At 58.6% G+C, this 57671-nt stretch carries 51 protein-coding genes (2 of these 51 running past the window's edge); 26 read left to right on the forward strand and 25 right to left on the reverse strand.

All coding sequences use genetic code 11. From position 1 onward, the window contains the following. The 4 genes from K787_RS0100725 to K787_RS0100740 all read left to right on the forward strand — a co-directional run. A protein-coding gene (locus K787_RS0100725) for a TonB-dependent siderophore receptor (protein WP_022960859.1) crosses the window boundary here: on the forward strand, window positions 1-858 show its end. Its footprint begins 1341 nt before the window's first position; only the last 858 of its 2199 coding nucleotides appear in the window; its start codon lies off the left edge, out of view; its stop codon occupies window positions 856-858. A 65-nt stretch (window positions 859-923) separates the two neighbouring features. Next, entirely contained in the window at window positions 924-3086 is a 2163-nt protein-coding gene (locus K787_RS0100730; protein WP_022960860.1) for a TonB-dependent siderophore receptor, read from the forward strand. Between the two features lie 144 nt (window positions 3087-3230). Next, window positions 3231-3512, forward strand: a complete 282-nt coding sequence (locus K787_RS0100735) for a DUF3649 domain-containing protein (protein ID WP_022960861.1) — start codon at window positions 3231-3233, stop codon at window positions 3510-3512. Between the two features lie 147 nt (window positions 3513-3659). Then, on the forward strand, window positions 3660-4040 hold the full coding sequence (locus K787_RS0100740; protein ID WP_022960862.1) for a DUF6746 family protein: 381 nt from the start codon (window positions 3660-3662) through the stop codon (window positions 4038-4040). Window positions 4041-4150: 110 nt separating this feature from the next. On the opposite strand, the gene K787_RS21795 is transcribed toward K787_RS0100740, so the two are convergent. Continuing rightward, window positions 4151-4345 (reverse strand): PA3496 family putative envelope integrity protein, encoded by a 195-nt coding sequence (locus K787_RS21795; RefSeq protein WP_022960863.1) that lies wholly within the window; start codon window positions 4343-4345, stop codon window positions 4151-4153. Between the two features lie 124 nt (window positions 4346-4469). After that, entirely contained in the window at window positions 4470-4838 is a 369-nt protein-coding gene (locus K787_RS0100750) for a hypothetical protein (RefSeq protein ID WP_022960864.1), read from the reverse strand. Window positions 4839-4940: 102 nt separating this feature from the next. Between K787_RS0100750 and K787_RS0100755 the strand changes: the two genes are divergently transcribed. The 3 genes from K787_RS0100755 (at window position 4941) to K787_RS0100765 (ending at window position 8710) form a co-directional block, all read left to right on the forward strand. Continuing rightward, window positions 4941-6062 carry a sugar diacid recognition domain-containing protein gene (locus K787_RS0100755; RefSeq protein ID WP_022960865.1) on the forward strand — a complete coding sequence of 374 codons (1122 nt, stop codon included), beginning with the start codon at window positions 4941-4943 and terminating at the stop codon, window positions 6060-6062. A 132-nt stretch (window positions 6063-6194) separates the two neighbouring features. After that, window positions 6195-7553, forward strand: coding sequence for a GntP family permease (locus K787_RS0100760; RefSeq protein WP_022960866.1), 1359 nt, complete (start codon window positions 6195-6197; stop codon window positions 7551-7553). An 8-nt stretch (window positions 7554-7561) separates the two neighbouring features. Next, window positions 7562-8710, forward strand: a complete 1149-nt coding sequence (locus K787_RS0100765) for a glycerate kinase (RefSeq protein ID WP_022960867.1) — start codon at window positions 7562-7564, stop codon at window positions 8708-8710. A 100-nt stretch (window positions 8711-8810) separates the two neighbouring features. Here K787_RS0100765 and dksA read toward each other — a convergent pair whose 3' ends face one another. From dksA to K787_RS0100790, 5 genes are read right to left on the reverse strand one after another with little or no spacing between them, the layout of a single operon-like run. Further along, window positions 8811-9230, reverse strand: a complete 420-nt coding sequence (dksA, locus tag K787_RS0100770) for an RNA polymerase-binding protein DksA (protein WP_022960868.1) — start codon at window positions 9228-9230, stop codon at window positions 8811-8813. A 43-nt stretch (window positions 9231-9273) separates the two neighbouring features. Then, window positions 9274-9582, reverse strand: a complete 309-nt coding sequence (locus K787_RS0100775; RefSeq protein WP_022960869.1) for a DUF2149 domain-containing protein — start codon at window positions 9580-9582, stop codon at window positions 9274-9276. Further along, window positions 9582-10085, reverse strand: a complete 504-nt coding sequence (locus K787_RS0100780; protein ID WP_022960870.1) for a MotA/TolQ/ExbB proton channel family protein — start codon at window positions 10083-10085, stop codon at window positions 9582-9584. The genes K787_RS0100775 and K787_RS0100780 overlap by 1 nt, the downstream gene beginning before the upstream one ends. A gap of 27 nt (window positions 10086-10112) precedes the next feature. Beyond that, the gene (cobN, locus tag K787_RS0100785; protein ID WP_022960871.1) at window positions 10113-14015 is read right to left on the reverse strand and encodes a cobaltochelatase subunit CobN; all 3903 of its coding nucleotides are present in this window, start codon (window positions 14013-14015) and stop codon (window positions 10113-10115) included. Beyond that, a complete protein-coding gene (locus K787_RS0100790; protein WP_022960872.1) occupies window positions 14015-15982 on the reverse strand; it encodes a TonB-dependent receptor domain-containing protein in 1968 nt (655 codons plus the stop codon). The genes cobN and K787_RS0100790 overlap by 1 nt, the downstream gene beginning before the upstream one ends. Window positions 15983-16354: 372 nt before the next feature. Here K787_RS0100790 and K787_RS0100795 point away from each other — a divergent pair, with 372 nt between their 5' ends. Next, entirely contained in the window at window positions 16355-17083 is a 729-nt protein-coding gene (locus tag K787_RS0100795) for a DUF1294 domain-containing protein (protein ID WP_022960873.1), read from the forward strand. A gap of 3 nt (window positions 17084-17086) precedes the next feature. Here K787_RS0100795 and K787_RS0100800 read toward each other — a convergent pair whose 3' ends face one another. From K787_RS0100800 to K787_RS0100810, 3 genes are all read right to left on the reverse strand, one after another. Further along, window positions 17087-18676, reverse strand: coding sequence for an ABC-F family ATPase (locus K787_RS0100800; protein WP_022960874.1), 1590 nt, complete (start codon window positions 18674-18676; stop codon window positions 17087-17089). A 158-nt stretch (window positions 18677-18834) separates the two neighbouring features. Beyond that, window positions 18835-19380 (reverse strand): cytochrome b, encoded by a 546-nt coding sequence (locus K787_RS0100805; RefSeq protein ID WP_022960875.1) that lies wholly within the window; start codon window positions 19378-19380, stop codon window positions 18835-18837. A 164-nt stretch (window positions 19381-19544) separates the two neighbouring features. After that, window positions 19545-20633: an NADH:flavin oxidoreductase/NADH oxidase gene (locus K787_RS0100810; RefSeq protein WP_022960876.1), complete on the reverse strand. Its 1089-nt coding sequence runs from the start codon at window positions 20631-20633 to the stop codon at window positions 19545-19547. A 53-nt stretch (window positions 20634-20686) separates the two neighbouring features. Here K787_RS0100810 and K787_RS0100815 point away from each other — a divergent pair, with 53 nt between their 5' ends. After that, window positions 20687-21025 (forward strand): ArsR/SmtB family transcription factor, encoded by a 339-nt coding sequence (locus K787_RS0100815; RefSeq protein WP_022960877.1) that lies wholly within the window; start codon window positions 20687-20689, stop codon window positions 21023-21025. 31 nt (window positions 21026-21056) lie between these two features. Here the strand turns inward: K787_RS0100815 and K787_RS0100820 are convergent, their stop codons facing one another. Beyond that, window positions 21057-21335 carry a peptidylprolyl isomerase gene (locus tag K787_RS0100820; protein WP_022960878.1) on the reverse strand — a complete coding sequence of 93 codons (279 nt, stop codon included), beginning with the start codon at window positions 21333-21335 and terminating at the stop codon, window positions 21057-21059. A 39-nt stretch (window positions 21336-21374) separates the two neighbouring features. Beyond that, complete coding sequence (gene hexR / locus K787_RS0100825) at window positions 21375-22250, reverse strand: transcriptional regulator HexR (RefSeq protein WP_022960879.1); 876 nt, start codon at window positions 22248-22250, stop codon at window positions 21375-21377. 109 nt (window positions 22251-22359) lie between these two features. Here hexR and zwf point away from each other — a divergent pair, with 109 nt between their 5' ends. After that, window positions 22360-23808: a glucose-6-phosphate dehydrogenase gene (gene zwf / locus K787_RS0100830; protein WP_022960880.1), complete on the forward strand. Its 1449-nt coding sequence runs from the start codon at window positions 22360-22362 to the stop codon at window positions 23806-23808. Window positions 23809-23817: 9 nt separating this feature from the next. Here zwf and K787_RS21800 read toward each other — a convergent pair whose 3' ends face one another. After that, window positions 23818-26643: an EAL domain-containing protein gene (locus tag K787_RS21800; RefSeq protein WP_022960881.1), complete on the reverse strand. Its 2826-nt coding sequence runs from the start codon at window positions 26641-26643 to the stop codon at window positions 23818-23820. 279 nt (window positions 26644-26922) lie between these two features. Between K787_RS21800 and uvrD the strand changes: the two genes are divergently transcribed. The 6 genes from uvrD to K787_RS0100865 all read left to right on the forward strand — a co-directional run bounded on the left by uvrD (window position 26923) and on the right by K787_RS0100865 (window position 36146). Next, on the forward strand, window positions 26923-29106 hold the full coding sequence (gene uvrD, locus K787_RS0100840) for a DNA helicase II (RefSeq protein ID WP_022960882.1): 2184 nt from the start codon (window positions 26923-26925) through the stop codon (window positions 29104-29106). Window positions 29107-29261: 155 nt separating this feature from the next. Continuing rightward, window positions 29262-30362, forward strand: a complete 1101-nt coding sequence (locus tag K787_RS0100845; RefSeq protein ID WP_022960883.1) for a TRAP transporter substrate-binding protein — start codon at window positions 29262-29264, stop codon at window positions 30360-30362. A gap of 59 nt (window positions 30363-30421) precedes the next feature. Then, entirely contained in the window at window positions 30422-31333 is a 912-nt protein-coding gene (locus K787_RS0100850; RefSeq protein ID WP_152486764.1) for a hypothetical protein, read from the forward strand. A 104-nt stretch (window positions 31334-31437) separates the two neighbouring features. Further along, the gene (lepB, locus tag K787_RS24190; protein WP_022960885.1) at window positions 31438-32307 is read left to right on the forward strand and encodes a signal peptidase I; all 870 of its coding nucleotides are present in this window, start codon (window positions 31438-31440) and stop codon (window positions 32305-32307) included. A gap of 315 nt (window positions 32308-32622) precedes the next feature. Next, window positions 32623-35037 carry a TonB-dependent receptor plug domain-containing protein gene (locus tag K787_RS21810; RefSeq protein WP_161785929.1) on the forward strand — a complete coding sequence of 805 codons (2415 nt, stop codon included), beginning with the start codon at window positions 32623-32625 and terminating at the stop codon, window positions 35035-35037. Further along, window positions 35037-36146, forward strand: coding sequence for a cytochrome-c peroxidase (locus K787_RS0100865; protein ID WP_022960887.1), 1110 nt, complete (start codon window positions 35037-35039; stop codon window positions 36144-36146). Before K787_RS21810 ends, K787_RS0100865 begins: the two co-directional genes overlap by 1 nt. Before the next feature lie 10 nt (window positions 36147-36156). Here K787_RS0100865 and K787_RS0100870 read toward each other — a convergent pair whose 3' ends face one another. The 6 genes from K787_RS0100870 to K787_RS21820 form a co-directional block, all read right to left on the reverse strand. Further along, window positions 36157-37530 carry a TRAP transporter large permease gene (locus tag K787_RS0100870; RefSeq protein WP_028614459.1) on the reverse strand — a complete coding sequence of 458 codons (1374 nt, stop codon included), beginning with the start codon at window positions 37528-37530 and terminating at the stop codon, window positions 36157-36159. A gap of 2 nt (window positions 37531-37532) precedes the next feature. After that, the gene (locus K787_RS21815) at window positions 37533-38108 is read right to left on the reverse strand and encodes a TRAP transporter small permease subunit (protein ID WP_022960889.1); all 576 of its coding nucleotides are present in this window, start codon (window positions 38106-38108) and stop codon (window positions 37533-37535) included. A gap of 79 nt (window positions 38109-38187) precedes the next feature. Further along, window positions 38188-38580, reverse strand: a complete 393-nt coding sequence (locus tag K787_RS0100880) for an acyl-CoA thioesterase (protein ID WP_022960890.1) — start codon at window positions 38578-38580, stop codon at window positions 38188-38190. Window positions 38581-38758: 178 nt separating this feature from the next. Then, on the reverse strand, window positions 38759-39418 hold the full coding sequence (locus tag K787_RS0100885; RefSeq protein ID WP_022960891.1) for an NADPH-dependent FMN reductase: 660 nt from the start codon (window positions 39416-39418) through the stop codon (window positions 38759-38761). Beyond that, complete coding sequence (gene arsB, locus K787_RS0100890) at window positions 39411-40526, reverse strand: ACR3 family arsenite efflux transporter (RefSeq protein ID WP_022960892.1); 1116 nt, start codon at window positions 40524-40526, stop codon at window positions 39411-39413. Before arsB ends, K787_RS0100885 begins: the two co-directional genes overlap by 8 nt. Further along, window positions 40519-40857, reverse strand: coding sequence for an ArsR/SmtB family transcription factor (locus K787_RS21820; RefSeq protein ID WP_022960893.1), 339 nt, complete (start codon window positions 40855-40857; stop codon window positions 40519-40521). Before K787_RS21820 ends, arsB begins: the two co-directional genes overlap by 8 nt. 198 nt (window positions 40858-41055) lie before the next feature. On the opposite strand from K787_RS21820, the gene K787_RS0100900 reads away from it, so the two are divergent. The 5 genes from K787_RS0100900 (at window position 41056) to phoU (ending at window position 48003) form a co-directional block, all read left to right on the forward strand. Beyond that, a complete protein-coding gene (locus K787_RS0100900; RefSeq protein ID WP_022960894.1) occupies window positions 41056-42027 on the forward strand; it encodes a PstS family phosphate ABC transporter substrate-binding protein in 972 nt (323 codons plus the stop codon). 357 nt (window positions 42028-42384) lie between these two features. Continuing rightward, window positions 42385-44676: an ABC transporter permease subunit gene (locus tag K787_RS0100905; RefSeq protein ID WP_022960895.1), complete on the forward strand. Its 2292-nt coding sequence runs from the start codon at window positions 42385-42387 to the stop codon at window positions 44674-44676. Window positions 44677-44697: 21 nt separating this feature from the next. Next, entirely contained in the window at window positions 44698-46362 is a 1665-nt protein-coding gene (pstA, locus tag K787_RS0100910; protein WP_022960896.1) for a phosphate ABC transporter permease PstA, read from the forward strand. Between the two features lie 46 nt (window positions 46363-46408). After that, complete coding sequence (gene pstB, locus K787_RS0100915) at window positions 46409-47260, forward strand: phosphate ABC transporter ATP-binding protein PstB (protein ID WP_028614462.1); 852 nt, start codon at window positions 46409-46411, stop codon at window positions 47258-47260. Window positions 47261-47280: 20 nt separating this feature from the next. Beyond that, window positions 47281-48003 (forward strand): phosphate signaling complex protein PhoU, encoded by a 723-nt coding sequence (phoU, locus tag K787_RS0100920; RefSeq protein ID WP_022960898.1) that lies wholly within the window; start codon window positions 47281-47283, stop codon window positions 48001-48003. Window positions 48004-48070: 67 nt separating this feature from the next. Here the strand turns inward: phoU and K787_RS0100925 are convergent, their stop codons facing one another. Further along, window positions 48071-48382: a c-type cytochrome gene (locus K787_RS0100925; RefSeq protein ID WP_022960899.1), complete on the reverse strand. Its 312-nt coding sequence runs from the start codon at window positions 48380-48382 to the stop codon at window positions 48071-48073. A gap of 293 nt (window positions 48383-48675) precedes the next feature. On the opposite strand from K787_RS0100925, the gene K787_RS0100930 reads away from it, so the two are divergent. Continuing rightward, window positions 48676-49830, forward strand: coding sequence for an iron-containing alcohol dehydrogenase (locus K787_RS0100930; protein WP_022960900.1), 1155 nt, complete (start codon window positions 48676-48678; stop codon window positions 49828-49830). Window positions 49831-49983: 153 nt separating this feature from the next. After that, window positions 49984-50904: a response regulator gene (locus K787_RS0100935; protein ID WP_022960901.1), complete on the forward strand. Its 921-nt coding sequence runs from the start codon at window positions 49984-49986 to the stop codon at window positions 50902-50904. Between the two features lie 33 nt (window positions 50905-50937). On the opposite strand, the gene phoR is transcribed toward K787_RS0100935, so the two are convergent. The 4 genes from phoR to K787_RS0100955 all read right to left on the reverse strand — a co-directional run bounded on the left by phoR (window position 50938) and on the right by K787_RS0100955 (window position 54603). Next, the gene (phoR, locus tag K787_RS0100940; protein WP_235801883.1) at window positions 50938-52230 is read right to left on the reverse strand and encodes a phosphate regulon sensor histidine kinase PhoR; all 1293 of its coding nucleotides are present in this window, start codon (window positions 52228-52230) and stop codon (window positions 50938-50940) included. Between the two features lie 84 nt (window positions 52231-52314). Then, window positions 52315-53004: a phosphate regulon transcriptional regulator PhoB gene (gene phoB, locus K787_RS0100945; RefSeq protein WP_028614464.1), complete on the reverse strand. Its 690-nt coding sequence runs from the start codon at window positions 53002-53004 to the stop codon at window positions 52315-52317. 110 nt (window positions 53005-53114) lie between these two features. Next, window positions 53115-54017 (reverse strand): 4-hydroxybenzoate octaprenyltransferase, encoded by a 903-nt coding sequence (gene ubiA, locus K787_RS0100950; protein ID WP_022960904.1) that lies wholly within the window; start codon window positions 54015-54017, stop codon window positions 53115-53117. Window positions 54018-54042: 25 nt separating this feature from the next. Then, complete coding sequence (locus K787_RS0100955; RefSeq protein WP_235801884.1) at window positions 54043-54603, reverse strand: chorismate--pyruvate lyase family protein; 561 nt, start codon at window positions 54601-54603, stop codon at window positions 54043-54045. Window positions 54604-54751: 148 nt separating this feature from the next. Here K787_RS0100955 and K787_RS0100960 point away from each other — a divergent pair, with 148 nt between their 5' ends. The 3 genes from K787_RS0100960 to K787_RS0100970 all read left to right on the forward strand — a co-directional run bounded on the left by K787_RS0100960 (window position 54752) and on the right by K787_RS0100970 (window position 56609). Beyond that, window positions 54752-54919 carry a rubredoxin gene (locus K787_RS0100960; protein WP_022960906.1) on the forward strand — a complete coding sequence of 56 codons (168 nt, stop codon included), beginning with the start codon at window positions 54752-54754 and terminating at the stop codon, window positions 54917-54919. A 37-nt stretch (window positions 54920-54956) separates the two neighbouring features. Further along, window positions 54957-56123 carry an NAD(P)/FAD-dependent oxidoreductase gene (locus tag K787_RS0100965; RefSeq protein ID WP_022960907.1) on the forward strand — a complete coding sequence of 389 codons (1167 nt, stop codon included), beginning with the start codon at window positions 54957-54959 and terminating at the stop codon, window positions 56121-56123. 213 nt (window positions 56124-56336) lie between these two features. Further along, complete coding sequence (locus K787_RS0100970) at window positions 56337-56609, forward strand: HU family DNA-binding protein (protein WP_028614466.1); 273 nt, start codon at window positions 56337-56339, stop codon at window positions 56607-56609. Window positions 56610-56714: 105 nt separating this feature from the next. Here the strand turns inward: K787_RS0100970 and K787_RS0100975 are convergent, their stop codons facing one another. Further along, window positions 56715-57671, reverse strand: the 3' portion of a protein-coding gene (locus tag K787_RS0100975; RefSeq protein WP_022960909.1) for an aminoacyl-tRNA deacylase and HDOD domain-containing protein. 447 nt of this gene lie beyond the right edge of the window; only the last 957 of its 1404 coding nucleotides appear in the window; its start codon lies beyond the right edge, outside the window; its stop codon occupies window positions 56715-56717.

Raw genomic sequence — 57671 nt, forward strand, 5'->3', positions numbered from 1 at the left:
GAACAACTGGGCGCTTACGCTGTCGCTCGCCTCAGGCTGGCCGATCCGCTGCAATTGATTATCGGCAGCCGGATAAGCAACTGGGAAACCAGCGGCACGAAATGGGATGGCACAGGTTACGAGTTCGAGCATGATAAGGAGCTGACACCCTATGCTGGGTTGATCTATGACATCAACGACCAGTATTCCGCCTACGTTAGCTACTCGGAAATCTTCAACCCGCAAGATTACCAGGATCGCAATGGCGACTACCTCGATCCGCTGGAAGGCCAGAACTACGAAGCAGGGCTCAAGGCCGAGTATTTCGGCGGGCGCCTGAACGCCGCGCTCGCGCTGTTCCGTATTGAACAGGACAACCTGGCTCAGCCGGATGTTGGTCAGGTAGTTCCAGGTGGTATCGCTCAGGCTTACTACCCCGCACAGGGCACCACCAGCAACGGCTATGAGATCGAGCTGTCAGGGGCCTTATCCGACAACTGGAATCTGCTGGTCGGCTGGGCCCAGTTCAGCGCCAAGGATGCCGACGGTGAATACGTCAACACCCGCTTCCCACGGCGCACTGCCAACCTGTTCAGCACCTATCGCATCAATCGGTTGACGCTCGGTGCCGGGTTGAACTGGGAGGATAGCAATTACACCCGTGCCAACAACCCCCTCGGGCAATCGGAAAAACTCGAGCAGGATGCCTACGCCCTGGTCAACGTCATGGCCCGCTATCAGATCAGTGACGAGCTCAGCGCCCAGTTGAATATCGACAATCTACTGGATGAGAAGTACTACAGCCAGATCGGCTTCTACAGCCAGTACGCCTTTGGCGCCCCTAGACACAGCAAACTCACAGTCAAATACAGCTTCTGATAAACGCGGACTTTTCAGCGTCAGCGTGACCCGGCATCGAGACTTTTGGAAAACGGAGATCCATCATGTGGCAGCGGAAGAAATTGGCCCTGACAGTCAGTCTGGCCATCGTTAGCATGACGGCGGCGGCAGTACAAGCTGATGAGGCAACCGAGGAACAGCGCCAGCATGACGTGAAAGCCCTGGCACCCATGACCATCACTGGAGCCAGTCACCGCGCGGATGACGGCGTAACCGAGGGCACTGGTGCCTACACCAGCTCCAGCATGAGTTCGGCCACCGGCCTGAGACTTGCGCCCAAGGAGACACCTCAGTCGGTGGCGGTGATTACCCGCCAGCAGATGGATGACTTTGCCTTGGGGGATGTTTCCGCAGCCCTGAGCCACACCACCGGTATCAGCGTCAATAAAGCAGAAACTGACCGGGTGTTCCCCACGGCGCGGGGATTCGATATCACCCATGTGCAGATCGACGGCACGCCAATCGAAGCCCAGTTCAGTGTCGAGGGCGATTTTCTCGCCGACACAGCCATTTATGACCGGGTGGAGATCGTGCGCGGCGCTGCCGGCTTGCTGAGCGGCGCAGGTAATCCGTCGGCGGCGATCAATCTGGTGCGCAAGCGACCCACACGTGCTTTTCAGGGTACTACCGCACTGAGTACCGGAAGCTGGGACAAGTACCGCGCCGAAACGGATGTATCTGGCCCGTTGACAGAAAATGGTCGGTTGCGCGGCCGCCTGGTCGCCGCTTACCAGGACAACAAGTCCTACATCGATTTTCTCGACCAGCAACGCAAGGTGCTCTATGGCGTTGGCGAGCTGGACCTGACCGATAACACCACGCTGTCCGTGGGGCTCGATTACCAGCATCAGATATCCGACGGCAGCACCTATGGCGAGCCGGTACCCTTGTTCTTCTCCAATGGCCAGCGCACGGACTTTTCCCGCTCTACTACCACCGGGACTGATTGGACGGTCTGGGACAAGGAGCGGAGCATCTATTTCGCCGATCTTGTGCATCAGTTTGATAATGGCTGGACCGCCAAACTGTCGGCTAGTCACCTGGAGGGCGATTATTTCGGCCGCATGCAGTATCTCTCGGGGTACATGGACGAGGACACCGGCACCGGCTTCAATACGTTTCTCAACAGCTTCAGCATCGATCGCAGCCAAACCGGGGTGAACCTGTTTGCCAGCGGGCCTTTCGAGATGCTCGGGCGTGAGCATGAACTTATCGTCGGCTGGAACCGCGCCCGGGAAACCAATGACCGGAAGTGGTATGACCCGCTGACCAATCCCGATCCGGGCAGCTTCTACGACTGGAATTACCCACGCCCGGTGTTCAATGAGCAGGCCTCGCGCTTCCGTAAAGCCGTCACCGATCAGTCCGGTTATTACAGCGCCACGCGGCTGAGCATCACCGATGCGCTGTCAGTGATTGCCGGGGTTCGGGTGAGCAACTGGGAGCGGGAAGAGTGGGTTAACAAGCAGAAGACCGACGAGTACCGGCACACGGATGAAATCACGCCCTATGGCGGACTGATTCTGGATATCAACGAAACTTACTCGCTTTACGCCGGGTATAGCCAGATTTTCAATCCGCAGTCCAATCGCGACGTTAGCAATCAGGTGCTTGCGCCGGTTGAAGGCACCAGTTACGACGTCGGTATCAAGGCGTCATTTCTGGACGACCGCCTGAACGCATCGCTGTCGGTATTTCGCATCGAACAGGACAATGTCGCTGAGCCGGATCGCGTGGTCGATGGCGAGCAGCGCTATCGGGCTCGGGAAGGCGTGGTCTCCGAGGGCTTCGAGGCAGAGGTTTCCGGCGAGGTAGCGCCTGGTGCGCGGCTGTATGCCGGGTACACCCATCGCAAGGCCGAAGATACTCAGGGTCAGGCCGCTATGACCTACGAGCCCGAAGACATGTTCCGGCTGTCGGGCACCTACGATCTGACCGGCGGCCCGCACAATATTGTGGTCGGTGGCGCAGCCCGCTGGCAGGGCGATATTTACAAGGAAAACTCGGGGCCCAACGGCGAAACCGCCAGGCAAGGCAGCTATGTGGTGCTGGACTTGATGGCGCGGCAGCAGTTGATGCCGGCGCTCACCGCCAGTGTGAATATCAACAATCTGCTCGACCGCACTTATTACACCACCTTTATCTACAACGGCGGTTTTTACGGCGCACCGAGGAATGCCGAGCTGAAGCTGCAATATGCCTTCTGAGCACAAAGTGCCGCCACTTTTTACGGGGTGGCGGCTGCTGGCTCGGCATTGAGTTAACCCCTCGCTGTTTTGGGTCGCCGACATAGGCTCACTGCCAGCACGATATGGCGTGTTGAACCTCCCATACCGTACAGGAGCACTGACATGATGCGGCTGTGCATGGACCTTTTACTTCGGGTGCTGGTGGCAGTGCTGGGCGGCTATGCGCTGGTCAATCTCGGCGCGGTGGCGTTCGCAACATTGTTGCCGCTGACCAGGGTGGACGCAGCGTTGATATCGATACAGATCAGCTTTGCGCTATATGCCTGTGCGGTGGTCTGGGTATTCAGCGCACGCAGCGCGTGGCGGGCGATTGCCGGTCTGCTTGTGGTCGCAACGGCGTGCATGCCGGTAGTCCTGTTTCAGATTGATGGTCTGAGCGGATGAAAGACGGTTTCGTCAGTCTATGGCTGGCTTGGGCTCTGAAGCGGGCTTGGCCGCCGTAACGAGCTGTCATACATAATGGCAGAGCCTGTTTCGGGACCATTTCAGGCCCGCAGGTAGCACTATCCACCCATGAAAGGAGAACTATTAATGCAAACACCCATTCGTTTATTCGCCGGTGCGCTCATCGTGAGCCTGAGCACTATAAGCTGGGCTGATGAAAGCTCGCGCATAGATCACTACAAGCCCAAGGCCTCGGAGACCCTTGAGCAGGCAGTAGAGAATCTGAGTGAGTACAACAGCAAGCTGGCAGATATTCTGGCCAAGGATGAGCTAAGCGCGGACGACATGCATAATGTCCACGAGCTGAGCTATACGCTGGAAGAGGCTTTGAAAAAGATCCACACGGACCTGGCTGAGGTCGCGGATGTGCTCGAAGAGGTACACCTTGCCTCCGAACAATCCGACGCTGAGACCGTCAAAAAGCGCGGTCAAGCCTACCTGGAAGTGACGCGCACGGTTGTGAAATAAGCGCGGTGGAATAAGCGCTGTGAAATACCGGCGCATGATCCAGGCGCGACTGATTGTCAGGAGCTGACTAGAGTAGCTCGGGGTCAATCGCGCCTTTTATCAACCAGAGCTCAGTGAGCCGACTGGTGACTCTGCGGGGTGCCGATCAAATCGGGAAAGTCACACACCATTGCATGCAGTGCCTTGCTCTCCTGGTAGTCCTCGATTGCGCGCCGATAGGCCATGCGCTTCTTATCTTCCTGTTGGCGCCGTTGTTTGCGCACGTTGCCGATAGTGTCGTCCAGATTGTCTTGGTCAAAAGCCATGCTGCATCCTCCTGGGTGGGGGCGGGAGACTCGGTAAGGTCTGATCGAGAAGCTTCAGCTTGTCCCGGCGGCATGACAGGTGAATGACAGGGGTGTTGCGTGGCTATGAATCTTGCTTTACCGCTCAGTGGTTCAAACGCAGCATCGACAACCGCGCCTGCCAGTTGCCACCATTATGCCGTTGGCAGGCTTCTTCAGTGTCAAAACTGACATGTGCTTCTGCTGCACCCACGGCAATAGCTGCTTCGGTAAAGGCCTGGGCGGTCAGCTCATACATACGCTTACCCTGTCCGGTTTCCAGTGCCTGCGCCAGACTGGCCTGGGTGTCAAATACCCATACTACGTGCAGGTTGCCGGGTGACAGGTTGCGGTCACCCTCATGCGTCAGCCAGAGAAATCCGGGGATTTCCAGCTTGGCTGCCTCGCAGGCATGGGTCAGACTGCTGATCAGGCGTTTTTCCGCCTGACTGCTCGGATCGGTATTTCTATTCAAAGGGCTCACTTTCAATATCGGTTGAGGTATTTATCAGACCACTATCTAGTAAAAAAGTTTTTCGACCATTGTTATGCTCTGAAAGCTGAGCGGAGAGCATTGATGATTGAATTGGACACCAGCCTGGCGCAGTACATCGTTGATCGTGCAATGGCCATCCTGCCGCATAACCTGAATGTCATGGATACGCAGGGCATGATCATTGGTAGCGGCGACCCGGCGCGGTTGCATACGCGGCATGAAGGGGCGCAATTGGTGCTGGCGAATCAGCGTGTGGTGGAGATCGATGCCCAGGCTGCGGGGTGTTTGCAGGGGGTGCGTGCAGGAGTAAATCTACCGCTGATGCATGAGGGACGGTTGATCGGTGTGCTGGGCATCACTGGTGATCCGGAACAGGTCCGGCCGTTGGCCGAGCTGCTGAGGATGACCGCGGAAATGCTGGTGGAGCAACGTGTTTCGCATGCCGAGCGGCAGTGGCACAACCAGCAGCAGGAGACCTGGCTCACGCACTTGCTGGACGACGGCTATTCTCTGGGTCGGTTACAGACTGATACCGAGCATCTGCGACTGGCGCTAACCTGGCCTCGGCAGGCCAGTTTGCTGAGCATCACCCAGGCTGCCGCCGACAGCCCGGCGGCTCAGGCGCAGCTGACCATGCAGATGCGCGAGCGGCACCCCCAACATGCGGTGCTGCCCCTTGGAACCAACGCCGTGCTTTGGTTGCGCTCGCCGATGAGTGCGACGGCTGATCATACCTGGCTTGAGCAGGCCGACCGACGCAAGTGGCCAGTGCAGCGCCTCCATACCGCAGAACCCGTCTCCTCATTGTCCGACCTGCGTGAAGCCTGCCAGGCGCTGCTGGTCCTGCGCGACTTTGCGGATGATCTGGCTCTACCCCAGCGTTGCTTGGCGCTTGAGGATTATCGGCTTGCCGCGTTGCTGCATCGCCAACGCGAATCGTGGACGGTGCGGCAACTGCTGGAGCCGCTCGAACGGCTACGGCGGGCGGATTCTCAAAGCGTACTGCTGGATACGCTAGGAGTATGGCTGGCTCACGGCGGCTCGACGCAATTAAGTGCGTCGCAACTCGGCATTCATCGCAATACGCTACGTTACCGATTGGAGCGTATCGCGCGACTCAGCGGGCTTGATCTGAACAGAGCGGATCATAGGACGCAACTCACTCTCAGCATGATGTTGCAAGCTGAGCTCCCATCAAGGTAATCGTGCGTGCGCACAGTTTTTTATCGATCAGGCCGCTATTTTATGGTGCTGATGCATAAGGATTTTGCGTAATTGCTGGGCGACAATGTGGGGCCGCATCCCACCCCTCAGACAATAATAAGGAGTACGGTCATGGGTCTGGTCCTGATTCTGGTCGCACTGGTCGTCTTTATCGTGCTGGCGACCACTCGCCTCAAGCTGCATCCGTTCCTGGCCCTGCTTGCCGCCGCCTTGCTCGCTGGCTTTGCCTACCAGGTGCCGGCGCTGGAGATCGCCAAGCACATCACTACCGGGTTCGGCGGTATTCTTGGATATATCGGTATTGTCATAGCATTTGGCACCATTATTGGCGTGATTCTCGAGCGTAGCGGTGCGGCGATCACCATGGCGGAAACTGTCATCCGGGTGCTCGGGGAGCGCTTTCCCACTCTGACCATGTCGATCATCGGCTATCTAGTGTCCATTCCGGTGTTCTGCGACTCCGGTTACGTGATCCTCAATTCGCTGAAAAATGCTTTGGCGGCGCGGATGAAAATTTCCGTTATTGCCATGAGCGTAGCTTTGGCTACTGGTTTGTACGCCTCACATACCTTCGTTCCGCCCACGCCGGGCCCGATCGCCGCCGCTGGCAACTTGGGTCTGGAGTCCAGCCTGGGCCTGGTGATTCTGGTGGGTTTGTTCGTGTCGGCTATCACTGCGTTGGCTGGCATGTGGTGGGCGAATCGCTTTATCGGCAAGGATATTCCGCTGGAAGAGCACGGCGCGCCGATCATGGCGAGCGAAGACTACCAACAAATGCGCGACAGCTACGGTGTCCTGCCCAGCACGACCAAAGCTTTCGCGCCGATCTTCGTCCCCATTGGTCTAATCTGCCTCGGCACCCTGGCCAACCTGCCGGCCAGACCGTTCGGTGAAGGTTTTATTTATACCGTCATGGCCTTTCTGGGTCAGCCGGTGATCGCGCTGGCCGTCGGCTTGGGCCTGGCCTGCACGCTGTTGAAATCGAATAACAAGCGCCAGGAATTCCATGACCGGGTTGTCGAGGGAATTGTTGCCGCAGCGCCCATCCTGCTGATTACCGGTGCCGGAGGTGCGTTCGGCGCGGTCCTCAAAGTAACCCCGTTGGGCGATTATCTGGGTGAAACCTTGTCTGCATTGGGTATAGGGTTGTTTATGCCGTTCCTGGTCGCCGCCGCGCTGAAGTCGGCGCAGGGTTCGACCACCGTGGCGCTGGTGGCGACCTCGGCTCTAGTGGCACCGATGCTGGGTCAGTTGGGTTTGGACAGCGAAATGGGTCGGGTGCTAACCGTGATGGCTATCGGTGCGGGGTCGATGACCGTATCGCATGCCAATGACAGCTTCTTCTGGGTCGTCACCCAGTTCAGCCGCATGAGCGTCGCCACTGCTTACAAGGCGCAGACCATGGCTACCTTGATTCAGGGGTTAACCGGCATGCTGACCGTCTGGCTACTCAGCCTGATACTGTTGTGATCAAGGCAATGAAGGTCATCATTGCCCCGGATTCGTTCAAGGAAAGCCTCAGCGCTAATGCAGTCGCTGAGGCCATCGCTGCAGGTTGGGCCAGCGTCTATCCGGATGCGGAGATCGGGCTGTACCCGATGGCCGATGGCGGCGAGGGTACCGTGGACGCGGTTTTGGCTGCGGCCGGAGGGGAACGGCGTGAGATGGTGGTGAGCGGCCCCATGGGTGAACCGGTCACCGCGTATTGGGGCTGGTTGGGCGACGGCCAGGCGGTGATCGAGATGGCCGCTGCCAGTGGTCTGCATTGTGTTCCCAGCGACCAGCGCGATGTTCTCAAAGCCAGCAGCTTCGGTACCGGCGAGTTAATTGCAGCTGCGCTGGATGCCGGTGCTACCCGCATCATTCTGGGGCTGGGCGGTAGCGCGACCAACGATGCTGGCGTCGGCCTGCTGATGGCTCTGGGAGCACGTTTTCTGAATAACCAGGATCAGCTGTTACCTCCAGGTGGTGGCGCATTGCAGGCGTTGCATCACATCGATCTGGATGGGCTCGATTCGAGATTGAATCGGGTGGAGTTCATGGTTGCGGCCGATGTCGATAACCCGCTGTGTGGTCCGCGGGGGGCTTCCCATATATTTGGTCCGCAAAAGGGCGCCAGTATGGAACAGGTGGAGCAACTGGACCGGGCCTTGGGACATTTCGCCGACGTGTTAGCGAGTACCATCGGTGTCGATCTGCGCAATGAACCGGGCGTTGGCGCTGCCGGTGGGCTGGGATTTGCCGCGTTGGCCCTATTGCACGCGGGTTTTCGTCCGGGCATAGAGTTGGTGGCGGAGCTATCCGGCCTGGCGCAGGCAGTTCAGGGCGCGGATCTGGTCATTACCGGCGAAGGCCGGCTGGATGGCCAGAGTCTGCACGGCAAAACGCCGGTAGGGGTGGCGCGCATCGCTCAGGCGGCCGGGGTGCCCGTGATCGCGCTGGCCGGTAGTCTCGGGGAAGGATATCAGCGGCTTTATGAAGCGGGCATTGATGCCGCTTTCAGTCTGACGCCCGGACCCATGGAGTTGAATGAAGCAATGGAACATGCAGCGCTGCAGCTGCAAGCCCGGGCCGGCGATATTGCTCGATTATGGCGGCTTGCAGGGGGCAATTTTTCACAGGACTGACAAGCTGCTTGCACTAACGCGGCCGGCCATCGGCGGGGTGCGAATCCCCCCGATGGCGGATTTGAATTAGTCGTTGTTCATCTTGCCTGTCCGTCCAGCATCAGTGCTCGCTCAGATGCTTCTCGCGCTGTTCCTGGCGCTCCTTGGCTTCAACACACAGGGTCGCCGTTGGGCGCAGTAATAAACGCTTCAGACCAATAGGCTCGCCGGTTTCATCGCACCAGCCATAGTCGCCCTTGGCCAGCCGTTCGAGAGCCTGGTCGATCTTATCCAGCAACTTTTTCTCCCGCTCCAGCATCCGCAGCTGCCACTGGCGTTGCTCTTCGTTACTGCCGGTGTCAACCGGATCGCTCTCCGGCTGGAATTCGCGCAGTGCCTGAAACTCCAGTTCGATGCGCTCCTGCAACTCGCGTCTCTGCTCCAGCAGCAGGTCACGGAAGAAGCTTTGCTGCCCATCATTCATATAATTCGCTGCCGGTTCCTTTAGAAGCTGGTCGGCTGTGAGTGGTTGGTTATTCATTTCTGCTCTCTAACTATGAGTGTATTAGGGATCGCAATAGGGTTCAGCTTTCTGGCACGTAGATCATGCGACCATCGTCCAGACGATAAGTTACGCCGGCCCGCGCACCTTGCCCTTGTCCCACTGCGCCGCTGGATTCATAACGGGTCAGTTCCTGGCCTTCCTTGATGGTGATGCGCATGTCCTCCTCACCAGGGTTTTCTATTACCACCACTCGATCCTGGGAAAACGGATTGAGTGGATTCTGGGCAATCACCACCATGAGTATGCCGATGATGACGAGGAACAGGTCGACCAGATTAACCACAGACAGCATGGGATCGTCGGCGTCATCGTTATCCAGAAAACGCATCAGCTACACTCCTTGGCTGTGCGCTGACGTTCTAGCTGGCGCAGATCCTGTAGCAGCCAGCGTCGGCGGACGGTCAGAATGAAAAAGCAGATGCTGGCCGCCAGCAGCGCCAGAATCACCGCCGAGAATGCCGCCACCATATTTCGACCCACCTCACCAGCATCGTTGTTGCCTAGCGCCAGCAGTGCAGGCCCCATCGGGATCATGGTGGCAATCAAGCCGAGCATGGGGGCAGTGCGTGAGACGATGCGCAGCCATTCTAACCGCTGCATGATCCACAGTTCCAGATCATCGCTGGCCAGCAGCTCGCCGCCGTTCTGCCGGGCATGAGCGCCTAACGCATCAGGGTGTGAACTCCGGCGGCGTTGCCAGGCTTCGACGGTGAAGGCGCCCAGTACCACCAGCGCATAGGCTAGCGCCAGAGCAATCAACAGCATTACCGGGGCGAGGAACAGACGTGATACGGCGTACAGCAAGGTTTCAATATCGGTAAATAGGGTCATGGGTTTCTCGAATCTTTCAATCGGTTGTCATTGGCTACGGCATTTGAGCCGGGCCTGCTGCAGTCCGCCGCTGCACATCAGCAGCAGCATCAGCGCCAGAACCCAGAGCCGTTGGCGGTCGTCCTCAGGCGGCGGGTTGACTGGCTCAAGCATCTGGCCTGCTACCTGGTGCATGGGTTGTTCGCTGGCTGGCGGGGGATCTGTCATGGCGGTATTCGCTGAGGTTGTGCTGGCAGGCTCGGCAGCCGCGTCATTCAAACCGAAGCCTTGCGCCATCTCGGCGATAAATTCGCGGGTAATCTGGCTGCCGGTGTCGACTGCAAACTGGTCCTGCAACTGCTGCCAGCGCTCGGCCAGTTCGCGGCGGGTCTGCTCGGTGGCATCCCAGTAGCCCTTGCGCATGGCTTCGGCCATTCGCTCAAGTATCTGCGCCTGTGCAGTGGGATTGTGTTGCTCGAACCATTCGCGGGTTCCGAGATCGCGGGTATCGTTGACATAGGTGTCGAATAGCGCCTGCCATTGGTCATCGCGTACGGTGGAAGCATCCATGGCCTGCCAGCCAAACAGGTTGTTGGTGGCATTGAGTACTTGCAGAGTGCCGGCGTAACCTTCCTGGTGCATGGCCTTGATCCATTGCGGGTTCAGATAGCGGGTGCGTAATTCATCGGCCAGAAACCGGGCCAGGCCGGTGGTTTGTACTTCGCTGCTGCGCAGATCGGAGATCAGCAACTGCGGCGCCTGGCCATCCAGATGACGGATGGCAGCGGACAGGCCGCCGAGAAACTCGAACGGATGATCGGTGGACAGCACACCATGCAGATTGGAAGAGCGCGACATAATGGCTGCCTGGGTACCGCGCAACTGTTCAGCGAGTAGGTTGGCCTTGCCCGAGCTCTCGTTCCAGCTTTGCCCCCAGTGCTCCCCTCCGTAAGCCTGACCATTGCTGACCAGAAACTGCTGGGCCAGTTCGGCCGGGTCTTCCCATTCGGTTGAATTCAACGCAAGGTCGGGCACGCCGGTGCCATATTCGCCGGGCGCGCTGCTGAAAATCCGGTAGCGCGCGGCCGCAGCGGCCTCTGCGGCGGTCAGGCCGCTTTGCTGCAGCGCGGCGGCAATCCGGCGATTATTGTCGGCGATGGGGTTACCCGGCTCATCTAGTTCAGCCAGACGCTGCAAGGCATCGTCCAGTAGACGCATGAAGCTGTCGAACTGATCGCGATACACACCGGTTACCTGCACCACTACGTCACTTCGCGGGCGGCCCAGCTCGGCGGCAGGGATGATTTCCAACGCCGTGACGCGCCCGCCCGTATCCCAGACCGGCTGCAAGCCCAACGCATGCAGTACCTGAGCCTCGGTCACGCCAAGGTGGCGTATGGCCTCCGATGACCAGAGGCTGAAGGCGAGCTTTTCCGGCCACTGGCCGGGGTGCTCGGCGCGGAAAGCCTCGAGTAACTGCTGGAAGGCGGTCGCGGCTGATTCATAGGCGGCCCGGGCCGGGATCTTGTCCGCCTCGAAGGCATACAGGTTGCGGCCGCTAAGTACTTCAGGATTGCGGATCGGGTCGCCACCGGCGCCGGGTGCGATGAAGCGCCCGGCCAGGCCGGCCAACAGCGCTTCGTTCTCTTGCGTGTCCTGCAGTCGTTTGTCCAGCTCGCGGGCGCGTTCAATGTATTGCGTGAGGGGGGCGGGTAGAGCCTGCGCTGCCTTGGGGTCGAGCATCTGCTGCACTGCGCGGTAAGCGGGGCTGGTGGGCAGCGTGTTCTGATCGCTGGCGAACAGCTCTTCTTCATCGACATCCAGCGCCGCATAAAAGGGCTGCCCGAGCTGCTGCATGATGGTGCTGATGCGGTGTTCAGCCGTGGGGGGCTGCCCGAAGGTATGCAGCCCCAATGGCATCGCGGTGCGCGACAGCTCGTGCAACTGGTCGTGCAGCTGTTGCAGGAATTCATCGAAGTTCGCCGCAGCCTGCTCGGCCGTCCAGCCCAAATCCTCATGCAAGTGCGCATCAATGGCGGCGCTGCGGATCTGTGCACTGACCTGCTCGCGCACCATACCCTTATCCAGCTGTTGGTACTCGTGGATCAGGTGATGCAGATCGCGCATCTGGTCATACAGACCCGCTGGTGCGAAGGGCGGGGTCTGATGGCTGATGGTGACGGCTCGACCGCGGCGCTTGGCCTGAATGGCTTCGCCGACGTTGTCCTGTATGTAGGGATAGAAGATCGGCAGTGGGCCAGCGGTCAGCCAAGGGTAGTCATCGGCGGCCAGACCGCGATCCTTGCCGGGCAGCCACTCCTGACTGCCATGGGTGCCCAAGTGAATCAGCGCGTGAGTGGCACGATATTCCTGCAAATAGCGGTAGGAGGCCATGTACAGGTGGTCGGGTACGCTGGCGGTATCATGATAATGCCCGGGCTCACCGTGGCGCGGCATCTGCGGCATCACCAGCAGTTCGCCCAGTTGCCAGCGCGGGATGATGAAATACCGCTCACCGTCCGTTTCGCGTACAGACTTATGCTGGCCCGGTTCGCCGGCCTGTCGCAATGCCTCCTGGCGGCGCGGCGGCAGGCTGGCCAGCCACTGCTCATAGTCGGCCACTGGGTAGCATACTGCCAAATCTTCTGCTAGCAGCGATTCTAGAGAAACGCTGCCGTAGAGAGCGCCGAGCATACGCTGAGCGTGGTCGATAACCTCCTGTTCTGTCACAGCTTCACCCACGACGTAGCCTTCGGCGTGTAGTGCCTGCTGGATGGAGACGATACTGCGCGGCACGTTCAGGTTGGAGGCACCGAGGTTCTTTTCGCCAGCCGGGTAGTTCCAGAACAGCAACGCCAGTTTCTTGTGCGAAGGCGGCGTGTGGCGCAGTTCTACCAGAGCCCGCAATTTGGCGATCAGCGCGTCGGCCTGGGCCGGCAGCAAGTCATCAATGCCTCCGCTGCTCGCCGACAGCACTAGCGGATCGCTGATGCCCCAGCCCTCGGGGCCGGCTAAAAACACCGCCGTAGTGCTGGCGGCGACGCCACTGGTAGCCTGCGGCCAGTCGCTGGCTTCGCCCTCGCGAAAACGCAGGGTCTGGATCACCGGAATATCCAGCGCCAGAAAGTCCTGGCTGCGCGCCGAGCCATTGTGCATGTGCGTCAGATTCACCAGGACGTCGATCGCGTGGTCGGCAAAAACGCCAGGCAGGCCATCCGCAGCGCTCGCATCGAACCAGAAAGCCAGCGCTTGCAGGCCTGCGTCTTCGCTACGGCCAATCAGCTCGTCCACTTCGCGGGTGAGCATGTCGCCGACTACGCCGGAGTGAATCAGGTAAGCGACTGTGCCGCGAGTCTGCTGCGCGCGCGCAGCATCCCAGGCCAGGTAATCATCCAGGCTACTGAACAGGTGCGGTGCCTGCGGATGATAGAAACCTGTGGTTGGCATGCGCTCGGGCGCAGCGAGCAAATGCTCTGGCACCTCTGCGTTCTGCGATATCAACTGTACCAGCATAAAGAAGCGCCGGAAGTTGGCTTCACCACCGGCGGCGTAGAGTGCGCTGAGTACGCCAGCATATTGCGGTGGCAGGTTGTCCCAGGCCGGACGGCCACCGCCCACGGTCAGCTGCGGTAGTTGACCGATAAGCGCTGCAACCTGTTCAGTTACCTGGGCGCGGTCATTCGGCCGGGGTACGTCCAGCAGCACCAGCGAGCTGCGGTCGAGGTTACTGTGCAGGTCGGTCGCCGAGCCCGCTTCGACATTTACATGTTGCAGCTGCACGCCAGCCTGTAAGGCATAACCCTGCAGGCGTTGGAATTTTTCGGCAGACACGAAACTGTTATGCAGCACCAGCAAGGTGGGATTTTCGCTGTGGTCTGCCAGTGCCGCGGACAGCCCTGGCAGCAGCATCAGTACGCAGGCAACGCGGCCCATGAGGCGATAGATCGACATCAGAATCGCGCCGTCAGTCCGGCGAAGTAGCGCCGTCCCTCGTCAGCGCGGCCGTAGACGCTGGCATCGTCGTTGCCCAGACGCTTGTCGGTGAAGTTCTCTATCCCGGCGTGCAGGCTCAGGTTGCGGCTCAGATCATAGTCGACATACCAGCTCAGCAAGGTATAGCCGGGGCGGTCGCTTTCGGTTGCCGAGCGATACTGCGAGCCGTGATATTCGGCTTGCAGACGGCTGGCCAATTGGCTGGACAGGGCCCAGTTGAGCGTGGCATTGGCGCGGTGGCGCGAGCGGTCGGAAAGACGCTCGTCGGTGACGCGGTTCTGCGCATCCAGATAAGTGTAATTGGCGTCCAGCCTTAGAGGTTCAAGCAAGGTGACGCCGCCGCTCAGCTCCAGACCTTGCAGGCGCGCCTCGGCGATGTTGTCGTATTCCAGACAGACGCGGCCTGGCACGAAGCAGGTTGGCTGGCGCACTGTTTCGATCAGGTTCTCCACATCGTTATGGAACAGCGTAGCGCCGGCTGTCCAGCGACCGCGATCCAGCTGCGCGCCCAGTTCGAAGGACTGGTTGGTTTCTGGCTGCAGATCCGGGTTGCCACGGATGATGCCGCGCCCGCCCATGGCGGCCCGCGACTCGTATTCCGGTGACAGCTGCTTCAACGTGGGCGCCTTGAAGCCGCGACCGGCACCGGCGCGGAAGGCCAGCTCATCGGTGGCGTGAAACATCAAATAGGCACGCGGGCTGGTCTCCCAGCCGAAGTCTTCGTGGTGGTCGAAACGTGTACCCAGCACCAGCTCCCAACGCTCACCCAGCCACATTTCGTCTTGCGCAAAAGCGGCGTAGTGATCCTGGGATTTTTTGCCCTGCAGATTGACCGTGGGATCTTCCAGCGTTTCGCGCCGGGTTTCAGCCCCCAGTGTCAGCTTGTGGTGGCGGCCGGCCATGAAGCCGGCACGGCCATCCAGGACGGTATCGGTAAACTGGTTTGGCCCACTGGCGTCGCCGCCATCACTGCGGTAGGCCTTACGTTCCAGCTCTGAGCGGTACAGGCGCACCCGAGTGTCGCCCCAGCCCCAGTCGGCGGCATGTGAGAGCGAGTAGCGACGGCGCTCTACCTCATTCTCCGCCTGGTAGATCGCCCCGGCGCTGCCGCGATAGCCTTCATGATCCTCGTTACCTGCATCCATCGAGAGATCAATGCGCTGGTTGTCCAACGGCGTCCAGCTCAGTCCGACATGGCCGTTCACTGCGCGTTGATCGTCAAGCGCGGTCAACGCCGGATTGTGGGCATCACGCAGGCCATCGCGCTCGCGCAACTCGCCCCACAGATTGAGGCCCAGCTTAGCCTCGACCAGTGGCCCGCCCAGATAAAAGCCGGTCTTGCGATGATCTCCCTTCTGACCATGGTCGTTGAAGGTGGCATAACTGCTGAGCGAGCCCTGCCACTGATCAGTGGCCGAGCGCGTAATGACGTTGACCACACCGCCCAAGGCTTCGGAACCATACAGCGATGACATTGGTCCGCGCACCACCTCGACCCGCTCAATGGCCTCGCTGGGAACCCAGCCAAGCTCGAAATCCGAGTGAGCGATAGCCGACGCCGATGCATTGATGCGCTGACCGTCAACCAGCATCAATGTATGCTCGGCACTCATGCCGCGGATCGAGATGCCGCGGCGGCCCAGGCCCATATCCTCCAGATCCAGACCCACGGTATTGCGCACCGCGTCGGCCAGATCGGACATCGGCTGGCGCCGCAGATCACGCCCTTCAACAACGCTCACGCTGGCCGGTGCATGGATGGCATTGCGCGCGGATGTGGTGGCGGTCACCACAATGGAGGGCAATCTGGTGGCCCCGCTACTAAGCACCTCAGGGTCTACATTGAGCTCATCGGCCCAGGCGCTGCTCCCCAGCAGCGCTATTGCGATCAGGCTGCTTGCGGCGGCCTTACGTCTGGCGTTCATGGTTCAAATCCTTAGCTTGATTGTAATGGACCAACCTGCGCGGAGCGGCGGGCTGGCGGCTTATGCCTTTGGCTTGAGGTGTATGCGGTGGCCATAGGCGCGGGGTTCTGGAGCGAACACGCGGCGGCTCGGCTGATTATTATTGGAATGGCGTGAGTAGTTATAACATAACATTTAAAATGCGTTAATCGCTGCACTGAATTATTTCGCGGGCTGGGTGGCCGTTGAAGGCGTGAGGCGGTAGCCGCTTGGCGATCCGGCTGGCGCAACTGAAATGGGCGCGGGCGATATTATTTTGCGAATCGCCCGTATCCTGCCGCTCGCAGGTGAAAGACAATAGTCGAGCAAATTTCTGATATTCGAGGCCGCTTGATGGAACAACGGGGCGTATTACTGAGCTGGAATGACGGCAAGGGATTTGGCTTTATTCAGCCGGAAAAGGGCGGAGCCAAGCTGTTTGTGCATATTTCGGCGATGCGCGGTGACGCTCGGCCGAATCAAGGGGATGCGGTTTTTTACCTGGCGGGTGCGGATGAGAAGGGCCGATTACGGGCCACGCATATGCGCGGGGAAGGGTTGAGTATCGACCGACCGTCCATTCGTCAGAAGCCCAGGGAGCCATCAGGGCGTCAACCCGCTCGTAAGGCCATCAAGTCAGCCGGGAAAGGCCGCTCGGGCCGGGAGCCCAGAGCTGCAGCGCGGCGCTCCTCTGCGGTACCGTATCAGGCGCTCAAGCTGATGGTCTGGTTGGCACTGTGCGCTCTGCCGCTTATCGGCTCATTGCAGGTACTCAACGCGCAGGGCTGGGTGCTGCCACTCGGTGCTTACGCTGGCGTCAGTCTGGTGAGCTTTTTTCTGTATTGGTCAGACAAGCGCGCAGCCGAACAGTCGTCGCAGCGAACGCCGGAAAAGGTCCTGCATCTGTCGGAGCTGTTGGGTGGTTGGCCGGGGGCGCTGGTGGCGCAGCAGTTACTGCGCCACAAGACCCGTAAGGCCAGCTATCAGCAGCTATGCTGGCTGATCATTGTCGTCCACCAGCTATTCTGGGTGGACTGGGTGCTGCTCGATAGCCGCTATTTGCGGCAACTGCTGGGGAGCTGACGCTCAGACGGCGACGCCCAGGTCACGCAGATAATCGTCGTAACTGCCGTTGAAATCGGTCACGCCGTTTTCCGACAGTTCGATGATGCGCGTGGCCAGCGAGCTGACGAATTCGCGGTCGTGGCTGACGAAGATCAGGGTGCCGGGGTAGTTCTCCAGCGCCAGGTTCAACGCTTCGATGGATTCCATATCCAGGTGGTTGGTCGGCTCGTCCATGATCATCACGTTGGCTTTCTGCAGGATCAGCTTGCCGAACAGCATGCGACCTTGCTCACCACCGGAAATGACTTTCACCGATTTGAGAATGTCATCGTTGGAAAACAGCATGCGCCCCAGGGTGCCGCGCACCAGCTGTTCGCCGCCAGTGGTCCACTGGGTCATCCAGTCGAACAGGGTCCAGTCGTTTTTGAAGTCATCGGCATGTTCCTGGGCAAAATAGCCCAGGTCTGCGCTCTCGGCCCATTTCACCGAGCCACTGAGCGGCTGCATTTCACCTACCAGCGTGCGTAGCAGCGTGGTTTTACCGATGCCGTTGGGGCCGATAATGGCCACGCGTTCACCGGCTTCAATCTGCAGGCTCAGGTTCTTGAACAGCGTCTCGCCATCAAAACCCTGGCTGACCTTGTCCAGGATCACGGCCTGACGGTGCAATTTCTTGGTTTGGTCGAAGCGGATAAACGGGCTGATGCGGCTCGAGGGTTTGACCTCGTCGAGCTGGATCTTATCGATCTGCTTGGCGCGGCTGGTGGCCTGCTTGGCTTTCGACGCGTTGGCGGAAAAGCGGCTGACGAAGGTCTGCAATTCGGCGATCTGCGCCTTCTTCTTGGCGTTGTCTGAGAGCAGGCGCTCGCGGGCCTGAGTTGCCGCCATCATGTACTCATCGTAGTTGCCGGGGAACAGCCGCAGTTCGCAGTAATCCAGGTCAGCCATGTGCGTGCACACGCTGTTGAGAAAGTGCCGGTCGTGAGAAATGATGATCATGGTGCTGTTGCGCAGTGTCAGTATGCTTTCCAGCCAGCGGATGGTGTTGATGTCCAAATGGTTGGTAGGCTCGTCCAGCAGCAGCACTTCCGGATTGGAAAACAGCGCCTGGGCCAGCAACACGCGCAGCTTCCAGCCGGGCGCGACTTCGCTCATCGGGCCGCTGTGCTGCTCGAGCGGAATACCCAGGCCCAACAATAATTCGCCAGCGCGCGATTCGGCGGTGTAACCGTCCATTTCGGCGAATTCGGTTTCCAGGTCGGCCACCTTCATGCCGTCCTCTTCACTCATTTCTGGTAGGGAATAGATGCGGTCGCGCTCGGCATGCACTTTCCACAGTTCTTCATGGCCCATGATCACGGTGTTCAGCACTGTGTGATCTTCGTAGGCAAACTGATCCTGGCGCAGCTTACCCAGGCGCACGTTGGGCTCAAGCATGACTTGGCCACCGGATGGTTCAAGATCACCACCAAGAATTTTCATGAACGTCGTCTTGCCGCAGCCATTGGCGCCGATCAGACCATAACGGTTACCCCCGCCAAATTTGACAGATACGTTCTCGAACAGCGGCTTGGCGCCGAATTGCATGGTGATATTGGCGGTGGAGATCACAATAGAGTCCTGCGAAGAGCAAATGGAGTGGCCGCAGACGGGGCGCTAATCGAGCGCAGCAGTAAAGCGGGCCGCATATTGTACTGGCTATACCGCATAAGTGACAGAGCTGGCCGTCGGACGACGGCCAGGCAGGGAAAGAGGCAGTAGGCTGCTGCTCAGTCTCGCAGTTTGCCCACCATGCGGGGTAGAACGTCCTCTTGCGTGGCGCTACGACGATGGTAAAACGTCATTGCCACATGCCCGACGATCATCGCCAGCAGGATCCAGCCAAGCCAGCCGTGAAGCAGATTGGCTGGTGTCATCATCCATTCGAGCTTGCCATCGAATCCGGGCATCAGTTGCCAACCCAATACCGTCAACTCACGGCCTGAGCCATATTGGCGCAGCAGCGCGAACGTGGGCACCACCAGCATCAGCGCATACAGGGCCATATGCCCCAGCAGCGCCATCCGGTTCAGCGAAGGCGGCCGCTCAAGCCGATTCGCCAGGGCCCAGAGCAGGCGCAAGACAATCAGCGCCATCAGCAGCGTACCAACGGTTTTGTGCGTGCCCCAGGCAAATTCGTCGAGTGCAGAATCTTCCAATAGCACACGCACCACCGTGGTAAAAAACTGCCATGCCAATAATGCTGCCATGCCCCAGTGCAGTGCTCGGCTGACTAACCCGTAACGCTGCTGCGAATCTTTTACGACTGAAGACATTGGCGCTGATTCTCCCTAGTAACTGTGAGGTCAATAAGCGCCACAAATTAACATCGAACCGACAAAGCGTCTACGGGGAGGGTGGCTGGCAAGGCCGGTGCAGAAGGCTCCACGGCGGTTCAGAGCTGAGCTAGGTGGCTGAGTAGCCACCTAGCGAGCGTTGCTCAGTAGCGCTCAAGCCAGTGCGCGTAGGGTGCGGGCAAGGTCCAGGACGCTTTATCGATACCCAGCTCGCGTGCGGCCAGATAGGCCCAGTGCGGGTTAGCCAGATGTGCCTTGCCGACCATCACTACGTCGAGCTGGTTGTCCTTGACGGCCTTTTCAGCAATATGCGGTTCACCGAAGCCCCAGGCTGAAGACACCGGTATGCCCACTTCGCGGCGCACACGCTCGGCAATCGGGCCCATAAAACCGGGTGCCCAGGGGATTTTGCTATCGGGAATGCTGAAACCGATGCTGACGCTGATCATGTCCAGGCCGTCGGTTTTCAGCTGTTTGGTCAGATCGATCGACTCGATCAGCGTTTGTTCGTCGCGATCATCGAATTCCAGTACGCCAAAGCGGATAGTCAGTGGCAGATGCGCAGGCCATACCTCCCGCACGGCAGCAAAAGTTTCGCGCAGGAAGCGACCGCGATTCTCGGCGTTGCCACCATAGGCGTCTGTGCGCTGATTGCTGTGCTCGGAGAAGAAACTCTGAGCCAGATAGCCATGGGCAAAATGCAGTTCCAGCCACTCGAAACCGACTTCCAGAGCGCGGCGGGCAGCGGCGACAAAGTCATCACGCACCCGGGCGATATCATCTAGCGTCATGGCCTCAGGTGTTTTTGGCAAATGCGCGCCGAACGGGATGGCCGAAGGCGCGATGGTTTGCCAGCCTCGGGCGTCGTCCTCGGCAATATGATCATCGCCTTCCCATGGGCGGTTGGCGCTGGCCTTGCGCCCGGCGTGTGCAATCTGGATGCCGGGCACCGAGCCGGCCGCCTTGATCGCCTGTACCGCCGGGGCGAAGGCTTGTGCCAGATGGTCGTTCCAGATGCCGGCGCAGCCAGGGGTGATGCGGCCCTCTGGGGCCACTGCTGTGGCCTCGACGATGACCAGGCCAGCGCCACCGCGTGCCAGCGCGGCCAAGTGGACCTGATGCCAATCGTTGATCAGGCCATCGGTCGCGGAGTATTGGCACATCGGTGGTACAGCGATGCGATTGCGTAGGGTGACATCCTTCAGAGTGAAGGGCTGGAAGAGTGCGGACATGATATCTCCAATGGACGTAAGCGCTTGTTCAGTTGTTCGATAATATTGGAACTATGGATGAATGGCAAATCGGCGTGTATTATTCCGCCATGCGACCTTTCAAACATCCCGCTGTGAATGATTTTGTACTTGAGCGCGTGCTCTACGCATTGAGTGATCCTGTCCGCCTGGAGATCGTTCGCCACTTGGCGGGGGTGCCTGAAGCGAGCTGTGGCGAACTGGATGGAGGGCGACCGAAATCGAGCATGTCCCACCATTTTCGCGTGTTGCGTGACGCCGGGCTGGTGATGACTCAAGGTGTGGGTACCACCCACATGAACTCCCTGCGCCGGGCTGATCTGGATGCGCGCTTCCCAGGGCTGCTGGATGCCATTCTTTCGCACCCTGCCTAGCCCGCTTGAAGTGCCTCGACCTGCTCGTGGGTCAGTCGCGAAAAAACACCTGTACCAAGTGATAGCCGAACTGGGTTTTTACCGGGCCGTGAATCTGTTTTAGCGGTTTTTTGAAGATGATCTGGTCGATGGCCCGGACCATCTGCCCAGGTTTGACCTCGCCGAGATCCCCGCCGCGCTTTTTCGATGGGCAGGTTGAATGCTTTTTGGCCAGCAGATCGAAGGGTTCGCCAGCGGCCAGACGTTTTTTCAGCTGAATGGCTTCCGCTTCAGTTTTGACCAGAATATGGCGGGCCATGGCGATGGGCATCGTTCTTGTCTCCGGGCTGATTTAACGTTGGTTCAAGCGTCAGTCGTGGCTGTCGGCGACACGCTGTCCGGCTTTGTGCGTCAAGCGCAGGCCTCGCAGGCTGCGTTTGACGCTTTTCAGATGGTTGACCAGCTCCGGTCCTCGGCGCATAGCCATGCCCATGGCCAGCACATCGATCACCACCAGATGCGCGATGCGTGACGATAGGGGCGTATAGATGTCGGTGTCTTCAGTCACATCAATGGCAATATGAATGCTGCCCAGCTCGGCCAGGGGCGTCTGGCTCGGGCACAGGCAGATAAGGGTGGCGCCAGTTTCTGCCACCAGCGCGGCGGAATGCAGTAGATCCTTGGTGCGTCCGGTCTGTGAAATGGCTACTGCCACGTCCTGCGGGCCGAGGGTTACCGCAGACATCGCCTGCATATGCGGATCGGAGTAGGCGGCAGTGGACACCTGCAAGCGAAAGAACTTGTGCTGCGCGTCGCTGGCCACCGCGCCTGACGCGCCAAAACCATAGAACTCCACGCGGCGGGCTACGCTCAATGCGGCAATCGCCTGCTCCAGCCGCAGCGGGTCGAGGCTCTCACGCACATCCATCAAGGTTGCCAAGGTCGTGTCGAAAATCTTGTGTGAGAGCTGATCGGTGTTGTCGTCTTCACTGATGGAAAATTGGCCGAAGCTCGCGCCAGCCGCCAAACTCTGCGCCAGACGCAGTTTCAGATCCTGAAAACCGGTACAGCCTATGGCGCGGCAGAAGCGCACGATAGTCGGCTCGCTCACGCCGACCTCGCGGGCGAGATCGGCCATGGACGAGTGCATGACCAGTGCAGCCTGGGCAAGGACATGATCGGCGACCTTCAACTCGGACTTGCGGAGCAGGGGGCGGCTGGCGGCAATATGCTGGAGCAAATTCACGTTGGCTTCATGTTAGTCTGAGGGTCTGGAAGACCGGTTCTTGTAGTTATACTACAAAAACCCGGTGTCCGCCTTGATCGGGAGAGAGCTTGTGCCTTCGCAACACAGCATGGCCTGTGACATTGTAGTGTTTGGCGGGACCGGTGATCTGGCCCTGCGCAAGCTGCTGCCAGCGCTTTATTATCTGCATCGAGATAACCACCTGCATCCGCAAACGCGCATTCTGGCACTGGCTCGTGCACGCCATGAGACGACTGCCTATGTTCAGTTGGTACAGCGGCACGTCAGTCAATATGTTGCCCAGGGGGATTTTGATCAGAACAGTTGGGAGGGTTTCGCCCAGCGTCTCGACTACATGAGTCTGGATGTCAGCCAGCGGGTGGAATTTCCGCGGCTGGCCAAAGCCCTGGGGGGGCAATCTGATCGCGCTAGAGTGTTCTATCTGGCCACCGTCCCCAGCTTGTTTGCCGCCACGGCCAAGCACCTGGCCTCGGTTGGCCTGACGGATGGCCGCTCACGCATCGTGCTGGAAAAGCCGCTTGGCGAAAGCCTGAAAACCGCCAACCAGATCAACGACGGTATTGGCGCCGTGTTCGACGAGGCGCGGGTATTCCGTATCGATCACTATCTGGGCAAGGAGGCGGTGCAAAATTTGCTGGCGCTACGCTTTGGCAATGCCTTGTTCGAGCCGCTCTGGCGCAACGCGCATATCGATCATGTGCAGATCAGCGTAATGGAAACGGTCGGGGTCGAGAACCGTGGTGACTATTACGACCATGCCGGTGCGATGCGCGACATGGTCCAGAACCATCTGTTGCAGCTGCTGTGCCTGGTGGCGATGGAGGCGCCGGTACATTTCGAGCCCGAGGCTGTGCGTAATGAAAAGCTGAAGATACTGGAGGCGCTGCGCCCCATCACGGGCATGGATGTGCAGGACAGCACCGTGCGCGGTCAGTACTCCAATGGCGAGCGAGCGGGTGAAAAACTGCCCGCCTATTACTTCGAGAAAAGTGTTGATCACGACAGCAACACCGAAACCTACGTGGCACTCAAGGTCGAGGTGGACAACTGGCGCTGGGCCGGTGTGCCCTTTTATCTGCGTACCGGCAAGGCGCTGGCGCAGCGTAAGTCGGAAATTGTCATCCAGTTCAAATCGGTTCCCTACCGCCTGTTCGGCGGCATTGACCAGCCAGCCTGCAATCGGCTGGTGATCCGCCTGCAACCCGACGAGAGCATCAGCCTGTCGCTGATGGCCAAGACTCCCGGACGCGGGATGGCCTTGCAGAAAGTCGAGTTGGACCTGAATTTTGCCGAGGCCTTCAAACGCCGCCGTTGGGATGCTTACGAGCGGTTGCTGCTGGATGTGATTGAAGGGGACGCTACGCTGTTTATGCGTCGCGATGAGATAGAAGCCGCCTGGCGCTGGGTTGATCCTGTCATTCAGGGCTGGCAGGACTGTTATCGCTCACCCAAGCGTTATGCCGCAGGCAGTTGGGGCCCGGAGGCCGCTGACAGTTTGCTCGATCGGCTCGGCCACGCCTGGCTGGATGAGCGCTGAGTTAGCCAGTCATACCTGAGGCGTGGGCTGGGTTTCGCTGTTTTCCAGCAGCAGGCCAGTTAAGCCGGCCCCTGTGAGCGGGCGGCTGATTAGATAACCTTGCACTTCATCACAGCCGTGTTGCTTGAGGAAGCTCAATTGTCCGGCCTCTTCTACGCCCTCGGCCACCACGTTCAAGCTCAGGCTATGGGCCATGGCGATGATCGCGCGAACGATCGCTGCATCATGAGAAGTATTGTCTTCACTGTGTTCATCCTGTTCGCTGCGCTCATCCAGCTCACTGATAAAGGCGCGATCAATCTTCAAGGTCGTGATCGGGAAGCGTTTCAGGTAAGCCAGCGATGAATAGCCGGTGCCGAAGTCGTCAATCGCCAGCTTGATGCCCATCTTCTGCAACGCAGCGATATTTTCTGCGACCGCGTCCACGTGTTCCAACAGCATGCTTTCGGTCAGCTCCAGCTCGAGCATTTTCGCCGGCAGGTCAGCCGCTTCAAGAATCTGCGCAACCCGCGCAGCGAAGTGATTTTGGCGTAACTGTTGTACCGACAGGTTGACCGCCACGGTTATCGGTTTAGGACCCTCGTGGTACCACAGAGCGGCTTGTTGACAGGCTTTGATCAGAACAGCGTCGCCCAATGCGATGATCATGCCGGTTTCTTCGGCTATTTCAATGAAATGCCCCGGCATGATCAGCCCGCGCTCGGGGTGCTGCCAGCGGACCAGTGCTTCAGCGCCGCGGATCTGGTCAGTCGCCAGATGCAGTTTGGGTTGGTAATGGACCACTAGTTGATCTTCCTCCAAGGCCTTGCGCAGCTGATTTTCCAGTTGCAGTCGGTCGAGGCTGTAGGCTTGTAAATTGTCGGTGAAGAACTGGAAGCTGTTGCCACCTAAATGCTTGGCATGCTGCATCGCCTGGTTGGCCTGGGTGATCAGCAGCAGGTTGTCGCGGGCATTGGTCGGGAATTGACTCAGGCCAACGGAGGCGGTAACGATCAGTTCGTGTTCGGCGATCGTGATCGGCTGACGCAGTACCTCCAGCACCTGGTTGGCGCGGTGCTCAAGCTGCTCGCGCTGGCAACCCTGGTCGATGATGATGACGAACTCGTCTGCTGATAGACGCGCCAGAGAGTCGCTTTCAGGGGTCAAGTCGCGCAGGCGCATCGCGACCTGCTGCAGCAGCTCATCGGCGACTTTATGGCCCAGCGTATCGTTGATGTACTTGAAGCGGTCCAGGTCCACGTGCATCAGCGCTAGTGTGCTGCCATTCTGGCGCGCCCTGGAGGTGGCTTCCTGCAACTGTTGGGTAAACATGTTGCGATTGGCCAGTTGGGTAAGGGCGTCATGGGTGGTCAGGTAATGCAACTGCTCTTCGGTCTGCCGGTGCACGCTAAGATCGGCAAAGAAACCCACATAATGGGTAATGGTTCCACTGCTGTCGCGCACTACGGCTAGCTGCATCCACTGTGGGTATAGCTCACCGCTGCGCCGCTGCCCAATCCGCTCGCCCTCCCAGCGATCGGTGGTCTGCAGCGAATTTTTCAGGTCTTCCAGCGATTGCTGATTCTTGCTCTGCACCACCGGATCGTAGATTGGATGGCCGACGGCTTCTTCGAGCGCGTAACCGGTAATGACGCTGAAGGCGTGATTGACCGAGAGAATATTCAGGTCCGGATCAAGAATGAATATACCTTCGGCGGTGGCCTGGAACACGGTGGAAGCTAACTGAGCCTGCTCATGTTGCTGCTTACGGGCGCTGATGTCGCGGCGGGTGCCGATCATGCGTAACACCCGGCCCTGCTCATCGCGCGCTACGGCACGGCCGCTGTCCTCGACCCAGATCCAGCTACCGTCGGCATGTTTGACCCGATATTCGATGCGGTATGACGGAATCTGCTTTTTCATATGCTTGAGCAAGGTGTCACGCACCAGGGGCGCGTCATCGGGGTGCAGGCGGGGCTTGAGATGGTCCAACATCGAGGTAACTGCGTCTTCCTCAAGTCCGAAGATTTCATGCACATGGGAATGGTAGACCCGGTCCGTGGTCAGATCCCAATCCCACAAGCCCAGCTGACTGGCGTCTAGCGCCAGGCTTAGTTGGGCTTCGCTGGCCTGCAGCGCTTCGCCAGCTTGTTGCAGCTCCACTGTGCGCTGGGAGACGCGTTGTTCTAGCTCGGTGTGACTCTCGCGCAGACGTTGCTCGGCCTGGCGGCGCTGCTGTATCTCGCGGGTCAGTTGCTGGTTGAGCGCCTCCGCCTGCTGGCGTGAGTCGTCCAGGCCGGCAACCAAGGCTTCACTGCGCGCATTGGCACGCATTGCCATGCTGCCTGAGCGATTGATGAAAGCGGCGCCCAGCAGCAGGCAGCCGAACAGCGTCACGCCCATCATGCCCCAATAGATGCTGGTCGGATCACTCTGGGTCAACAGATAGAGGATCGGCGGTATCCAGGCGGGCAGCGCAAAAGTGGCAAAAGCCATAAATCGGCTGGCGTAAATGATGCTCACGCACAAGCCCACGCCGGTGCTCAAACCGTAGGCCGGTGCCTGGATAGTGAAGTTGTCCAGGGGTACCAGGCTCAGCTGGACCCACGCCAGGCAAAAGCCCGAGGCCAGGTTGCCGAGGTAAAACAGCAGCGTCCAGCGCAAACGCAGGCGAGACAAAGGCGCTGCTTGGCGATAATGGCGCACCAACAGGCTGCGCAACAGGATCAGAACTGCAACTACACCGAGCCAGCTGAGTAATGTGCTGCGCGGGGTGATATCCCACACCAGGCTGGAAATAACCAGGGCGCTGAGCATGATCAGCCATTGCGGGAGACGGGAGTATTCATACAGCATATCCAATTCTCGGATACGCCGGTCCTGCCGGTTTACGACTGGTTTTGGTAATGGGGGAAACGTCATGTGACGCAGTTCCTCTGGAACGCTGGGCGTTTCTTGTTATCGATTTAGGGCCGCATTCAGTCGACAATGCGACATACCTGAAACATCACCTTACACCAGAGCGGACGCCTGTCACAGCCCCCAACTCCTTAAAAAACAACAAAAGAATGGCTCTGGGCAGGGCTTTTCCGTCAATCCTTCCGGCTTTGCCGCCGTGGCTGGTAGAATGCGCCGATGGATATCTCGCATCTGCTCAATTCCCTGAATGACGCTCAACGCCAAGCCGTGACCGCAACGCCTGGCCAACAGCTTGTACTGGCTGGTGCCGGCTCTGGTAAAACCCGCGTGCTGGTGCATCGCATTGCCTGGTTGGTCGAGGTCGAGAAGGCGTCGCCCTGGAGCATCCTGTCGGTGACCTTTACCAACAAGGCCGCCCATGAGATGCGTCATCGCATCGAACAACTGTTGGGTATTTCCCCGCAGGGTATGTGGGTGGGCACCTTTCATGGGCTGGCGCACCGGCTGTTGCGCGCGCACTGGAAGGAAGCCGGCCTGGTCGAGCAGTTCCAGATTCTCGATAGCGACGATCAGCTGCGGCTGGTCAAGCGGGTCATCCGCGAGCTGGCGCTGGACGAGAACCAGTGGGCGCCGCGCCAGGCGCAATGGTGGATCAACGGCCAAAAGGACGAGGGCCTGCGTCCGCAACACATCCAACCTGCCGGTGATCTGTTTCTAACCACCATGCTGCGCATCTACCAGGCCTATGAGCAGGCCTGTAACAGGGCCGGCGTGGTCGACTTTGCCGAATTGCTGCTGCGCTCACTGGAACTGTGGCGCGACAACAATGCGCTGCGGGAGCAGTATCAGGCGCGCTTCAAACATATGCTGGTGGACGAATTTCAGGACACCAACGCCGTACAGTATGCCTGGCTGCGCCTGATCGCTGGCAAAACGCCGAGCCTGATGGTAGTGGGGGATGACGACCAGTCAATCTACGGCTGGCGCGGTGCCAAGATCGAAAATATTCATCAATTCCAGCGTGATTACCCGAATTCCGAACTGATCCGCCTGGAGCAGAACTACCGCTCCACCGCTTGTATCCTCAACGCCGCCAATGCGCTGATCACCCAGAATGCCGGGCGCATGGGCAAGGAACTCTGGACCGACGGCGAAGAGGGTGAGCCGATCGCACTCTATGCCGGGTTCAACGAGCAGGATGAAGCGCGGTTTATTGTCGAGCGTATCGATCAGGCAGTACGCGACGGCATGAACCGCAGCGAGATTGCCATTCTGTATCGCTCCAACGCCCAGTCACGGGTGCTGGAGGAGGCGCTGTTACGTGCTGCCGTGCCTTATCGGATTTATGGCGGCCAGCGCTTTTTCGAGCGTGCGGAAATCAAGAACGCCATGGCTTATATGCGCCTGGTCGCCAATCGCGGCGACGATGGCGCGCTGGAGCGCATCATCAACCTGCCGACCCGCGGCATCGGTGACAAGACCATCGAAAGCCTGCGCCAGCATGCCCGCCAGCAGGATGTGTCGATGTGGCAAGCGGCCTGTGATCTGCTCGACAACAAGGGCTTGCCTGGTCGTGCGGCGAATGCGGTTCAGGCTTTCTGCTTGCTGATCGAAGACATTACCGTACGCGTGGAAGGGGTGCCGCTTTACAGCATGGCCCAGCAGGTCATCGAACACAGCGGGCTGCTGCGTTTTCACGAAAACGAAAAAGGCGAGAAGGCCCAGGCACGGATTGAGAACCTTGAGGAATTAGTATCCGCTGCGCGGACGTTCGAGAACGACCAGGCTGATGAGCAAGCGGAAGGCGATACGCTGTTGGCGTTTCTCGCCCATGCGTCGCTGGAAGCCGGGGAAACCCAGGCCGACCGCTTTGAAGACAGCGTGCAACTGATGACGCTACACAGCGCCAAGGGTCTGGAGTTTCCGCTGGTATTTCTCGCCGGTGTCGAAGAGGGTCTGTTTCCGCACAAGATGAGCCTGGAAGAGCCGGGCCGGCTGGAAGAGGAGCGGCGTCTGGCCTACGTGGGTATTACCCGGGCGATGCAGCAGTTGGTGATTACCTGGGCCGAAACGCGGCGATTGTATGGCAGCGAGACCTTCAACAAGGTCTCGCGATTCGTTCGTGAAATTCCCTCCGAGCTGATTCGCGAAGTGCGTATGGGCAACCAGGTCAGCCGCCCCTTCGGTCCTGGCAACGCAAGCAAGAGTAGCCTGTTCCAGAGCGACGCCACCGAAAGCACCGGTTTCGCGCTGGGCCAGCGGGTTATGCACGCGCTGTTTGGCGAAGGGGTGGTCCTCAACTATGAAGGGCAGGGCGCACAGGCACGTATACAGGTCAATTTCGACGATGAAGGCAGCAAATGGTTGATGGTGTCCTATGCCAAGCTGCAGCCGCTATAGTCCTCAAGGCGATATGCACGATGTAGCGACCAGCATGTTGCTTCACCCAGACCGCCATTCCCGCGCACAATCTCGCCATTCCCGCGAACGCGGGAAACCTTTTTGACCTTGACCCAGTCACACCCGACTCACATTACTATTACCAGAGAACCATAATGAAACGCCGCCAACTCCTTACCGCCGCCGGTCTCGGCCTGGGTGCTGTTGCCCTTAGCGCTTGCTCCGACCAAACCGCCACGACCGCCGAGCACCCGGCCCAACCAGAACAGCGTTTGCGCTGGAAAATGGTCACCTCCTGGCCGCAGAACTTCCCGGGTCTGGGCACCACCGCGCAGCGGTTCGCCGAAACCGTGAATACGCTATCCAACGGCCGGCTGAGTGTGCAGGTATTTGCTGCCGGGGAGTTGGTGCCGGCGTTGGAAGTGTTCGATGCGGTGTCCAGCGGCACCGCCGAGCTGGGCCACAGCGCTGCTTATTACTGGAAGGGCAAAAGCCCAGCTGCGCCGTTCTTCACTGCTGTGCCCTTCGGCATGAACGCCCAGGAAATGAACGCTTGGCTGTATGAAGGTGGTGGGCTGGAGTTGTGGCAGCAGGCTTATGCCAACATGGGTGTATTGCCTTTACCTTGTGGCAACACGGGCGTGCAGATGGCCGGCTGGTTCAACAAGGAGATCAACAGCCTGGATGATCTGCGCGGTCTGAAAATTCGTATGCCCGGTTTTGGCGGAGAAGTGTTGGCGCGGGCTGGCGCTACCACGGTCAATCTGCCCGGCAGTGAGATTTTCAGTTCCTTGCAGAATGGTGTGATCGATGCAACAGATTGGGTCAGCCCATACAACGACCTGGCCTTCGGTCTGCACCAGGCCGCCAAATATTATTACTATCCCGGCTGGCAAGAACCCTGTGCCGTACTGGAGCTAAGCATCAATCAGCAGGCCTTTGAACAGTTGCCCAAGGACTTGCAAGGCATCGTCCGCGAAGCTGCGCGCTCGACCAATCAGTACATGCTGGACGAATATACTCGGCGCAATGCCGAGGCGTTGGATACGCTGGTCAACGAGCACAAGGTCCAGTTGCGACGCTTGCCAGACGAGGTGCTTGATCGTCTACGAGAGTTGTCCAAGGAGGTGCTTGAGGATACGGCCAACGCCGACGCGCTGAATCGGCAGGTCTGGGATTCGATGGAAGCGTTTCGGGAAAAGGTCTGGGCCTATCACGCGCTCAGTGAGAAGAGCATGTACGATTTGCGTGGTTGATGGCAGGCAAAATTAGCATGTTCCCGCACTGCGGGCTTACAGATCATGTGGAGTATTTCTTGAAGACGTTTTTCGCTGTTATCGGCTTTGCCATAGTGCTGACCGGTTGTGCTGCTTTTGAGCGGCTGCAGCCCCAGGAGCGCGAATCCACCGCGATGCGCGTGATGCTGGCCGCCGGGCAGGTAGAAGGTCTGCATGATCTGCGGGTGCCGGCGGCGGCGGTTGACGATAGAGCTGCGCTGGTGGTGGCGGCTGAAGCGGCCTTGGTGCAGGAGCTTGCACCGCTGAACGTGGGCCGAGCGGAGCCAGTAAGCTATCCGGTGCAAGCAGCTTTTATGAGCGTCAGCGGTCGCACTGACCCCACGCTGTACAGTCGAGCCGGCATCGGCTTGATCGCCTGGTTGCCGGCCAGCCATGCCGAGCATGAGCTCGCCGCGCAGCTTGCCTGGTCGGAGATTGTCGAGCAAGCTGCCACCCGGGCCTTGCCGCAGGGCTATGAGACCGAGCCTTTCGAGTGGATCGACAAGTCCGCAGAGGGCATAGAGAGTACCCATCGGGTGCTACGCGTGCAGGGGCCGTTATGTCTGGACTGGTCGTGTATTCTGGACGGAGCCTTTACCAGCCGGGAAGATCCAACGCTTAGTCTAGGTGGCCAAATGCAGCGCGTGCAGACGCCTGAGGTAGCTGGTCATGGCGAAGCGGAGTCCTTCACGCCGCTTATTAAGGCTCATCATCTGACGCTACGTCGGCTGACGGCGCAGTATCTGGAGGTCGGCGATGGGCAGGGGCAGTGGTACCGCATGGATACACAGCCGCTGGCCGAGTTTGACCTTAACGCCTTCTATCAACGATTGAGTGCCGAACTGCCGGAGTGGGCTTATATTTTTGTCGGATCGGAAAATCCGCTTTACCCACCCGTGGTGCCGGTCGTACTGCATCAGGGCGAGGAACTGTTTTTTGCCGTCCCTTGAGCGGGCCGGCGCTAGGAACATTGGTTGGGTTAGCCCATTTGCTTGAGAGTGCAACAACTGCATAAATAGCCGGTCTAAACCCGGACGTTAACCGAGGTGAGACCTTGACCCAACTTGTTCCTATCGCTGAAACCAGGCCCGCTGCCGCCTGGACCCCACGGGTTTGGGTTGCGCTCGTGCTGGGTGTGGTGCTGCAACCTTTTGTATTCCTCTATATCAATCGGCCGCGGCTTTTTGTCGTCTATCTGCTGGTGGCGATTGGCGCGCTGGCGGCGGATTTCTACTGGGCGGTCGGCTATTTCAATCTGCTGTTGAGCGTGTTCTGTCCGCTGCATGCCTGGTGGCTGATCCGCCGCTATGACCGGCAGCAGGCGCGGGGCTGGTATGCGCGCTGGTGGATATCTCTAGCGCTGTACCTGTGCGTGGTCATGGGCATCTTTGCGCTGCGCAGCTTTCTTTACGAGCCTTTTACCGTCCCATCGGCGTCGATGAATCCGACCCTGAAAGCGGGCGACCGCATTGTGGTGCGCAAGCTTGGCTTTGGCCATTACGGTAGTCTGGGGATCAATCTGCTGACACCGGGTGTGAGCGACCCGCGACAGATGCGCCGCGGCGAAATGTATGTGTTCCTGCATCCAGAATTGAACGTGCCCTATGTGAAACGGCTGCTCGGTTTGCCCGGGGACCGGCTGGAATTTACCGAACAGGCGGTGTTGGTCAACGGGCAAGCGCTGGCGGTGCAACTGGAGTCGACGGATGAACAGCAGCAATTACTTACCGAAACGTTAGGCGCGCTAACCTATCGCATCCGCCACCTGCGCCAGCCGGTGTCACCGGTGACCGGCACTTTTAGCGTGCCTGACAATCACTACTTCTTTGTCGGCGATAACCGTGACGACTCATCCGACAGTCGCCATTGGGGCTCGGTCAGTAGTGCCAGTATTATCGGCGAGGTGGTGTTGGTGATCGACTGAGCCGAAGCACTCCCCGGTAGAGCTTCGAGGCTGGTACTGCGCAAAAGTGGACCTCGTTATTCGCATGCGGTTGATAATCATTGCTATATGAGTATAATTCCCGGCACGGGTTGCTGAGCTCAAGGCTGCGTTCCAGAGCTCGTTGGTTTGCCTATCCTGCCGATGGAGTTCCCTGTGCCAAGTCGAAATTCACGTGTTATTGCTGCGTGTCCTATTGTTGTCTCCCTCTTTTGTCTATCACCCCATTCCGTGGCGGACCAGCCCGAACAGCAGGCTGAAAAGCAGCAGTCGGATGTTACACACACTGCATCGGCTTTGAAGCTCGGGGATTTGTTGGTAAAGGGCAAGCGCAAGGATTATGAAGGCGCACGCAGTATCGAGCGGGATCAGATCGAGGGTATGCCGGCCGGCAACGGCGATATCACCAGTCTGCTGCGTACCAATCCGGCGGTGCAGTTTGACAACAGCCAGCTCAGCAGCAAGACCCCGGGGGAAATCTCGCCAGCCAATATCAGTATTAACGGCCAGCCGCACTGGCAGAACCTGTTCACCCTTGACGGCATGGGCATGAACAATGATCTTGACCCTGGTAACACGGCAAACACTACCAACGCGCTGCCCGGGCGCAGCCAGGGTTTGGCGATCGATACTGACCTGCTGGAAAAAATCACTGTCTACGACAGCAACGTGCCGGCCTCCTTCGGTGGCTTCAATGGCGGGGTGGTGGATGCAAAAACCCGCGATCCGAAGCGGGAGTTTTCCGGCAAGCTATCAGTGCAGATGTCCCGCTCAGAGTGGACCGAGTATCACCTGGATGAGAACGATCCGGATCTGGATGAGTTCGAGGCAGCCGTTGGCAGCGGCAACCAACCCGAGTTCGACAAGCTCATTACCCGTGCCACCCTGGAAGGTTACTTGACCGATAACTTCGGTCTGCTCGGTAGCTTTTCACGCAAGACCTCGACCATCCCCACCCGGGTGTTCGGTCTGACGCATGACACCCCGGTGGCTAATCAGCAACCGGATCGGGAAATCGAGATCGACAACTACTTTCTCAAGGGCGTCTGGGATATCAGCCCAGACCTGCGCCTGCGCGCCTCGGTCACTCAAGCTCCGGAGGAGGATCGCGGCTATGGCAGCAACGCGCTGAACTCTTACCGCGTGACGCGGGCTGGCGGTGAAAGCATCAATCTGTCTCTGGATTGGAAAGCGCCGGTGGGCCTGATCAGCCAGAAGCTGGGTTGGAGCGACCTGGAAAACTCCCGTGACTCGGCGGCGAATTACATGCGCGTCTGGCGTCGGTCCGATTCGAATGACTGGAGCAGTACTGTGGTTGCCTCCGAAGGTGGGTTTGGCGACATTGAGCAGGGCCAGAAGAGCATCAGCTACCAGGGTGATATCCACTGGAATGCGCTCCAGACAGGCCCAGTGAGTCATCATTTGCAGACGGGCGTCGCACTCGAAAAGAGTAGCGTGCACTTCAAGCGGCTGCAGCCCTATTACAGTAATTCCTTGCAGAACCTTGCGTCCACCGACTGGTGCGCCCCAGGTGATCCCTGGTGCTCCATCGGGAACACCAGCAACGGCTGGCCGGGACAGTACGTGTCTAGCTACAACCTGCTGGAAGCCGGCGGCGTGGATTTCTCCACTACCCAATGGGCGTTCTATTTGCAGGACGAGATGCAGTACAAGCGCTTGAGCCTGCGCCCCGGTGTACGCATCGACAGCGATAATTACATGGACCAGACCACGGTCTCCCCACGCCTGGCCGCTGTGCTGGATGTGCTGGGGGACGGCGAGACACTGGTTACTGCAGGGGCGAATCGGTATTACGGCCGAAATCTGTATACCTACCGTCTGCGCGAATCCCTGGAGCAAATGGAGGTCAGCTATAGCCGCGAAGATCAGAGCTCACCCTGGGTTGCCGGTGCGCGGTCACCGGCTGGCAGCAATTTCAGCCAGTTGGATATACCCTACAATGACGAACTGTCGCTGGCGCTCAGCCATCTGCGTTGGGACACCCTCTTCACATTGAAATATGTTGAGCGCAAGGCGCGGGACCAGGTCTCCCGTGCCTGGGGTTCGCAGATTGGCCAACCTTCCGAGGACACCGATACGCTCAAGTCCAACTACTACACCTATTATAATGGCGGCCAGAGTGACAGCCAGATATGGTCATTAAGCGTCGCACCGCAGTTCCCGTTCCAAACGCTCAGTAGCTGGACCACCGCCGAGCTGGTCTTTGACTGGAGCGATATCAACAGCTCGGGACTCAATGATTACACCAGTAGTATCGGACTGCTCTGGGTCGATGACCCGCTGATCATGTATGATGGCAGCGTCATGCGCTATTCCGATCGCCCGGCGGAGAATTACAACCGTCCCTGGACCGCGCGCCTGATCACGACCACCGTCATTCCGAAATGGAACCTGACCTGGACCAACTTCCTTCGGCATCGCGCCGGCTACCGGCGTGTTGCCAGCACCGGCAAGCGGATTGAATATCAGGGCGAGCTGTTGCGCGAGTGGATGGAACAGGACTACGGCTCGGCTTTGACCTGGGACGCGCGCATCGGTTGGGAGCAGCCGTTCAGCGGCAACCAGGCATTATTCGTCAACCTGGACGTGAGCAACGTTCTGAACAAGCGCATTACCAGCAGTGCCAGCAACACCAGCTCCGGATATGAGGTGGGGCGGCAATTCATGGCGGAAGTCGGATACCGCTTTTGATGTGCCGGTCACGCCTGCTGCGCTGCGGTGTGGCCGTTATGCTGCTGAACCTGCCGCTAACTGCCAGCGCCGAGCCCTGCGCCGAATTGCGCGACCAGCAATTCGCCCAATGTTTGCGCACGCTTTATGAGCAGGACATCAAGCAATGGCCGCAGCCGATCATCATGGGCGGAGGTCCGTGGCAGGAGCTGGCGCCACTGCCCACCCGGGCCGAGTGGCTGGCCCAGGGGCAATACGATCCGCAGCGGGCGCGTCTCGGGGAACAGCTGTTCATGGACCCGCAGCTGTCTCGTTCCGGGCAGATCGCCTGCGCCTCATGTCATGAGCCGTCAGAGAGCTTCGCCGACGGCCGGCGCTTTTCCTTCGGCCATGATCGACTGATTGGGCGCCGTAACTCCCCGGCGATAACCACCAGCGCTCTACTCGGGCCTTTCTTCTGGGATGGTCGCAGCAAAACGCTGGAAGAACAAAGCATGCACCCGATTGAGGACCCAATAGAAATGGCGTTCTCGGTGTCTGAAGCGCTGGCGCGTTTGAACGCCGACGGCCAGTATCCCGCAGCTTTTGCCGCTGTGTATGGCCCCGGCCCCATCACCCAGGCGCAGCTCGCCCTCGCGCTGGCTGATTTTCAGCGCAGTCTGTTGCCCCAGCGCAGCGGTCTCGACAGTTTTATGCGCGGCAACAAGCAGGCTCTGAACGACCAGCAGATTCATGGCTTGCACCTGTTTCGCACCAAAGGCCATTGCATGACCTGCCACCACGGCGCAGCGCTCAGTGACCGCCAGTTTCACAATTTGGGGATGACCTATTATGGTCGGAACAAATACGAGGATTGGGGCCGCCATGAAGTGACCGGCAACCCCGTGGACATCGGCAAGTTCCGCACGCCCAGCCTGCGGCAGGTGGCACGCACCGGTCCCTGGATGCATAACGGGTTATTCCCGCTACGCGGAGTGCTTAACATGTACAACGCTGGTATGCCCCGCCCGAAACCAGGGCCGGATCAGGACAACGATCCCAATTTCCCGCAGACATCAGAACTGCTGGTGCCGCTGGAGTTGAACCGTCTCGAGATTGCGGCTTTGCTGGCGTTTTTGGATGCGTTATAGCGGCCAATAATTAACGCGCCAACAGCCCCGGCAACCAGGTAACCAGCCCCGGCCACAGCGCGACTATGATCAGCATCAGAATCTGTATGGCAATGAACGGCAAAACCCCGCGGTAGATCGCTGCGGTGGGTACGCTGGGTGGCGTGACGCCGCGCAGGTAGAACAGCGCAAAGCCGAACGGCGGCGTCAGGAATGAGGTTTGCAAATTCAGCGCGATCATTACGCCGAGCCAGATCGGGTCCAGGCCCATCATTAGCAACACCGGGCCGACAATCGGCACCACAACAAAGGTGATCTCGATGAAATCGAGAATAAAGCCGAGCAGGAAGATCACCAGCATGACCAGCAATGTCGCGGTAAACAGACCACCGGGGAGTTGCTTGAACAGGCCGTGGATCATGTCCTCGCCACCAAAACCGCGGAACACCAGCGAGAAAATCGAGGCACCGATCAGGATCATGAAGACCATGGCGCTGATATCGGTGGTCGCTGTTGTCACTTCACGCAAGCGCTTGAGCGTCAATTGCTGTTTGGCAATGGCCAGCAAGGTCGCCCCCACAGCGCCAACGGCGGCGGCCTCGGTGGGCGTGGCGATACCCCAGAGAATCGAGCCCAACACGGCGAGTATCAACAACAGCGGCGGAAACAGTGCCGCAATCAGCTGACCAATGTGTAATTCTCCGCGTTCTTCCTTGCTCATGGCCGGCAGTTTGCTCGGCTGGCGCCAGGCGACCAGCGCCAGATAGACCAGGTACAGCGTAACCAGTAATAGGCCGGGCAGCAGCGAGCCCATAAACAGATCGCCAACGGTGACCGTCTTCGGTGAGAAGATGCCCATACGTAGCTGCGCCTGCTGATAGGCGTTGGACAGCACATCGCCGAGCAGCACCAGCACGATGGACGGCGGAATGATTTGCCCCAGGGTACCGGTAGCGGCGAGCGTGCCGGTTGCTAGCGCCGGATCATAGCCGCGCTTGAGCATGGTCGGCAGCGCCAGCAGCCCCAGCGTCACCACGGTGGCGCCAACGATGCCGGTACTGGCGGCGAGCAGTGCGCCGACCAGACAGACCGAAAAAGCCAAGCCACCGCGCAACCCGCCGAACAGGCGCGACATGGATTCGAGCAGGTCTTCGGCAACCCGGGATTTTTCTAGCATCACGCCCATAAAAACGAACAGCGGTACCGCGAGCAGCGTCTGATTGTTCATGGTACCGAACAGCCGGCTGGGCAGGGCGCCGAAGAAGCTCGGATCGAAAACGCCGAGCAGCACGCCAGCGCCAGCGAACAACAGCGACAGACCGCCGAGGGTAAAGGCCACGGGGTAGCCCAGCATCAATGTCAGGCACAGGCAGATAAACAGCCCGATGGCCATGAATTCCGGCAGGCTCACAGATGCTCTCCTGCTTGTTCAGTCACAGGGATGCTGGGCAGATGAGTGGGCAGCACCCCGGCAATGACGCAGGCGGTTTTGATGATCTGTGACAGCGCTTGCAGTAGCAGACTGCCGACCAGCAGCAGGATGATGCTCTTTTGCCAATACACCCAGGGCAGGCCACCGGCATCGGCTGAGCGTTCATTGCGTGCCCAGGAGACCGCCACATAATCCCAGCAATTCCAGGCCAGGAAGAGGCACATGGGCAGCAGGAAGATCAGGCTGCCGGTCAGGTCGACCAACGCCTGCCGACGGGGCGGCATGCTGCGGAAAAAGATATCTACCCGCACATGGGCGTCGCGCTGTAGGGCCCAGGCGGCGGCGCCCATGAACACCAGAGCGTGACAATACATCACTAACTCCTGGGTGGCGGTAGCACCCTGGTCAAAGCCGTAGCGCATCGCCACTACGAACACCGTCAGCAGCACCATAGCCAGGGTCAGCCAACTCAGCACTCGGCCTATTAGGCTGTTGAGCGTATCGATCAGACGGGCAATGATCAGGCAGCTGGAGGCAAATCGAGCGGGCATGGCAGGGGTGTTCCAAATAGAAGTGCCCCGGCAATCAGAGCCAGGGCAGGGTAACTACACCGGGTAAACGCGGTGCGTCTCAGGACGGAATAATGCGCGTGCGACCACGATCATCAATGGCGACGAACACGAATATCGCTTCGGTCACCTTGCGGCTTTCGTCGTGGGCCAGATCTTCGCTCCAGACCTCGACGAGCATCTTCACCGAGCTGCGACCGATGTCCAGCACATGGGCATGGAAGGCCAGCTGCGCACCGACGGGCACCGGTACCATAAAGCCCATGCGGTCGATGGCGACCGTCGCGACTCGGCCACGAGCTATACGCGCCGCGCTGCTGGAGCCGGCGATGTCCATCTGCGATACCAGCCAGCCGCCGTAAATATCACCAAAACTATTGCCGTCGCGGGGCAGGGCGGTGATCTTCAGCGCCAGCTCGCCCTTGGGCAGCGGATCCTTGTCTGATTCGTGCATGGATTACTCGAATAATGGTCTGTTGTATTTGTTGTCTTCACTCATGCGGTGAATGATTGTTGACATTCGCAAAGCAGCGCTATGGTAAGGGATTGCGGGCTGCGTCTCAATCTTTGTCTGCCGCGCAGTGCCCCGCCGTATAGGCACCGCATCAGGTTGCAGCCACGCGCTAAAGGGTTCAGGGCGCGTTGCGCTGGGTCGGGCTTTTGTTGAACGCGGGAATTCGCTGCTGCGGGTCATCTTCGGCCCGTTGGTGCTGGGTGGCACTGGCCCACCAATCGAGTTGCTCGAATGTGCGTGCCAGGTAACCGTCCCAGCGTGTCGAGTCGGTTTCAGCCGACCAACTGCCGTCTTCATTCAGCACGTTTTGTGCCTCAGGCACATGAATCATCGCCGACACCGGCAGGCAGCCCATTTCCGACAGGAAGCTGCGCATTCCCACTGCAGCACGCACGCCGCCCCATTGGCCGGCCGAGTAGGTAACAATGGCGCTGGGTTTGTAGGAAAACAGCGAGCTGCCGAAATGATTCAGCAGGTGTGCCAATGCCGGACTCATCGAATGATTGTATTCCGGGCTGACCATCACGTAGCCGTCGGCGGCCTGGATTTTCTCGGCCAGGCTGTCCAGGGCTGCGGGCGCCTTGCCTGCGGCATAGGCAAAATGCGGTTTGAATACCGTGCCCAGGTCGTAGTCCAAGGGGTCAATCAGCTCTGCTGAATTGTCTGTCGCCTCTATGTACGCCAGACAGGCACGGGCTACGCGCAGACCCAGGTGTGCGGGCCGCGGCGGCGTGCTGTCCCGGGTTGTGCCGAGAAAGATCAGGAAGTGGTTAGGCATTATCTTCTCCATCAGGGGCATGTTCCGCCAATATACTGGGCGTTTGCTCGGCGTCATTAGCCGGAAACCAGTGTTGCGTGCGGTTGGCAAACGCCACCAGCGACAGCATCACCGGCACCTCCACCAACACGCCCACCACGGTCACCAGTGCCGCTCCAGAATTGAGACCGAACATGCCGATGGCCACGGCAACGGCTAGTTCGAAGAAGTTCGAGGTGCCGATCATTGCGCAGGGCGCGGCGACGTTGAACGGCACCTTCCATACTTTGGCTGCCGCATAGCCAAGTGCGAAGATGCCATAAGACTGGATCAGCAGCGGTATCGCGATCAGACCGATCAGTAGTGGTTGTTCCAGAATGACATTGCCCTGGAAACCAAACAGTAGCACCACCGTGGCCAGCAGCCCGAGCACCGAAAAAGGCTTCACTCTGGACGTGAAGCGCTTTACCGCTTGCTCCGCCGCGGGCTTGGAACTGGCGCCCGCGCTAATCTTCCAGCGGGTCAGCACCCCGGCGATCAACGGGATCAGTACATACAGACCCACCGACAGAATCAGCGTAGCCCAGGGCACTTCGATATCCGTGACGCCCAGCAACAGCGCCACAATGGGGGCGAAGGCGAAAATCATGATGACGTCGTTAAGAGCGACCTGGGCCAAGGTGTAATTGGGGTCGCCCTTGGTCAGTTGCGACCAGACGAAGACCATTGCGGTGCAAGGTGCAGCGCCGAGCAGGATCAGGCCGGCAATGTATTGACTGGCGTTGGCTGGATCGATCAGGTCAATAAAGAAGTAGTGAAAAAACAGCACACCCAAGCCGGCCATGGTGAAGGGCTTGATCAGCCAGTTCACCACCAGGGTAATGATCAGGCCTTTGGGCCGCTCGTGGATACGCTTGAGGCTGCTGAAATCCACCGAAACCATCATCGGGTAGACCATAAACCAGATCAGCACCGCGACGACAAAGTTGACTGAGCCGTATTCCATTGATGCCAGCCATTGGAAGCCGCCGGGCAACAGGTTGCCCAGAGCAATGCCCGCAGCGATGGCCAGTGCCACCCAGACGGACAGGTAGCGCTCGAAAGCCGAGATGGAGGTGCTGTTACTCATGGCTACTACTCCGGTCGGGAATGCTGCAGTCCTGGTTCTGAGTGGCCGCTTGGCCGATGGCGTTACCTAGCCAATCTGCCAGCGTGCACAGGATTGCTGGATTGAGCGAATAACAGATGCGCGGGTGCTCTATTTCACCGGTTATTACCCTGGACTCCTTGAGGATGCGCAGGTGTTCGGACACAGTAGATTGGGCCAGACCAATTTCGTCGACAATGTCTCCGCCGATACAACTGTGGCGATCAGCCAGCAGCTGTACGATGCGAATTCGTGCGGGATGGCCCAGCGCTTTGGCTATATTGGCTAGAACAAAGGCGTCAGTTTCAGGCATAAGCAAGCTTTTATCGTTGATCGTCGTTTAACGATACTACTATTTTCCGATAATGCCAATTGTCTGTGGTTAGTCTTTGAGCGGGATCGGATGGGTTGCCGGCGTTCACACAACTGTCATAAACAACGCATAGAGTTGTCACACAGCTTCCAGATAATCGGTCGCGTGATGCCAATACATCCGTTCTAGGAGAACACTATGAAATTGAAGCAACTGTGTGCCGCTGTCGCCTTCGCTACCGCTGGGTTCAGCATGACTGCCATGGCTGAAATCGATTCCGCCCTGCCTGATTACGAGCGCGTTGGCGGTGTGTCCGGCAACCTGTCGAGCATCGGTTCAGACACGCTGAACAACCTGATGACCCTGTGGGCTGAAGAATTCAACAAGTTCTACCCTAACGTCAATGTCCAGATCCAGGGTGCTGGTTCCTCTACTGCGCCGCCAGCGATCACCGAAGGTACCGCCAACCTGGCCCCGATGAGCCGCGCGATGCGTGATTCGGAGATCAAGACTTTCGAAGAGCGTCATGGTTATGCACCTTACGCGCTTCCTGTAGCAGTCGACATGTTGGCGGTGTACGTCAACAAGGACAACCCAATTGAAGGTCTGTCCATACCTCAGGTTGACGCCATCTTCTCTGCTACTCGCCGTTGCGGTGGAAGTGAAGATATCACTCGCTGGGGTCAGCTGGGCATGAGCGGCGCGTGGGATAACCGCGATTTCGCTATCTACGGTCGTAACGCCGTATCCGGCACCTATGGTTACTTCAAGGACAACGCCCTGTGTGGTGGTGACTTCAAGTCCAGTGTTAATGAGCAGCCTGGTTCTTCTTCCGTAGTACAGGGCGTGACCGAGTCCATCAATGGTATCGGTTACTCCGGTATTGGCTACCGCACTTCGGGCGTCCGTATCGTACCGCTGTCAGCCGAGGAAGGTGGTGAGTTCGTCGAGGCGAGTGCTGAAAACGCAGAAGCTGGTACTTATCCGCTGGCGCGTTACCTCTATGTTTATATCAACAAGAACCCTAGCCAGGATCTGGACCCGCTGACGCGTGAATTCGTCAAGATGCTGTACTCGAAGACGGGTCAGGCGACTGTTGATCGTGACGGTTACGTGCCCCTGCCGAACTCGGTAGGCGAGAAGGTCAAGAGCGAGCTGGGTATCAACTGATACGCTTTTGCTCCGCTGCCAAGGACGGCAGGCAGAAAAAGAGGCCCAATGGGCCTCTTTTTTTATCAAAAATCGCATGTGCTCTGCCATCGTCAGATGACGATCAGCTGGAAATGGCGGTTTCTTGGTGACCGATGATGGATGCCTGTCTTCGCGGGCTTCAATCTGCCGGCTCAGCGTTTTCGGGCTTGCCCCGACCTAGCCAATTTGTTCCTTTAAGTTTGGCATGCCGAGCTTGATGGCCTGTAGCGGCCTGGGAACGAAATATGAAGCTGACACCGTTCTGTAACATGAATGTCACATTGCCCATTTAGCCTTGACTGGCCGTGATGGCATGATCGGAAAGAGTGGCCAGAAATGACTGATATAACCTCGACGATGACTAAAGACACGCCCAAGCGCTCGCTGTTGCCCAGCGCAGAAGCTCGACGCTCCTTGCGCAAGCGGCGCATGTTCAAAGATGGCGCTTCGCGTTGGGGTATTACCATTGCCGGTTTCGGCGTGGTTGCCGCCTTGGCGATGATCTTCGTCTACCTGTTCTATGAAGTGGCACCCATCCTTAAAGGCGCCGCCGTTACCCCGCTGGCCAATTACGAGATTCCTGTCTCCGGGGCGGATACCAATAGTATCTTGATCGAGCGGTATGAAGAGCTGGGCGTGGAATACAGTAATGATGGCCAAGTCACCTTCTTTGAGCTGGATGATGGCGAAATTCGCTCGCAGATCTCCCTGAACCTGCCTGAAGGCGCTGAGATAACCAGTTACGCCAACGGCGAGTTCGTTAATGATTATACCGCCCACGGCCTGAGCAATGGCCAGGTCAAGGTGGTGCGCCACTCCTATGATCTGACCTTCCCCAACGGGCAGCGCTATATCACCCCGAAACTTGAATATCCGATGGGGGAGGCGCCGTTGGTGCTGGATGAGCAAGGGCAAGCGATCGAATTACTGGCGATCGAAAGCGTCGTGCGCGGACGCACGGGTACCATGATCGCTGGCGTGACCGCAGACGACCGCTTGCTACTGAGCAGCTTCACCAGCCGGGAAAATCTGATGACCGGTGAAGTGACCGTCAGCAGTGATACCTATGAGCTGCCGCCGATCCCCGGTGAGCCGGTCAAGCTGCTGTTGGATAAAACGCTGCGCAGCCTGTTTATCGCCGACAGTGTCGGCAATATCCATTATTACGACGTCAGTCAGCCAAAAAATGCGCGTCTGGTTGCCAGCGTCAGTGTCGGTAGTCCGATTACGGCAATGGAGTTTCTGGTTGGCACCGTGTCGCTGGTGGTGGGTACTGAGTCCGGCGAGTTGAGCCAGTGGTTTCTGGTGCGTGATGAGCAGAATCAGTACGACCTGACGCGCGTACGCGATTTTGACTCCCATGGTGCGGCAATCAGCGCGATAGCGCCGGAATACAACCGTAAGGGATTTATTGCTGCGGATGTTGAGGGGCAGATCGGCGTGCACTACGGTACGTCATCGCGCACCCTCTATCTTGATTCCTATGTCGACAAACCCATCAGCAAGGTCGCTGTCTCGCCTTTTAATGGTCGGATTGCAGCGCTGGACGTGGACGGCCGGGTACATGTGGCGGAGTTGTGGAACGAGCATCCCCAGCTGTCCTTTAAAGCCATGTGGAACAAGGTCTGGTATGAAGGGCGCGCTGATCCAGCGTATATCTGGCAGTCGTCTTCCGCCTCGGATGAATTCGAGTCCAAGTTCAGTCTGGTACCGCTCTCGGTGGGTACGCTGAAAGCGGCGTTTTACGCCATGTTGTTTGCCATGCCACTGGCCATTGCCGGTGCTATTTACACCGCCTATTTCATGACGCCCAAGCTGCGTGGCCTGGTCAAGCCTACTATTGAAATCATGGAGGCGCTGCCGACCGTTATTCTCGGTTTTTTGGCTGGGCTCTGGTTGGCCCCGTTCACTGAGGATCACCTGCCGGCGATCTTCAGTATCCTGTTTCTGCTACCCATCCTGATGCTGTGTTTTGGCTTCTTCTGGTCCAGGCTTTTGCCGGAGGGCATTCGCAAGCTGGTACCGGAAGGTTGGGAAGCGGTGCTGCTGGTGCCTTTGATCATCGGTTTCGTCTGGTTCAGCGTCGTCATCAGCCCCTTTATCGAGATCTGGTTCTTTAACGGCAGCGCCCGCCAGTGGATGACCGATGTCGGCATCAACTACGAGCAACGCAATGCTTTGATTGTAGGTATCGCCATGGGCTTTGCGGTTATTCCGACCATCTTTTCGATTGCAGAAGACGCTGTATTCACGGTGCCGCGACACTTGACCCAAGGCTCGTTGGCACTCGGTGCTACGCGTTGGCAAACCGTTGTCGGCGTGGTCTTGCCGACCGCCAGCCCAGGGATCTTTTCGGCAGTCATGATGGGTTTTGGCCGTGCGGTAGGCGAGACCATGATTGTGTTGATGGCCACCGGTAATACGCCGGTGATCAATTTCAATATCTTCGAGGGCATGCGTACCTTGTCCGCAAACATCGCCGTGGAGTTGCCGGAAACTGCGGTGGGCTCCTCGCACTTCCGCGTGCTGTTTCTCGCGGCCTTGGTACTGCTGGCGCTGACCTTTGTGGTCAACACCATTGCTGAAATTGTGCGTCAGCGGTTGCGTACCCGCTACAGCAACCTGTGATCACCGGATAGGGGAAAGAAGATGAAATCGTGGTTCAAGAGTGGTGCTCCCTGGATCTGGTTGAACGGTGGAGCAGTGGCCATCTGTATGTTGATGGTGATCGGTCTGCTGGGTCTGATCGCGGTACGGGGCTTCGGGCATTTCTGGCCGACGGCTGTGGCGGAAGTAGTGGTCACCGAGCAGGACGGCTCGCGCCGGGTCATACTCGGGGAGCGTGTTCGGTCGCAAACAATCCCGGCTGCGGTTGCTAAGGATGCAGGTTACTTTGTGCCCGAAGGCACCGAGCTGATGACCCGCTGGCTGTTCAAGCAGGGCAATCGTGACCAAACCGGGCGAGATTTTATCTGGGAAACGGAAGTCGGCATGGCCGCAGTCGAATACCCGGATAACGCCTTTACCGTCGAGCGCCGCGAGTGGGGTAACTTCTACGGCTATCCGGTGCGCCTGACGCTGGACGGTCAGATTATCGACGCCGAAGCACCTGAGTTCCAGCAGGCGTTGAAGACGTCCGTCGAGCGCAGCATTACCCTGCACGACGACATCAAGGCGATCGAACGCCGCCGCATCGGTCGCATTAATACCGATATTGAAGCGCTGCGTCTGGATCAGCGGCGCCTCGACCTGGCCGACCCCTCGGCCGACGTCCGCGAAGCCGAAGAGGCGCGCATCCTGCTCCGTAGTACCGAGCTGAACGCCGAATATGGCGAGCTGCGCGATGAACTCGATCAGCTCTATGCCAGCACCACTCGCGACATTCTGACCATGCGCATGGCCAGCGGTGACGACGTAGATCTTTCGTTGGCGACCGTAGTGCGGGTAACGGCGCCCAACGCGATGTCGCTGCCCACCAAGATGGTTCAGTACATGGTGCGGCTGGGTGAGTTTCTCTCCGAGGACCCACGCGAGGCGAATACGGAAGGCGGTATTTTCCCGGCCATTTTCGGCACCATTACCATGGTGTTCGTGATGACCATTATCGTGACCCCCTTTGGCATCTTCGCGGCGATTTATCTGCGCGAATACGCCAGGCAGGGCACCATGACCCGGATCATCCGCATCTCGGTATACAACCTGGCCGGCGTGCCATCTATCGTCTACGGCGTGTTTGGTTTGGGCTTTTTCGTCTACTTTCTCGGCGGTAATATTGACCGGATGTTCTACGAAGCATCGCTGCCGGCACCGACCTTCGGCACGCCAGGCCTGTTCTGGGCGTCACTGACGCTGGCGTTGCTGACTCTCCCGATCGTGATCGTATCGACCGAAGAGGGTCTGGCGCGGATTCCGAGTACCATTCGCCAGGGTAGTCTGGCCCTGGGAGCGACCAAAGCCGAAACCCTGTGGAAAGTGATCGTACCTTTGGCTACCCCGGCAATGATGACCGGGATGATTCTGGCCATTGCCCGGGCTGCGGGAGAAGTGGCCCCGCTGATGCTGGTAGGTGTGGTCAAGCTGGCGCCGACCTTGCCTATCGATGGCATTGCGCCCTTTATCCACCTGGAGCGCAAGATCATGCACCTGGGTTTCCACATCTATGATGTCGGCTTCCAGAGTCCCAATGTCGAGGCGGCCCGGCCGCTGGTATACGCGACCGCATTGATTCTGGTCCTGTTGATCGTGATCCTCAACCTGACCGCCATTTCCATCCGTAACCACCTGCGCGAGCGCTATCGCAGCGCTTCTGACTGATTGCACTCAAAACAGGTAGAACGATATGACCAACGAGTCTCAAGACATGAATACACAGGCAACAACGCAAACGGCAAAAGTGGGTATATCCGCCAGCAGTGCACTGACCGATCGCAAGGGTGCGGTGCTGTCGATGGCCGATGAAAAAACCAAAATCCAGGTGAACAACCTGGAGCTGTTCTACGCTAATGATCAGGCGCTTAATGGCATTGATTTGACCATTCCAGACAAAAAGGTCACCGCCTTTATCGGACCGTCCGGGTGTGGCAAGTCGACCCTGCTACGCTGCTTCAACCGAATGAACGATCTGGTGGATATTTGCCGTATTACGGGCGAGATCATGATGGACGGCAAGAACATCTATGATCGTGACGTGGACGTGGCCGAGCTGCGTCGCAACGTTGGCATGGTGTTCCAGAAGCCCAACCCGTTCCCCAAATCGATCTATGAGAACGTCGCCTACGGTCTGCGTTTGCAGGGCGTTAGCTCCAAACGTGATCTGGATGAAGTGGTCGAGCGATCGCTGCGTTCTGCGGCGCTCTGGGACGAGGTCAAGGATCGTCTGAACGACAACGCCTTCGGCATGTCTGGCGGCCAGCAGCAGCGTCTGGTGATTGCCCGGGCTATCGCCATCGAGCCAGAAGTGATTTTGCTGGATGAGCCTGCGTCGGCCCTGGATCCGATTTCGACGCTGAAGATTGAAGAGCTGATCAACGAGCTGAAAAAGGACTACACCATCCTTATCGTGACCCATAACATGCAGCAGGCGGCGCGCGTCTCCGACTACACTGCGTTTATGTATATGGGCGACATGGTGGAATTTGGTGATACCAACACTCTGTTTACCAACCCGGCCAAGAAACAGACCGAAGACTACATCACCGGCCGCTACGGCTAATCAGCGGGGAGATATCTACCATGACAGAAGATAAAGAAGCTTTTAGCCACCATATTTCCAAACAGTTCAATGAAGAGCTGGAAGATATCCGTACCCAGATGCTGGAAATGGGGGGCCTGGTGGAAAAGCAGGTCAATGACTCTATTACTGCGCTGATCGAAGGTGATGAGAAGCTGGCCGAGCAGGTGCGCCTCAATGACAATCTGATCAATCAGATGGAGCGCCAGATTGACGAAGAGTGCATGCGCATTCTCGCCCGCCGGCAGCCAGCGGCCAGCGATCTGCGTTTGATCATGTGTATCACCAAGATCATTGTCGATCTCGAGCGTATTGGTGACGAGGCCTCGAAGATTGCCAAGCGGGCGTTGCAGCTAGTGGAAGAGGGCCAGTCACCGCGTGGCTATGTTGAATGCCGTCATATTGGCCACCACGTGCGCAAGATGGTGCAGGATGCGCTGGACGCTTTCGCGCGGCTTGACAGTGATCAGGCATTACTGGTTGCGCGTGAAGACAAGATCGTGGATCAGGAATACAAAAGCGCGATGCGTGAGATGGTTACTTATATGATGGAAGACCCGCGCTCCATCAGCCGGGTACTGAGCATTCTTTGGGTACTTCGTTCGCTGGAGCGGGTTGGCGACCATGCGCGTAACGTAGCCGAGCAGGTGATTTATCTGGTCAAGGGAACGGATGTGCGGTACATGGGCCTGACGAACGCTGAAGTCGAAGTAAAAAAGAGCTGACTGCGCATGGCTGTCAGAGCTACAGACAAAAAAACCCGCCTAGGCGGGTTTTTTGTGCTGGCCTGACTTACTTCAGGCTCAGCACCCATTCCGCCAACTGGGTGGCTTCGTCGTCGGTGACCTGGTTGGCGGGCATGGGGATCGGCCCCCATAAACCTGAGATACCGTTCTTGATGTGACCGGCCACGGTTGCCACGGCGCCTTCCTCACCGTCATATTTGGCCGCCACTTCTTTCAGCGATGGGCCTACCAGCTTGTTGTCGACAGCATGGCACGCCACGCAAGGTTTGCTGTTGAACAGTGCTTCGCCATCGGCAAGGGCGACAGGGGCAGCCAGCATGGCTCCAAAGGTCATCAGGGGTAACAGTAAGCGTCTCATGGTTAATCCTCACAGGGCTATCAGGTGCGCGTTGCCAACCTATACTGATGGCTTTTACGCAGGATGCGATCACGTTGCCGCTTTACTATGGACAATACAAGAGGCTATTTGTCGCAGATTACCTTCTTGGCGCAGATTAATTTCGCGCAGGCCTGGGTGCTTGCCGACAGGCGTGGACGCGGACGCCATGTTTGGGTATGTTTCGGGACACAAAATAGTTATGTGTCTATTTCGCGCATTAAGGCGTTTCGGCGCAGCGCGACACCTTCGGCATCAATCGTATTGGAGATCCCATGGAAATCACATCCTACAGCATGAACTGGCACTACCCCACTGCGATGCGGGTGGGTGCCGGGCGCCTTCGCGAGCTGGGTAAATGTTGCAGCCAGCTGGGCATGCAAGCGCCTTTGTTAGTCACCGATCCCGGGCTCGCGAGTTTTCCCATGGTCGAACAGGCGCTGCAGTATTGCCGCGATGCTGGCCTGCGGGTGGGTCTGTTCAGCGCTATAAAGGGTAATCCCACTGGTGCTAACGTCGCCGATGGCGTCGCGGTACTCAAGGCTGGCGAGCATGACGGTGTGATTGCTTTCGGCGGCGGTTCGGCGATTGATGCGGCCAAGGCCATTGCGCTGATTGCGCACCAGAGCTGTACGCTCTTCGAGGCAAATCCAGGCAGCATAGATGCCAGCAAGATGCTGCCGGTCGTGGCCGTACCAACGACGGCAGGAACCGGCTCGGAAGTGGGTCAGGCGGTGGTTATTACTGACGAAACCAAGCACATCAAGCGGCCTATCTTCCATTTGAAGATGGTTCCGGGCATTGTGATTCTGGACCCGGAGCTGACCCTGGGCTTGCCGCCCAAGCTCACCGCTGCCACGGGTATGGATGCCTTGGCGCATAACCTGGAAGCCTACTGCACGCCCCTCTATCACCCCATGGCTGAAGCCATCGCGCTGGAGGGCATGCGCTTGGTCAAGGAATACCTGCCCCGCGCCACCGCCAACGGGCAGGATCTGCAGGCACGCCAGCAGATGTTAGTTGCATCGAGCATGGGGGCTGTCGCATTCCAGCGCGGCCTAGGGGCGATCCACGCCGTTTCGCATACCCTGGGGGCGCTCTACGACAGCCACCATGGTTTATTGAATGCGATCATGATGCCCTATGTCCTTCAGGCCAACCGCGCGGCAATTGAACCGGAGATGTTGCGTCTGTCGCGCTATCTGGACTTGCCGACTGCGGGTTTCGAAGGCGTGCTGGCGTGGATTCTGCAATTGCGCGCTGAGCTGGGCATTGCCCATACCCTGGCGGACATCGGCATGGACGCTAGCCAGGCAGAGTTAATCGGCAGCATGTCAGCCAGAGACGTCACCGCACGTACCAACGCAGTGCAGATGGACGCCGCGCAATACCAGCAGCTGTTTCTTAACGCATTGGGCGGCACTCTTTGACCCGCTAGCCATGTCGGCTTAGACCGCAGGCGCCGGTTCATGCCGCGTGCGTGCGGTATTTGCTACTTTCCCGGATAGGATTGCCCCGTATGTCTGTGGTTTGCCGGCGGTCTGCGCTAAGCTTGGGCTGACATTCAGATCAAGAGACATGAGATGGCGAAAGTATCAGCCCTGATAGTGGATGACGCTCCCTTTATCCGTGACCTGATAAAGAAGGCGCTACGCGGGCAATTTCCAGGTTTGCAGATTGAAGAGGCAGTGAACGGACGCAAAGCCCAGCAATTGCTTAGTCGCCAGGGTTTTGATCTTATCCTCTGCGATTGGGAGATGCCGGAAATGAGTGGCCTGGAGCTGTTGCAGTGGTTCCGTGGTCAGCCGGGGTCGGAAAAGACCCCGTTCATCATGGTCACTAGCCGTGGCGACAAGGAAAATGTCATCGAGGCCATTCAGTCCGGGGTCAGCGATTATATTGGTAAACCGTTTACCAGCGATCAACTCAGTGCCAAGGTAAAAAAGGCGCTGCATCGCAGTGGCAAGCTGGAGGCGCTGAGCGGACGCCAACCGCAGACAAGCACCGCAGCGGCACATGACTCGGTCAGCCACCTGATGGGCGGCAAGTTGGCCGTTGCCGATGGCGCCAAGCCAACGGCTAAAGCACCCGTGGTGAACCCTTTCGAACAAGCTGCCCAAGCTGCTAACACGACTGCCAAGTCGGCGCCCGAGCCAGAAGAACGGTCGGTCAAAGGCCAGGCGCAGCTGCGCCTGGCGGGTGAGCAGTTTGCTTGCGTGGTCAAGGCCTTGAGCTTGCGTGACGCCCTGGTTGTCGTGCGTCGTGCAGAGCGGCTGCCACAGGTGTTTGAAAGTGGCGTGCTGGATCTGGAGCAGGATGCCGACCAGTCCATTGCCCGGATGAATGTCTACGTGCATAGCGTTGCGGCGATGGAGGTAAGTGTTGACTGTGAATGGTTGAAAGTGACGCTCAAGTTTGTCGATCAAGATCCGCAGAAGCTGGAGTACCTGTCACGCCTGATCGCCTCCGGCAGTGCGCAACGGCATTATTCCCCCAGCGCCTGAGGCGACGCGCCCGGAGCTGCCGGCCCAGAACTGTCAATCAAGACGGGTCGTAGGAAAGTGGCAGGTAAAGGTGCTGCCATGGCCCGGGGTGCTGATGATGTCCAGTTTGCCCTGGTGGCGTAGCAATACGTGCTTGACGATCGCCAGGCCCAGGCCGGTGCCGCCGGTATGCGTGCTGCGACTGGAGTCGACCCGGTAAAAGCGCTCGGTCAGACGGTGAATATGCTGCGGGGCTATGCCTGCGCCGTTGTCGCTGACGCTGAGATGCGCGCCCATGTCGTCCTGCCACCAGCGAATATGTATCTCGCCCTGGTCTGGGGTGTATTTCACGGCATTGAAGACCAAATTGGAAAAGGCGCTGCGCAGTTCGACTTCACTGCCCTTGAGGCGCGTGTTACTGGCCACCTCCAGGGTGATCAGGTGGCCTCGCTCAGCTGATAGTGCCTGGGCGTCCTTGCGAATACCCTGCAGCATCAGGCCGATATCGACCGGCTTTTCTTCAATTACCTGGTCAGCCGTTTCCAGGCGCGCCAGCATCAGCAGGTCGTTGAGCAGGCTTTGCATGCGCGCCGCCTGTTGCTGCATTTGGTGCAGCGCCCGCTTCCAGCGCGGGTTGAGGGGCTCGTCACTGTCTTGCAAGGTCTCCAGGTAGCCGACGACCACCGTCAACGGTGTGCGCAACTCATGGGAGACGTTGGCGACGAAATCTTTGCGCATCTGTTCCAGGTTATGTAGCCGCGTCACGTCGCGCACCACCATCAAACGGTCACCGTCACCGTAGTGGGTAATGGTGTACTGCAGCCACGCGCTGACATCGATGGGTGAGGGGATATCCAGGGGGTCCTGGTAATGGTTCTGCTCAAAGAATTCAACGAAACGGGGGTCGCGGATCAGGTTGGTGACGTACTGACCGCTATCATCCGGCGAACGCAGCCCGAGCATTCGCTCAGCGGCATGATTCCACCATTCCAGTTGGCCGTTGAGATCAATCATCACCACCGCATCGCTAAGTGCCGCAGTCGAGGCCTGAATACGGTCTATAACCATCTGCAGGCGCTCGCGCATCCGCTTATCGCGTCGTTGCATATGGTAAATGCTGTCGAAGATGTCGCCCCAAACCCCTTTGGTTTCAGGTGGGGCTTCGTTGGGGCGATGGATCAGCCAGTGGTGGAAGCGCAGCATCTGGCGCAGGTTCCAGGCCAGATAGGCACTCAGCCCGACTACCAGCGCCCAAGCAACCTGGCCGAATACCAGGCCCAGCACCAGACATGGCAACAGGATCCAGAACAGGCGATAGGTCACGCCGCCCAGCCAGTTTGTTCTCACGCTTGCTCCCATAAGCCGCAATCCTCATACACTACTTCACTGGCGTACTTGCGTCATGCGCCAGATCAGGGTCAGAGATCAGTGTCAGCTTTTGGTTGAAAAGCGGTAACCGGTTCCACGTACTGTTTGCACCAGATGTTCATACTGAGTGCCTAGGGCTTTGCGCAGGCGCCGGATATGAACATCGACGGTGCGCTCCTCAACATAGACGTTGCCACCCCACACCTGGTCAAGCAACTGACCACGGGTGTAGGCGCGCTCCTGATGGGTCATGAAAAATTGCAGCAGGCGGTATTCGGTGGGGCCCATGTCAGCCGGCTTGTCATCGATGGTGACCCGGTGGCTGGCTGGATCCAGATGCAAACCGTTGATTTCGATCGGCGCGTCGTTGTCCGCAGGGCCGGCTCGGCGCAGCACCGCCTTGAGACGGGCGACCAATTCGCGGGGCGAGAAGGGTTTGGTAATGTAATCATCGGCACCGACTTCAAGGCCTTGGATCTTGTTGTCTTCTTCGCCCTTGGCCGTGAGCATGATGATCGGAATTTCCGAGGTCATTTCGTTGCGCTTGAGGCGTCTGGCCAACTCGATACCTGTGGTGCCAGGCAACATCCAGTCAAGCAGGATCAGATCAGGTTGCTTGTCGATAATACAGGCGTGGGCCTGCTGGGTATTTTCCGCTTCGACACAGTCGTAGCCGGCCATTTCCAGTGCTACAGCGATCATTTCCCGGATCGGGGCCTCGTCATCGACGATCAGTATGGTCTTGCCTGCCATGGTATTGCCATCCCGTTGCATTGTGCTCACATGCGCCGATTAGATAACATTTTTGTTGCAGTTGTGTGACGGCCTGATGGCATGCCGGTTAAATTAACTGACCGGGTGTTTCAAACCGCTGCACTGGGCCAGCCATAATTGAGTGCCAGGCCAATGAACACCAGCATGCCTGCCCAGTGGTTCGAGAGGAAAGCGCGCAGGCAGGCTTGGGGGTCACGATCGCGAATCAGCCACTGTTGCCAGACAAAGCCAAGCAGCATGCCGAGCAAGCCCACATAGTAAAACCAGCCGAGACCGAAACGACTGCCGACGATCAGCAGACACAGCAGCGTCAGCCCCTGTAGCAGGCCGATGACCGCGCGGTCGGCTTCTCCGAACAGAATTGCGGTCGATTTAACGCCGATTTGCAGGTCGTCGTCACGGTCACACATGGCATATTGCGTGTCGTAAGCGACGGTCCATAGCAGGTTTGCGGTATACACCAGCCAGAGCAGGATCGGCAGGCTGTTGGTTTGCGCGGCAAAGGCCATAGGGATAGCCCAGGAGAATGCCGCACCCAGCACCAGCTGCGGGTAGAAGGTAAAGCGTTTACAGAACGGATAGATCGCCGCCAGCGCAAGGCCGCCAAACGACAAGGCTATGGTCAGGCCGTTGGTCGCCAGCACCAGTACCGCGCTGATGCCAATCAGGATACCAAAGGTCACCAACGCCTCCTGGGCAGTGATGCGTCCGGTCGCTAGTGGCCGTTCACGGGTACGGCTGACATGCCCATCGATCTTGCGGTCGGCGTAATCATTGATAACGCAGCCGGCGGCACGCATGACGATCACACCCAGTACAAACACCACCAGCACGCGCAGGTTCGGCACGCCTTCGGCCGCCAACCACAGCGCCCAGAGGGTAGGCCAGAGCAGCAGATAAGTGCCGATGGGTCGATCCAGGCGCATCAGCTGGAAGAAATCAGCTGCCCGGGGATGCAGGCGTGCTAGCGCATTGTTGATAAAACCGGGCACAGACGAACTCCTGTTGTTGAGCGATTCAGGCCTGCGGCCAGCCGGGTAAAAAGACTTCGCATACCAGCAACTGCAGCTGGCCGTCACTGAAATGTGAGCGGCGTGCCCAGCATTTCGCAGCCTGTTCACGCCAGGGCGATGGCAACCAGGCACTGGGATAACGGCTGATCTGCAGTGGCCCGCGGCTAACATCGGGATTGCTGAATAGTAACAGGCCGAGACTATTGCTACCCAAACTCTGCAGATCGATATTCGATGCGCTGATGGCGGCCAGCGGTGCCACACTGCGGGCAAACACGCGCGGCGCACCGCCGGTATGCAGCAATACCTCGCGGACCCACACCGGCTCGCCGGGTGGCAGGCCCAGGGCCCGCGCTTCGTCTTCACGTGCGGGCTGGCTGGATTGGGCCAGCAGCTCGACGCGAAAGTCGTTCGCTCCAGCGTCAGTCAGGCGCAAGGTCAGCGAGCCCTGGTCGCACAGCCAATCGATCAGCCCGCTTTCGGGGGGCTGCGGATGCTGGTCGGCGGGGTACCAGTGCGGCGGCTGGCCCATAGCGGGCGTTGGGGGTATCGGTGGCAAAGTCACGAGGTGAACCGGGTCTCTAGCTAGTGGGTCAGGCGCTCAAGATTAGCATGAATACAGGGTGTTACGTGGCTCCTGCATGGTCTTGGCGTTGCTGGCCAATTCCGGTACTGTCAGCTGCAGTTTCCGTTAATCACTGCAGGGCATAAGCATGAAAAAGTGGCAATGTGTAGTCTGTGGTTTTATTTACGATGAAGCCGAGGGGTGGCCGGACGACGGCATCGCCGCAGGCACCGCCTGGCAAGATGTGCCCGCTGACTGGCAGTGCCCGGACTGCGGCGTCGGCAAGGAAGACTTCGAGATGATCGAGATAGGCTGAATAGCCCCAAGCCCCCCAAGCTTCAGGAGACGCTGACGTGTCTGACGATGCCCCCCTTAATGCACCACTGATTATTCTGGGAACCGGTCTGGCCGGCTACAATCTGGCCCGCGAATTTCGCAAGCTGGATAGCCAGCGCGAGCTGGTGCTGGTGACGGCTGATGATGGTCGTTTCTACTCCAAGCCATTGCTCTCGACCGGTTTTGCCAACGGCAAAGAGGCCGATGAGTTGGGCATGCAGGATGCGCCCACCATGGCCGCGCAGCTGAATGCGAGCGTTATGACCGGTATTCGAGTGACCGGTATCGATCGCATCAACCGGACATTACAGTACGCTGGCGGCCAGCTGAGCTATAGCGAGTTGGTGTTGGCATGCGGAGCCCAGGCCAGACAATTGCCGGATGTGACCGCCATGGGCGAGCGATTATTGTCGATTAACGATTTGCAAGACTATGCGCGTTTTCGCACCGCGCTGGCCGGCAAGCAACGGGTGGTGATCATCGGGGCCGGGCTTATTGGTAGTGAATTTGCCAATGATTTGGCCAGCGCCGGGCTGCAGGTGCAGGTGGTCGCGCCGGACACTCAGTTGATGCCCGGTCTTATTCCGGCGCAGGTGGCGGCTCCGGTTCAGGCCGGATTGGAAGCGCTGGGCGTTCAGTTCCACTTGGGCCGCTCGGTAGTGGCAATGCAGCGCACCGACCAGGGCTTAAGGCTGACGCTGGACGATGGCAGTCAGCTGGAAGCGCAGCAGGGCTTGTCCGCGATTGGCCTGATTGCCAATACCGAACTGGCCAGTGCCGCCGGCATTGAATGTGGTCGGGGTGTGAAGGTTGACCGGCAGTTGCGCACGAGTGATCCGACTATTTACGCACTGGGTGACTGCGCTGAAGTGCAGGGCTTGAACCTGATGTACGTGATGCCGTTGATGACCGCCGCACGATCGCTGGCTCAGACGTTGGCGGGCCAGGCTGCACAGATTACCTACGGGCCCATGCCGGTCATGGTCAAGACGCCTGCCTGCCCGCTGGTGGTGGCACCGCCGGTGACGTCCGCCAATGGCAACTGGACCATCAGCGGCAGCGGCGCGGATATTGCCGCGCTATTTCATGACGCCCAGGGCGTGCTGCATGGTTATGCCCTTACCGGCAGTGCCGTGGCACAAAAGTCGGAGCTGAACCGGCAACTACCGGCCTGGCTGGTCTGACATATTCCGACAGAATCACAGGACCTTTCTGCCTTTTGTCGGGAAAACAGTGAATCACAGCACAGCCAACGGCTTTTTCGGCTGGCGTGCGGGGCAGAGTCGTGCCATTCTGATTGGGCTGTGAAGGCCAGTCCAGGCAGCTCTGCCCGGCCTGACAAGCCGCTGCGAGGATGCAGCGGCAGTAAAAACAAAAACAACATGAACGAGGCTTCTATGCGTAAACCGGATCTCGCTGCGGCTATTGCCGACAAGGCTGACCTGACCAAAGACCAGGCAAACCGCGTGCTTAACGCTATTCTTGATGAAATTACCCAGGCCCTTAGCCGCAAAGACACCGTGACACTGGTCGGGTTTGGTACCTTCCTTCAGCGTCATCGTGGCGCCCGTACCGGCAAAAACCCGCAAACAGGTGAGCCTGTGGCCATCAAGGCCAGTAATACCGTGTCCTTTAAACCAGGTAAAAGCCTGAAAGAATCGGTCAACTGAGTTCACCGGCCGGGAGCCGGATCAGGCCAACGTGCCCTGGTCCAGGCTCTCGATAACAAGTGTGTGTAGCGGGGGAACGCCGGCAACGGCGGTCGATCTGCTCGCTCAGTCGTGTTGATAACTGCTGACCAGTACTTTCAGCGCGTCTCGCGCCTCCAGCACCTTGTGCATCACTGCGTTGGCGTCATCGCGCGTCAGGTCCAGGCGCTCCAGCAACGTGTCTGGAATATCGATTTGCGGGCCACCACCAATACCTTCCTGACGCAGTAGTGCTAGCGCCAGAAAGACCAGGTTGGCGTAGACGCTGTCCGGTCCCTGGTAGTTGCCGTCATGTTGGTAGCGAATGGCTGTAGAGACTTCTGCGGGCATATCCCAAAAGCGCATCAACCAACTGCCAATCTGATCGCGGCTGACCCCGAGCAGGTGCTGGTCAATCAGCTCGACGGACACATGCGGGTTGGCCTCCTGATGCCGGCAAATGGTCTTGAAGTAGGGCGGAAAGATGAACGCCAGAACCAGATAGCCAAAATTGTGCAGCAGCCCTGCAAGGTAGTTAAGCCCCAATTCCGGCCGCTTGCCACGCGGCATGGCTTTGGCCAGCCCCTCAATGACGGCTGCGGTATAAATTGCCTGCTCGCGGTAGTTGGTGTTCCCCTCGGGTGCATCCTTGGGCAGCTTGAAGGTTTTACCCAGCGACAGGCCTACTGCCAGATTGATCACCAGGTCAAAGCCCAGCACACGGCCGATAGCATCTTCCACCGAACGGATCTTTCCCGGTGCGGCGTAAAACGGCGACGATGCCCAGCTGACCACCTGCGCGGCCAGACTCGGATCGGTTTCTACAACGTCGGCGAGGTCGTCAATGCTGGCTTCGGGGTTGACCCGTAGCTTCATGACCTTCTGCGCGGTGATGGGCATGGGCGGTATTTCAATGGTTTCTTCAAGCCGTTGACGCATGCGCAGGGCGGTGAAGTTACTCACTGCGCGGGACAGGTCCTGACTGTCCTGCGCCGGGTCGGCAGGCAGGCTGGGCAAGCTATCCAAACGCACGGAGAAATGCGC

The organism is Halopseudomonas pelagia CL-AP6, assembly GCF_000410875.1.
GTDB classification, from domain to species: Bacteria; Pseudomonadota; Gammaproteobacteria; order Pseudomonadales; family Pseudomonadaceae; genus Halopseudomonas; species Halopseudomonas pelagia.

Bases quoted from the DNA above. Each gene is read 5' to 3' on its own strand.
- K787_RS21800 (WP_022960881.1), bottom strand. From the start codon at position 26,643: ATGCTGTATGAATACTCCCGTCTCCCGCAATGGCTGATCATGCTCAGC.
- K787_RS0100960 (WP_022960906.1), top strand. From the start codon at position 54,752: ATGAAAAAGTGGCAATGTGTAGTCTGTGGTTTTATTTACGATGAAGCC.
- K787_RS0100730 (WP_022960860.1), top strand. From the start codon at position 924: ATGTGGCAGCGGAAGAAATTGGCCCTGACAGTCAGTCTGGCCATCGTT.
- phoB (WP_028614464.1), bottom strand. From the start codon at position 53,004: ATGGCAGGCAAGACCATACTGATCGTCGATGACGAGGCCCCGATCCGG.
- uvrD (WP_022960882.1), top strand. From the start codon at position 26,923: ATGGATATCTCGCATCTGCTCAATTCCCTGAATGACGCTCAACGCCAA.
- K787_RS0100970 (WP_028614466.1), top strand. From the start codon at position 56,337: ATGCGTAAACCGGATCTCGCTGCGGCTATTGCCGACAAGGCTGACCTG.
- K787_RS0100790 (WP_022960872.1), bottom strand. From the start codon at position 15,982: ATGAACGCCAGACGTAAGGCCGCCGCAAGCAGCCTGATCGCAATAGCG.
- K787_RS0100780 (WP_022960870.1), bottom strand. From the start codon at position 10,085: ATGACCCTATTTACCGATATTGAAACCTTGCTGTACGCCGTATCACGT.
- K787_RS0100755 (WP_022960865.1), top strand. From the start codon at position 4,941: ATGATTGAATTGGACACCAGCCTGGCGCAGTACATCGTTGATCGTGCA.
- K787_RS0100795 (WP_022960873.1), top strand. From the start codon at position 16,355: ATGGAACAACGGGGCGTATTACTGAGCTGGAATGACGGCAAGGGATTT.
- dksA (WP_022960868.1), bottom strand. From the start codon at position 9,230: ATGAATAACCAACCACTCACAGCCGACCAGCTTCTAAAGGAACCGGCA.
- K787_RS0100810 (WP_022960876.1), bottom strand. From the start codon at position 20,633: ATGTCCGCACTCTTCCAGCCCTTCACTCTGAAGGATGTCACCCTACGC.
- K787_RS0100760 (WP_022960866.1), top strand. From the start codon at position 6,195: ATGGGTCTGGTCCTGATTCTGGTCGCACTGGTCGTCTTTATCGTGCTG.
- pstB (WP_028614462.1), top strand. From the start codon at position 46,409: ATGAATACACAGGCAACAACGCAAACGGCAAAAGTGGGTATATCCGCC.
- K787_RS0100735 (WP_022960861.1), top strand. From the start codon at position 3,231: ATGATGCGGCTGTGCATGGACCTTTTACTTCGGGTGCTGGTGGCAGTG.
- K787_RS0100805 (WP_022960875.1), bottom strand. From the start codon at position 19,380: ATGTCTTCAGTCGTAAAAGATTCGCAGCAGCGTTACGGGTTAGTCAGC.
- pstA (WP_022960896.1), top strand. From the start codon at position 44,698: ATGAAATCGTGGTTCAAGAGTGGTGCTCCCTGGATCTGGTTGAACGGT.
- phoU (WP_022960898.1), top strand. From the start codon at position 47,281: ATGACAGAAGATAAAGAAGCTTTTAGCCACCATATTTCCAAACAGTTC.
- K787_RS0100815 (WP_022960877.1), top strand. From the start codon at position 20,687: ATGGATGAATGGCAAATCGGCGTGTATTATTCCGCCATGCGACCTTTC.
- K787_RS21820 (WP_022960893.1), bottom strand. From the start codon at position 40,857: ATGCCTGAAACTGACGCCTTTGTTCTAGCCAATATAGCCAAAGCGCTG.
- K787_RS0100935 (WP_022960901.1), top strand. From the start codon at position 49,984: ATGGCGAAAGTATCAGCCCTGATAGTGGATGACGCTCCCTTTATCCGT.
- K787_RS0100900 (WP_022960894.1), top strand. From the start codon at position 41,056: ATGAAATTGAAGCAACTGTGTGCCGCTGTCGCCTTCGCTACCGCTGGG.
- K787_RS0100740 (WP_022960862.1), top strand. From the start codon at position 3,660: ATGCAAACACCCATTCGTTTATTCGCCGGTGCGCTCATCGTGAGCCTG.
- cobN (WP_022960871.1), bottom strand. From the start codon at position 14,015: ATGTCGATCTATCGCCTCATGGGCCGCGTTGCCTGCGTACTGATGCTG.
- K787_RS0100930 (WP_022960900.1), top strand. From the start codon at position 48,676: ATGGAAATCACATCCTACAGCATGAACTGGCACTACCCCACTGCGATG.
- K787_RS0100865 (WP_022960887.1), top strand. From the start codon at position 35,037: ATGTGCCGGTCACGCCTGCTGCGCTGCGGTGTGGCCGTTATGCTGCTG.
- K787_RS21795 (WP_022960863.1), bottom strand. From the start codon at position 4,345: ATGGCTTTTGACCAAGACAATCTGGACGACACTATCGGCAACGTGCGC.
- K787_RS21815 (WP_022960889.1), bottom strand. From the start codon at position 38,108: ATGCCCGCTCGATTTGCCTCCAGCTGCCTGATCATTGCCCGTCTGATC.
- K787_RS0100775 (WP_022960869.1), bottom strand. From the start codon at position 9,582: ATGCGTTTTCTGGATAACGATGACGCCGACGATCCCATGCTGTCTGTG.
- arsB (WP_022960892.1), bottom strand. From the start codon at position 40,526: ATGAGTAACAGCACCTCCATCTCGGCTTTCGAGCGCTACCTGTCCGTC.
- K787_RS0100880 (WP_022960890.1), bottom strand. From the start codon at position 38,580: ATGCACGAATCAGACAAGGATCCGCTGCCCAAGGGCGAGCTGGCGCTG.
- K787_RS0100905 (WP_022960895.1), top strand. From the start codon at position 42,385: ATGACTGATATAACCTCGACGATGACTAAAGACACGCCCAAGCGCTCG.
- K787_RS0100765 (WP_022960867.1), top strand. From the start codon at position 7,562: ATGAAGGTCATCATTGCCCCGGATTCGTTCAAGGAAAGCCTCAGCGCT.
- K787_RS0100820 (WP_022960878.1), bottom strand. From the start codon at position 21,335: ATGCCCATCGCCATGGCCCGCCATATTCTGGTCAAAACTGAAGCGGAA.
- K787_RS0100925 (WP_022960899.1), bottom strand. From the start codon at position 48,382: ATGAGACGCTTACTGTTACCCCTGATGACCTTTGGAGCCATGCTGGCT.
- K787_RS0100885 (WP_022960891.1), bottom strand. From the start codon at position 39,418: ATGCCTAACCACTTCCTGATCTTTCTCGGCACAACCCGGGACAGCACG.
- zwf (WP_022960880.1), top strand. From the start codon at position 22,360: ATGGCCTGTGACATTGTAGTGTTTGGCGGGACCGGTGATCTGGCCCTG.
- K787_RS0100845 (WP_022960883.1), top strand. From the start codon at position 29,262: ATGAAACGCCGCCAACTCCTTACCGCCGCCGGTCTCGGCCTGGGTGCT.